Origin of the sequence: Bacillus sp. AF62 (genome assembly GCF_050312695.1) — a bacterium.
Classification (GTDB): Bacteria; Bacillota; Bacilli; order Bacillales; family Bacillaceae_G; genus Bacillus_A; species Bacillus_A cereus.
In genome coordinates this window covers 1-41,212 of the sequence record NZ_JBNPJZ010000054.1, presented here as the reverse complement: position 1 = coordinate 41,212, position 41,212 = coordinate 1, and the positions used below count along the sequence as shown (strand labels likewise).

The following is a 41,212-nucleotide window of genomic DNA, read 5'->3' as shown; positions in this document are numbered from 1 at the left end:
ACTATCATTCTTCCAGGAAAACGGGTTTCTTTATGCATTCATTTTTGGATATTTATGAGTTTTGCAACACCCTCATTTATGTATAGAAAAGATATATTTTAAATCATTTCTAACCTATTTTCTCTACTTAAAACAACATTATTGTTATATATTATAATTATAAGTTTTTAAATTTTGGAGGCGTTACATATTGCAGAAATTACTTTTTACTAAATGGACAGTTATTATTTCTATTTTCATCATTTTCGGTACAATTTTCTACGTTACTAATGTTAAAAATAACAACGAAAAAGCACCTGTAGAAACAGCGGATACAAAAACTTTCAAAACGAAATTACAACCTAAAATTAATGAATTGACTACTACTTATAATAACATCATCGAAAAAGATTGGTTGCCTGCCTGGGAAGAGATTAACACGAATGGAGATTCAGTAGATCGAAATAAACTATTAGTTACAATGAATGCCGTTTCCAAGCAGTATGAAACAATTATGAACGAAATAGACACACTTAAAATTGAAGAAAACATCACAGATATAGATATACAAAAACAACTACTTCAATTCACAACTCAGTTTAAATCCGCATCAAATTTCATGAAAAATGCAGCAAATTTGATTATAGACGGAACAAATAACTCTATTCCAACCAATGAAACTATTGAAAAAACAACACAAGCTTTAGGACTTGCGGATCAACATATTGTCATCGCTTTATCTACTTTAAATGAAGTTGAAGATAAATTAGGACTTACAAAAAAATAAAACTATTTACTATTTTAAAATAAAAAATGATTGCAATTCACAATTTGTATGTCTATAATATTTTTATTGATTTACAATCAATGTGTTTATAAATTTTATAATTCGGATGAACCATTCAGGAGAAGGTCTATTGATCTACCGACGGGGCAAAAAGTTGTTATACCAACTTTGAAACTCTCAGGTCTTGGTTACAAGTAGAACTGCATGGGGACGAATCTCTGGAGAGACTCCCTCTCGCTTTTATAGAGCGCGGAGGAAAACGAGCACCGAAGGAGCAAATCCGCTACTTTAGCGGATAATCTCTCAGGTAAAAGGACAGAGACAAGCGAAAGAAAAAGCCGATTGTATCGGTTTATTTTTCTATCCCTTGTTTCTCCAGAGACCATTTCATTTACTTGAAGTGGTTTTTATTTTTTCTAAAAAAGGAGAATAAAGATGGAGACAGTAAGTAAAGTATTAGAACAACTAAATCAATACGTGTGGGGATTACCAACTTTGCTGCTACTCGTTGGAACTGGTGTCGTTCTCACAGTGCGTTTAAAAGGTTTACAGTTTAGTAAACTATTATACGCTCACAAACTAGCTTTTAAAAAATCAGAAGATACTACTTCTTCTGGAGATATTAGTCACTTCCAAGCACTTATGACAGCTATGGCCGCAACGATTGGTATGGGAAATATAGCTGGTGTTGCAACAGCTGTTACTATAGGTGGACCTGGTGCAATATTTTGGATGTGGATTACCGCATTGTTCGGTATGGCAACAAAGTATGCTGAAGCAATACTTGCAGTGAAATACCGTGTTAGTAATGAAAATGGTGAATATTCAGGTGGGCCAATGTATTATTTAGAACGTGGTTTAGGTAAGAAATGGCTAGCAGTATTATTCGCTATATTCGGTACAACTGCTTCTTTCGGTATTGGTAATATGGTGCAATCTAATTCAGTTGCAGAGGCAATGCGAATTAATTTCTCTTTCCCTCCTGCTTTAACTGGTATACTAATGGCATTTTTAATCGCAATTGTTATTTTAGGCGGTGTAAAAAAAATTGGGAAAGTGACGGGATATATTGTTCCTATTAAAGCTTTCTTTTATATAATTGCTGGTCTTATAATTATTTTCTATCACTACGACCAAATTCCTGAAGCATTTTCACTTATTTTTTCTGGTGCATTTAATGGTACAGCAGCTGCTGGTGGTTTTATTGGGGCAACAGTTGCATCAGCTATTCAAATCGGAATGGCGCGTGGTGTATTTGCGAACGAAGCTGGTTTAGGGAGTGCACCAATTGCTGCTGCGGCTGCAAAAACTGATTCCCCTGCAAAACAAGCTTTAGTTTCAATGACTGGTACTTTTCTAGATACGTTTATTGTATGTACAATTACAGGACTAGTATTAATTACTACAGGTGCTTGGAAATCTGGTAAAACTGGCGTTGAAGCTACAACACTTGCATTCCAATCTGTATTTGGTACTGCTGGTAGTATGATTCTCGGTATCGCAATTATTTTATTTGCCTACTCTACTATTTTAGGCTGGTCGTATTATGGAGAAAAATGTGTAGCTTATTTATTCGGAGAAAGTGCTGTTAAATATTATAAAGCAATCTTTATCGTCATGATTGCAATTGGTGCTAATTTAAAGCTAGGAATCGTATGGACATTTGCTGATATTGCAAATGGACTTATGGCCATTCCAAACTTAATTGGTCTAATTGGATTAAGTAGTATTGTTGTTGCTGAAACGAATCGCTTTTTACAAGCAGAGAAATTGAAAGAAAATAATAAAAAACAGGCAAGTTAATCTATGAAAAAAGGAATGACTCATACATGATGGGCATTCCTTTTTTCATCCCCTCTTTTACTTAATTACTATCATTAAAAATATATTTATATCAATGTTTACTCCTTTTTATTCCTCCAAAAGTTTTTCACATAAATGTCATAAATCGTATGGTCTAACTATATAGTTGAAAAGGAATGCGACATTAAAGTGTCGCTGAAAAACTCATCCAAGAAAAGGGAGGAAAAATCTTTTGAAAAACAAAATCATTGTTTTCCTATCTGTTTTATCATTTATTATTGGTGGTTTCTTCTTTAACACGAATACTTCAAGTGCTGAAACATCATCTACTGATTACGTTCCTAACCAATTAATCGTTAAGTTCAAACAAAATACATCTTTAAGTAATGTGCAATCTTTTCATAAATCTGTCGGAGCTAATGTCTTATCTAAAGATGATAAGTTAGGTTTTGAAGTCGTACAATTTTCAAAAGGTACTGTAAAAGAAAAAATAAAGAGTTATAAAAATAATCCAGATGTGGAATATGCAGAACCGAATTATTACGTTCACGCCTTTTGGACTCCAAACGACCCATATTTTAATAATCAATATGGATTACAAAAGATTCAAGCTCCACAAGCTTGGGATAGCCAACGAAGTGATCCTGGTGTAAAAGTAGCTATTATTGATACAGGAGTTCAAGGCTCACACCCTGATTTGGCTTCGAAAGTAATTTACGGGCATGACTATGTTGATAACGACAATACATCTGATGATGGTAATGGTCATGGTACACATTGCGCTGGAATTACTGGAGCACTTACGAATAACAGCGTCGGAATTGCTGGTGTTGCCCCACAAACTTCAATTTATGCTGTCCGCGTATTAGATAATCAAGGAAGTGGTACTCTTGATGCTGTAGCGCAAGGTATTCGAGAAGCTGCTGATTCGGGTGCAAAAGTAATTAGTTTAAGTTTAGGAGCTCCAAATGGTGGTACTGCATTACAACAAGCCGTTCAATATGCATGGAATAAAGGCTCTGTTATAGTTGCAGCTGCTGGAAATGCTGGAAATACAAAAGCTAATTACCCTGCTTATTACAGCGAAGTAATTGCAGTTGCTTCTACAGATCAATCAGATAGAAAATCTTCATTCTCTACTTATGGTAGCTGGGTAGATGTTGCAGCACCAGGTTCAAATATATATTCCACATATAAAGGAAGTACGTATCAATCATTAAGTGGTACATCTATGGCAACACCTCATGTTGCAGGAGTCGCTGCCCTTTTAGCAAATCAAGGATATAGCAATACACAAATCCGCCAAATTATTGAGTCAACTTCTGATAAAATTAGTGGTACAGGTACGTACTGGAAAAATGGTAGAGTCAATGCATTTAAGGCTGTACAATACGCTAAGCAATTACAAGAAAATAAAGCTTCTTAAGAAAACTTTAATCAGTCGATCTACCATGAATGCGGAATAAAATAGAAGGAGAGACTTCTATAATTAAAGCCTCTCCTTCTTACAAACTATATTACTCTCCCTGCTTTTTAACCATATGTAAATACAGTACAAAATCCATCATTGTCGACGAATGACCAAGTTGACGGATCATCGCTGTTATATTTCCTCTATGATATGTACCATGATTTACGACATGTTGCACTAATTCTAAAATCGAAGTTTCTAATGCCCCTGCATATGGGTTCTCAATAACAAATACAGCATTCACATCTTGTATTGTAATTAAAAAGTCTTTATATTGATTTGCCCTGTTTTCAAACATTTTTTCTAATTCATGTAACGATTTAGTTTCAATTTGTTTTCGTAAATCTTCTCGGTCTTGTATTGCTTCATTCATACTTTTACCATGCAATATGTGTAACCACACTTGATCTGTAATATAAATATGCACAAAAGTATCCTTAATGGATGGGAATACACTCTGTATCTGCTCCTTAAAAATTGTCTCATAGTTTGGTAACTCTTTTAATCGATCGAATAATCTAGTATTAGCCCAAGCATGGTAATCAAACTGCTTTAATATATAATCTTTCAATTTATATTACCTCCCTATTGTATGAAACGAATAATTTGTTTCTTCGTTTCCGATTCTCTATCAACCTTTGCAATCCCTTTTTCTTTCATTTCATGCTTATTTATCGTTTTATATTTTACATACGTATGAAATTCCGTTTGAAATGGAAATGGTGTAATCCGAATTGTTTCCTCGTCCACCCATTCAGCTTGAATAAGTTTCTCATCCTTACTATTAAACATTTCTGTTCCTTCAAAACCATCTTTAAATAAATCAATTTCATCTTTCTTTTTTACACCATGCTTATTCATACATACGTATAAAGAAAGTTCATCACAAAACTTTAATAATCTATAATGTTTATCAAACATCGCAAACTGTTCCTTTGTTAACGTTTTCAAAATTCTTTTTTGTCGTTCTAATTCATGTTTATAAAATGACATCATCTCTTCATCTTCCTCGTTTAGTGGAAATGATAAAAAATGTTTACTGCAAAGCAATGCCCCGTATGGATTAGAATTTTCAATTTCATTCAAACCAATCGTATAAAAAACAAAACGTAATGGGCTTGGACAATCCATAAATGTATATGGGATATTTTTAGCATCATTTAAAATTGGTACTTTATCTAGCTCTATCCATCCTCTGTCATGCTCATATATTGCATCAACTGTTTCTTTTAAATATGTTTTACCTTCAAAAAAGTCTTCTTTTATATGCTTTGCAATCTCTCCAGCTAAAAAACCATGATCATGTTGACGAATTAATATACTTTCCTTCTCATTTTTTTCACGAAAAATCATTCATATACTCCCCCTCATCCTCATATTAAAGCTTTTTATATGCATCGATTCTTAATTAATCCCTAAATAATAGAAGGGATTCAGTCTCTTGCAACGAAATTAACATAATTATATAGTATTCTATCTAATCATAGTGATAGCTTTATCTTTACTATCTATTATACTAAAACATTCATTCCAAAAATTTTTTTATGAGGTGAAAACATGAACAAAACAGAATTAATTAAAAACGTAGCTCAATCAGCTGATATTTCTCAAAAGGACGCTTCTGCAGCTGTACAATCCGTATTTGACACAATTGCTAATGCATTACAATCTGGCGATAAAGTTCAACTAATCGGTTTTGGAACTTTTGAAGTGCGCGAAAGATCTGCTCGTACAGGACGTAATCCGCAAACTGGCGAAGAAATTCAAATCGCCGCTGGTAAAGTTCCTGCATTTAAAGCAGGTAAAGAATTAAAAGAAGCTGTTAAATAACCAAGAAACCAGCCATTTTATAGGCTGGTTTCTTGGTTTTATTTAAGCAATTGCTTTATATTCTCTGCATGATACACTTCACAAATATAAAATACACATTTGCATTTACTTACAATTTGATACTTTCTAGTTGGATACACATTCGCTGTAACAGAACATCCATCAAACAATTCAATAATATTTCCAGATGGCTGATATCCTTCATATAATACATTTCTTCTTACTTCCATCTTTTCTATAAGCTTTTCAACAGGAATATTTCCACTCTCTAATTCACTCTTTATTGCGTCCGGTAAAAACGAAGTGTCTGCAAAAATTAGATTTTCAGATAACACCTTGCCTTTATAACTAACATTAGATACACGGTAAAGAAACGTTCCATCTTTATCAAAGAAATTCTTTGCTTCTTTCGGAATGTACTGTCTACCAAGTGCCTCTTGTTCAATAACATCAAACTGAACTGTATCATTTAAAAGCTTTTCTAAAGCATGAATGGATGATGTATCTCCAGAAAATAAAATATTTTTAATTGCTTGTACGTTATAAGTGAATTCATTCTTTCTATTTTCCGCTACTAACATGAGGAACACCTCTTCTATAATTTTTTTATTTAAGATTTAAAAGTGCTGCCGCATCTAATTGCGTAATTTCAGTCACTTCCTTACTGAATATTGCAACAGAGGCCCTATAATCTAAACTAGGCCTTACATCTTCCATCATTGTATTACTTGCTAACTCTTGTCTATCCTTAAAAACCAACAAGTTTGGAGGATCATTTGGAGCTGATACTGTAATATGTACTGGCGGAATCATTAGTCCTTCACCTGTCGCTTTCAGCACCGCTTCTTTTCGAGTCCAATATGTTAAAAATCCTTCTATTTTCTGTTCATTTGGCAGTTTCATAACTTGCGCTATTTCAATGTCTGTTAATACACCTTCTGCCATTTTCATAACATCTACATTTGGATTCATTTGTTCTACATCTATGCCAACAGGTGCAGATTTTGTAAAAGCAACGACAACCCACTCACCTGAATGTGAAACGGATAATTGCGGCATACCTTCTGGTAATTGTGGTCTTCCATGCTGCAATTTACATACTGAGCACATTCGATCAATTGGTACTTGGACTGGTGACATAGAAAGTATCTTACCGAGAACTAATCTACTTATTACGCAACCTATTATAAAACGAGCTCGATCTGCCGAATGGTGATACGAATTTGCTTTCTCTTGCTCTATATCATTTAGTAATTTGTAATGCCATGATTGTAAATCCGAAATTCTTGCCCACCATATTTGACAATCATTCTCATTCAAAGTTGGAACAGAATCTACAACTTTACTTTCTATCATGTAAACTCTCCTTTATTCAACGAATATCAATTTTCATAAGAAAGCATACGTATATTGTTATTCATTGACAAGTACTTTCTCTTTTTTTGATACAGATAATGTTTTTTCTTTCTTCTTTGACATTACCTCTTTATCGGAAATACGTAAAGAAAATAGTAGTGCTATGAGCAAAAATATTGCTGATCCAATTAGTGCTGCTTGATATGGTAAAAAATCGGATTGAGCGTTATTACTTCCAAAACCAGCTAGTATACTAGCTAAAACAGCTACTCCTATTGCTGAACCTAGTCGATTTTGCACATTGAATATAGTAGTCGCTCTCCCCATAGAAGGCGGCGTGATATTGTTAAAGGCAGAAAATTGAACCGCACCGACAGATTGACCTAAGAAAATACCGATGCCAAACAATAATGCGCGGATTTGCCACGGATTCGTATCGTGATTTACAAAACTTAATAAAACAAAGATAACCACGGTACAAATTAATCCAATAGAAATTACCTTTCGCGCTCCTAATTTTTTATATGACCATGGCACAATTTGTGAAGAAATCATTAATCCAATCGCCTCTGGAAATGTCGTAAGTCCTGATTCCAGCGCGGAAACTCCTATCACATTTTGATACATAAGTGGAAAAACAAATAACATTCCTAGTAAACCAGCTGATGAAAATAATGATATAAGGCTCATCTTTCTAAAGACTGGTTCTTTTAATAAGCGTAAATCTAACATCGGTTGCTTTACTTTCAGTTCTACGATTATAAACAATGTAATGAATACAACCCCAGCTATCCCAGTACTCATAATTTCTGGAGAAATCCACCCTTTTGATGGCCCCTGGCTGAGTGCATATATGAGCATCGCAAATCCTGGTGCTGATAAAATAAAGCCGAGAGAATCAAAGCGACCAGCTGATTTTTCAACATGCTCTGCTAAAAATAGAAGTCCAAATAGCAATGCAACGATTCCAAACGGTAGATTAATATAAAATGCCCAACGCCAAGACATTTGATCTACAAAGAAACCACCTATGATAGGACCAACTGCTGGTGCTACAGCAATTGGAAGTACAATGAACCGAGAAATCTTCGGTCTTTCCTCTGGTGAAAATGTTCGAAATAACATCGCCATTCCGACCGGTGTTAAAAGCCCTCCACCAGCACCTTGAATGATACGGAAAATATTCAATGAAGTAATATCGTTAGCCATTCCGCATAAAGCAGAGGCAATTGTAAATACGAAAAGAGCAATTAAAAATACTCTTTTCGTACCAAATCGATCTCCTAACCAACCAGAAATCGGAAGGAAAACAGCTAAACTAACTAAATACCCAACATTAACCGTCCCCATTGCAGATGGAGGTACTTGTAGTTCTTTACTTATCGTTTGTAGTGCTACATTTACAATCGTTGCGTCCATCGCAGCCATAAACATCGCAGTTATATAAACGATACTTACGACTACTTTTGGATTTAGTTTTGCTTTCATTATCGTTTTCCTGCTAATGTTTTTTCACGAACTTGATTACTTTTTGGATTCAGATCTTTCCAGTTATATTCAACATATTCTAAGCAGCTCTGCCTACTAGCTTCTTCATATACGACACTCCAGCCAATAGGTACATCGAGAAAAGCAGGCCAGAGAGAATACTGGCCCTCCTCATTTATTAATACTTTATATGTGTAATTATCATTTTCAAATGGATTCGTCATACTCTACTTACCCCTTTCTTATTCTGCAAATATTTCGCTAATACTTGTCCAATTTCCGTAAGTGGACCTGGCTGACATAAATCTTTATGTCTACAGTCAATATCATGCTGCACAATTTGCCCATCTAAATAATTTAGCCACGTATTTGGAGAAATAGGATCAAACCAGTCTGGTATAACAGTAGATCTAAAGAATAAGATATCCCCGTTATAAACTTTCGGTACATATTTCCCTAACAACCCTACTGAATTTACATATGTTTCTTTCAAGTTCAATATAGTCTCTTCTTCAAGACTTGCTAATGCACTTCCATCTTTACGAAGGATTTCAACTGCACTTTCCATTGTAAGTGGTTTACCATCCATGTTATCTGGGTCATATCCGCCTAAAGCAAGTAATGCGATTAACGCTTCCTCTTCAGTAGGCGCTTCCGTATTCGGTAAGAAGTGTCCAGGGAAAGAATCAAGCATAACGAGTAATTCTACTTCTTCCCCTTCATTTTGTAATTGCGCCGCCATTGCATGCACAACATTTCCTCCAAGCGACCAACCTAATAAACGATATGGTCCATGAGGCTGTACTTCACGAACGTGTTTCAAGTAATCCGCCGCCATCTCCTCTAAACTTTTTGGAAGTTCTTCATTTTTAGCAATACCACGTGCTTGTACACCATAGATTGGATAATCTGTTCCTAAAGATTTCATAAGTCCTGCATAGCACCAACTTAATCCACCTGCTGGATGTACACAAAATAGTGGTAATTGATCCCCGCTTGCTCGTAATGGAAGCAACACATCAAGTGCACTTTGACCATTCCCCATCTCAAGTCTTTCAGCTAACCCTGCAACAGTCGGTGCTGCAAATAAAGTACCAATGTTTAGTTCCACTCCAAGCGCCTCTTTAATGCGGCTCATAAGCTGTACTGCAAGGAGTGAATGGCCACCAAGATCAAAGAATCCGTCATCAATTCCAATTTGAGGTACACTTAGCACTTCTGTAAACAAGTCACATAACATTTCTTCTTGCGGTGTTCTTGGACCACGACTAGAAGATGATGCGATAAATTCTGGAGCTGGCAATGCCTTTCTATCTAATTTACCGTTTGGAGTTAAAGGTAACTCATTTACTACTACAAAAGCGTATGGAACCATATAATCTGGTAAACTACCACTAGCAAACTGACGCATTTCATTCGTATCAATCGCTTCATTATTTGATGCAACGATATAAGAAACTAACCGTTTATCCCCTGGTTGATCTTCCCGTACAATAACGGCTACTTGCTCAACTTTAGGGTGCTTCATTATGACTGCTTCTATTTCTCCTAATTCAATTCGGAATCCACGAATTTTTATTTGATGATCTGCACGTCCTATATAATCTAGCGTCCCATCTTTACGCCAGCGAGCTAAGTCTCCTGTACGATACATTCTTGTACCTGGCTTTCCAAATGGATCTGCGATAAAGCGTTCAGCCGTTAATCCTGCTCTTCCTAAATATCCACGCGCAAGCCCTGCACCTGCAACATACATTTCTCCAACTACTCCAGGTGGCACTGGTTGTAAATAGTTGTCTAACACATACACTTTAAGGTCAGGTATACTGCACCCAATTAAACTATTTGCTCGTAAAGAGACGATAGTTTCATCTAATTCAATATAACTAACATGTACTGTCGTCTCCGTAATACCGTACATATTAATAAGCTTTGGTGCGTTATGAGGATGTCGACTATACCAATCTTCTAAGCGACTTAGCTCAAGTGCTTCTCCTCCAAAAACAACATATCGTAAAGATAATTTTTGGCCAATCTCTTCATTTTCACGATCTGCTTGCATCAATTGATAGAACGCTGATGGAGTTTGGTTTAAAACCGTAACCTTTTCTTTAACAAGAAGCTGTAAAAATTCTTTTGGTGAGCGACTTACAGTATGTGGAACTACAACTAAACGCCCTCCGTATAATAAAGGTCCCCAAATTTCCCAAACCGAGAAATCAAAAGCGTATGAATGGAACATCGTCCAAACATCGTTTCCGTCAAACTGGAACCAATGATCAGTTGCTCCTAAAAGTCTTACTACATTTTGATGAGGTATCATAACGCCTTTCGGTCTACCCGTTGAGCCTGACGTATAAATAACGTAAGCAATATGTGATGGAGATAATGGCTTAATTCGTTCCACTTCATCAATATTGTCATCACTATATTTCTCAACTTCTGCTATTACTTTCACATCATCAACTAAAACTTTTAGTGTCTCATCACATTCAATTTCCACTTCTGAATTCGTTAAAACACATGATGGTTTCGCATCGTGTAGCATAAATGAAATGCGGTCTGCTGGGTAATCTGGATCTAACGGAAGGTATCCAGCACCAGCTTTAAGAACAGCTAATAAGCTTACAACCATGTTTAATGATCTTGGCATCGCTAAAGCAACGAGTTGATCAGGACCAATCCCTTTTGCTATTAGGAATCGAGCAATTTTATTTGCTTTTCTATTTAACTCTTCATAAGTTAATTTCTTATTTTCAAAGACAACAGCTATAGAATTTGCATTTATATGAGCCTGCTTTTCAAACAATTGTAGCAATGTCATTTCTGGTGCAATTTGAAAACCACCATTCCACTTTTCTAACACTGTATTTTTCTCTGCTACAGTTAATATTTCTAATCTGCCAATTGATTGATCCGGATTTGTAGCTGCATCATCTAATAACAAAATGAATCGTTCTATTAGTTTTTGAACCGTTTCACGTTTATATAAATCGGTACTAAACTCTAGTAATCCATGTAAACCGTTCGGAGTACCATCAACCTCGTTACTCTCACTAATTTCAAATGTTAAATCAAATTTTGCAGAACCAACGCTTTGAATTTCAAGGCTCGCTTCTAAACCTGGTACATGAAACGTTGCTTCTGGTGTATTTTGAAAAGCTAACATAACTTGAAACAACGGGTGGCTGTTTCGAGTACGTACTGGATTTAACACTTCAACAAGCCTTTCAAATGGAACATCTTGATTTTCATAAGCTGCAAGATTTACCTGCTTCACTCTATTTAATAATTCTTTAAAACTTGGATCTCCTGACGTATTTGTACGTAACACTAATGTATTTACAAATAAACCAACAATATCTGAAAGTACATCATCATTTCTTCCAGCAATCGGACTTCCAATTGGTATATCAGTGCCTGCACCTAATCTTGTAAATAGTGCACTAAGCCCTGCTTGCAATACCATAAACAAACTAACTCCATTTTTACGTGCAAGCTCTACTAACCTACTATGCATACCTTCATCTATATGAAAATGAATTGTTTCCCCGCGGTAACTCGTCTCAATTGGACGCTGGAAATCTGTAGGTAACTCCATTTGGTCTGGTAAACCTTTAAGTTCTTCTTTCCAAAAATCTAATTGTGTTGAAATAAGACTCTCTGGTGTCGTTTCATCACCTAGCAATTGCTGTTGCCAAAGTGCATAATCTGCGTATTGAACTGGTAGTGTCTCCAGCTGAACTCTGTCACCTTGACATCGTGCTTTATACGCCGCTGTAAAATCTCTCGTTAACGGCTGTAATGACCAGCCATCACCTACAATATGATGCAATAGAATTAATAATACATGTTCGGTTTCACTCACTGTAAAAAGTTGCAAACGAACTGCCGGCTCAATATCGAGGTTAAAACTATATCTTACCGCCTTTGAAAGTACACTTTCTAATTCATCTTTACATGTATTAGTTATTACCATTTCTAGATTTAAGTTTTCCATATCTAAAATTTTCTGATAGGAACTACCTAATACGTTAGGGAAAATTGTTCTAAGTGTTTCATGTTTCTCAACTACATCATAAAAAGCACCTTGTAATGCTTCCCGATTCAATATTCCATTCATACGAATGACTAGCGGAATATTATAAGTAGGACTTGGACCTTCTAAACAATTTAAGAACCATAACCTGCGCTGTGCAAATGAAAGTGGAATTTCATTTGGCCTACTTGCTTTCTGAATAGCTGGTCTTGCACTTTTTGCATGGTTTAATTGTTTCGCCAGTTCGGCAACAGTTGGTGATTCAAATAGTTTCCCGATTCCTAATTCCACACTTAACGTTTCACGAATTCTTGCCATTAAACGAGATGCGAGAAGTGAATGTCCACCCATTTCAAAGAAATTATCATCAATGCTAATTCGAGAAACACCTAGTACTTCTGCAAATAAATCACATAATATTTCTTCTTTCGGATTTCTAGCAACTCTCTCATTGTTCATTCCATTAAAATCAGGAGCAGGTAATTTCTTTCTGTCAACCTTACCATTTGGCGTTAATGGTAATTCTTCTAGCACAACAAATGCCGATGGTATCATATAATTCGCTAAACTTTCTGAAACATAAGAACGAATTTCTGAAAGATTAATCGGTTCCTTTTCTTCTGCAACGATATACGCAATGATGCGTTTATCATTTGGACGATCTTCTCGTACCATTACTACCGCTTGTTGAATATTTTCATGTCGTTGTAATACCGTTTCAATTTCAGCTAATTCAATTCGGAATCCACGAATTTTAATTTGATGATCTGCGCGACTAATGTACTCTAACGCACCATCACTACGCCATTTCACAAGATCTCCTGTACGGTACATGCGCTTCCCTGATTCTCCATAAGGATTTGCAACAAACCGTTCAGCTGTTAACTCAGGTTTTCCTAAATATCCGCTTGCAAGTCCTTCCCCTGCAATATATAATTCACCAATAATTCCAGGTGGAACTGGTTGTAGCCCTGCATCCAATACATACACTTCTGTATTGCAAATTGGCTTTCCAATAGGTGGTATACCCTTTTCACCTTCATCAATGTTCATGAAAGTAGACCAAATCGTCGTTTCAGTTGGTCCATATAAATTAGTTATTGAACAACCTAATTCTTTTAATTTATTTGCTAAATGCGCTGGGAGAGCTTCACCACCAACAAGTATATTTAGCCCTTGTAGCTTCTCTGGATAATCAGTTACTAACGCCTGCCAAAGCGTCGGTGTAGCCTGCATAATTGTCACTCTTTCTTCTTGTAAAAGTGTCGTTAATGCTGATGGCTCTTGTATGTCTTCTTTTTGCGCAATTGTTAAACTTGCACCACTAATAAGAGGTAAATAAATTTCTAGAGCAGAAATATCAAACGCAAACGTTGTAACTGCTAATAAATGATCATTTTCATTTAATGAAAACTTTTGCTGCATAGCCATTAAAAAGTTACTTAAACCTCTCATAGGAACAATTACACCTTTTGGGTTTCCTGTTGAGCCTGAAGTATATATTGTATAGGCTGGGTTTAAAAGTGATACATCATTCTTACATGCTATATTCATACGAGAATATGTATGTAACGCTAGTTTCGTTTCTTCGTCATCTAATACAATTTTTTTCATATCCTTTTCTATAACTAACTTAGATGAAACAGATGAATGTGTTATGATACAAACTGGTTTTGCATCATTTACTATATAATTAACTCTTTCTGCTGGGTATTCTGGATCTATTGGTAAATACGCTGCACCAGCCTTTAAGACTGCTAGCATACTAACTACCATTTCTATTGATCTAGGGAATACTAAAGCTACAAACTGATTTGGTCGTATTCCTTCTTCTACTAAATAATGTGCTAGTTCATTCGCTCGTTCATTTAGCTCTTTATACGTAAGGATTACACCGTCACAAGTAATCGCTAGTTTATTTGGATTTTTTTGCACTTGTTTTTCAAATGATATAGGTAAACTGATTAACTCATCGTCTTCCTTCGTTTCATTCCATTCCAATAAAACTTTATGATTTTCTTCAGGCAGAGTAATGTTTATTTTTCCAATCGGCTCGTTTTTCTCATAATTATTTATTACTAATTCAAATAGATTCATAAATCTTTCTTTATGCAATGCTAGCTCTGCCCCATTATATACTTCGGGATTCGCATCAAAATGAATCATTAGCTCATTTTGATCAAAACGTTTATATACATTTATCGATAAATCATCTACAGGTCCTGCTGATAAGTTATGCGTAATACCACGATTTCCAGCAAAATTAAGCCCGTAATCAAAAGGCATAACATTCACTAACGGTCCAAACAACCTTTGATTTTCACCTAGTAACTTTAAGTCTCTTCTTAATTCCTCATGACGGTATTTATAATGGCGACGTACATCTCGGATTTCTTTAGAAACTTGCTGCAATAATTCCGCAAGAGTTATATTTGGAGTTACTGTAATACGAAGTGGAACTAAATTCATTACCATACTTGGTGTATGAATAGATACAGAACCTAGACGTCCCATCATCGGTAAACCTAAAACAATATCATTTTCACCTGTTAATTTATGCATATAAATACTTGTTACAGCCACAATGAATTCCGGCCAACTTGTTAACGAAATATTGATATCTTCTAGTAAAGTTTTCGTGCTAGAACTAGATAAATAAGCTGTTTCTCGTGAAAATCCATTTGATGTTCTCGGTGCTCGTTCTGCCAAACTTACAACTTCTGGGGCATCTGCAAACTTTTCTAACCAAAAAGTACGATTTTCCTGAAATTGTTTAGACTCACGATACTCGATATCTTCTTGCACGACTTTTGCAAGAGAACCAAATGGCTTTTCACTCTTGTTTGTTTCTTCTATAAGTGATGTATACTCATTCGCTACCTTTTGGCTAAGAAGTGAAAATCCATAGCCATCCATCACAATGTGATGGATGCGCTGATACCAAAAGAAACGATTATTTTCAACTTGAATAAGTGCTTCAGTAAATAATGTATCTTTTTTCAAATTGACTGGTATAGATAAATCATTTTTCATCCATACTTTAGCAGCTTCTTCTGGGTTTTCTTCTTTACGAACGTCAATAAAATGCATATGAAACTGTAATTCTTCAACAACTTGCCATGGGCCAATTTCATCCTCTTCGAAGCGGACGTGAAGTGCCTCTGCTTCCCTTACAACTTTACGTACAGCTAATTCAAAAATGTCTTGATAAATATTTCCGTTTATTTCTACATATTCCCCAGTATTATATATCGGATTAAGCGGATCTAATTGTTGCGCAAACCACATACCAGACTGCGCAGATGATAACGAATGACGAATCTTTTGACTGTTAGGCATTCTTTACTACCCCTTTATTATGTAGTCTATTTGTTACAGCACCTGTGCTGTTTGTGAAGATAGTAAACTGTACCAACCTGCAACAGTTGGACGTTCTGCTAAATCTGCAAAAGTGATTTCTTTCCCTTCACGACGCCACTTCTCTACTAAACTCATAATTCTGACCGAATCAAGCCCTCTATTTAATAAGTCCTCATCAATATCAATACTCTCTACTGGCTCACGAAGTAGTTGTGCAACTAGTTCATGCACTTCCTGTATAATGATTCCTTCACTCTCATCACCTTTTACACTTTGTAAATCTTTTAACAGTAGGTTTGTTGATGTCGTTACTGCACATCTATTAGATGCATACTCCAATGCTTGTTTATGATGCTCTAGTGAAAAATCAGCAACTGCATCTGCTACAAAGAACGGCTCTATACCATCCATAAATGCTTCACAAGCTGTTAAAAGGCATCCAATATGCGCATAAATACCGCAAATAATAAGTTGATCTCTTCCTTGTTCATTTAAAATTTCTAATAGATTTGTCTTTTTAAATGCACTATATCTCCATTTTGTTAGGAATATATCATCTTCATCAGGAGTAAGTTCATCAACAATTTTCTTTTTATCTGGTCCAGCAGGAATACCGTCACCCCAAAAGTCTTGTAATAAACCTCTTTGTTCTAACGTTTGTCCACCAGGTTGTGCTGTATAAACAACTGGTATACCAAGTTCCTTACATTTTTCTCTTATCATTTTAATATTTGAAGTAAGTTCTACTTTTGGTGATTCTTTATCGCTATATGCATCAAGAAAATATTCTTGCATGTCATGAATTAAAAGTACTGCACGTTTCGGGTCTGGTGTCCAATTCACTTTATTTTTTGGTAGTTCTGATTCAATTGGCATTTTATATACTGAAATAGATGGGATAGCCATCTAATCACTTCCTTCCGGTTTTTATTATTGTTTTACTGTAATAAGTTTTTCAGCAATGACTTTACGTAGTTCTTTTTTGCTGACTTTTCCGACTCCTGTTTGCGGGAATGATTCAATAAATTCAATTCGATCTGGAATTTTATAAGCCGCTATACCACGTTCTCTTAAAAACATTTTTAATTCACTTACTGCCGGAACTTGTCCGCGAGCTATAACAAAAGCACAGGTGCGTTCACCTAAATAATCGTCAGGCATAGATACAATTGCTACGTCATGGACCGCATCGTGTGCTAATAAATGATTTTCAACTTCTTCCGCAGCAACTTTCTCACCACCACGGTTAATTTGATCTTTATCTCTTCCTTCTACAATGATGTATCCTTGTTCATTTACTTTTACAAGATCACCTGTGCGATAAAATCCATCCTTTGTAAATGATCGTGCATTATGCTCTTCAGCTTTATAGTAACCACGAATTGTATATGGACCTCTTGTTAATAAACTACCTACTTCGCCAGGTTGTACATCGTTGTCATTTTCATCAACAACTCGTACTTCATCGAGTGCAGACATTGGTCTACCTTGTGTATGAATAATAATTTCTTCCGGATCGTCTAATCTTGTATAGTTCACTAATCCTTCCGCCATACCGAATACTTGCTGTAACGTACATCCAAATGTAGGGCGTATACGTCTTGCAACCTCAGCGCTAAACTTAGCACCACCTACTTGAATAACCTCTAGGCTCGATAAATTGGTATTACGAGAAGATGCAGCATCAAGCCAAATCATTGCTAATGGCGGAACGAGCGCTGTAATTGTAACTTTTTCTTTTTCAATAAGAGCAAATGCCTCATCTGGACTACCACCAGTTGCCAATACCACTTTTCCACCCGCATAGAAAGTTCCAAATGTCCCTGGAGAACTCATTGGGTAATTGTGTGCTACTGGAAGAACTGCCATATAGACGCTTTCTGCATTCAAATTACAAATTTCAGCGCTTACACGTAAACTATAAATATAGTCATCATGTGTTCTAGGAATTAATTTAGAAAGACCTGTTGTCCCTCCTGATAATTGGAGAAATGCAACATCACTTGGCTGAACTTCTGGTAATGAGACGGGATCCATATACAGATCATTTATGTTCACAAACTCTTCTTCTTCCCCCACTACAATTACACGTTGTAAAGTTGGCACTTTCTCTTTCACTTCTCTTGCTAGTTTTCGATAATCAAAACCGAGAGCCTTATCTGAAATAACGTAAGCGCTCGCCTCGCCAAACTCACAAAAATAACTAATTTCACTGCTTCGATGTGAAGGTAGTGCAAAGACAGGAAGCGCTCCAATTCGAAATAGTGCAAAACATATTTCGAAAAACTCGATAATGTTAGGTAACTGGATTACAACTCTGTCCTCTTTCTTTATTCCTAAATTCAGTAAACCTGCTGCTAAACGATCTGCATTTTTATCAAGTTCACTATATGTTATATGCTTCTTACCACTTACAACCGCGATTCGATCTCCATATTTCTCAGCCCGCTCTCTTAACACTCCTCCAAATGTTTCACCAAGCCAACATCCTTCTTCTCGATAATGATCGGCAAATTCTTTTGGCCATTCCGTATAACCTACTAGCATTCTTTCTTCCCCCTATTTTTCATTAAGTGAACTATCTCTTAACCCTAAAGCTTTTAGCATTGTTTGGAACTTAGCTGATGTTTCTGCTAACTCATCTTCTGGTTTTGACTCAGCAACAACTCCAGCTCCTGCATATAAACGCAGTGTATTTTCTTGTACTTCAGCACAACGAATTGTAACAATCCATTCTCCATCTCCATTTAAATCGCTCCATCCTAGCATTCCTGTAAAGAACTCGCGGTCAAATGGCTCAATATGCTGTATAGCCTCTCTTGCTTTTTCCATCGGAGTTCCGCAAACTGCTGGCGTAGGATGAAGGGCTATTGCTAATTGTAAAGAAGAAGTATTTGGATTCTTCAGTTCACCTTTCACTTCTGTAGACAAATGCCACATCGCTTCACTATGAATAACTGATGGCTTTTCTGGAACATGTAATGTATGACAATACGGACGAAGTGCAGCAGCAACCGCTTCAACTACTACCGCATGTTCATGTAAATCTTTTGGAGAAGAAAGTAATTCCTCTGCTCTTCTTTTATCTTCTACTGGGTCCTCACTACGTGGCCTTGAACCAGCTAACGGATTAGAAATAACTTGCATACCATTACGTGAAACAAGTAATTCAGGACTTGCTCCAATTAGCGTCTTACTGTTCTCTTTTTCATCTTTCGGTAAATTCACAGCAAATGTATAACCATGCTTATTATGTTCTGCTAATTCTCGCAGAAGTTTTTGCTTATCAATCTTTTCCGAAGATTTAACATCTAACGATCTAGATAGAACGATTTTCTTTAAATCACCGTCCTGTATTTTTTTAATTCCTTGCTTCACACCATTCATATAAACTTCAGGGTCTGGTACTGGCGTCATTTCAAATGTTACGTTCTCATTTGTTTCAAGCTGATTTGTTGTATCCAATTGTAAACGCTCAGAAATCCTACTATATTCTGGTACGATAAGTTGGACTTCTTTTCTACGATCGAATGGCAAAGCACCCACAACGATAGGATTTGGATTTCCAGCTTGTTTCGCATTACTTAATGTCGCTTGCACAAGCTCTGGGAAATTTTCAATTTCACGATGCTTTACTGTAGTAAACTCTCCTTCTGCTAATATAGTTCGAGTTGGTGAAGCGAAAAAGAATGAAGATTCAGTCTTATAATCTTCTAAAAGTTTTTCTGACAATTCTTTTACAGCTATATGTTCATTCATAATATAATAACCTCCTGAATTTTTATTAAACTCCTAACGTAGCACCGCCATCGACACATAAATTGTGCATTGTAATATGACTTGCTCTATCTGAGGCTAAAAATAACACTGCTTCAGCAACTTCTGAAGGTTGTGCAATTTTTTGTAATGGAATTCCGAGTCTATATGTATTTTGAGAACCAGTAATTATATTTTTAGCTCCATTCTCATCAGCCCATAGTAATCTTTGCATCTCAGTTTCAGTAGAACCTGGAGAAACTAAGTTGCAGCGTATATTGTATGCCGCAAGCTCTAGTCCTAAACATTTCATAAACATCGTCGTTGCAGCCTTTGACGCAGCATACGCTGCCATCTCCATTCTCGGCGTATTTGCCGCATTTGAACCGACTGTAACAATTGCCCCTGATTTTCTTAACATCATATTTTTACTTACCGCTCGGGACATATTGAAAACCCCTGTAGTATTTACAGAGAATGTTTTATTCCAATCTTCATCACTTAACGAATGAATTGGTCCCATACGTAAAACCCCTGCAACATTTATTAAAATATCTATTGGCGCTATTTCATTTGCAATATGATTTACCATGTCTTCAACAGCAGCGCTATTACTCACATCTAAACGAAACGTTTTCATACGTGTTTTATTTAATTCATTTTGATTTAAGAGTACATTTAACCCCTCTTCATTTTGATCAACCGCAATAACTGTGGCTCCTCTTTCTAAAAACATTTTGGCAACAACACTGCCTATGCCTTGTGCTGCACCTGTTACTAAAACTGTTTGCCCATCAAATTCCCCTAAGTTCATTTTCTCTATCCTTTCACATAAACATTAATTTCATTAAGTAACATAAATGATATTGATTTTCATTATCAGTCATGTTGTAAAAAATAATACACTTACTAAACTAATTGGTCAAGTGCGCATTACTTTAAAATCCATTTTATTGATAATGTTTTTCATTTACTTTCTTACACCGAAATGATAATGTTTCTCAATAAACTTGTCAATCTTTTTTTATTTTTCAGATAAAGTATTTTAATGCTTCTTAATAAAATCATACCTAAACGCATTAAATGTACTTATATTATAAATAAAATTCAAACTCCTCTTTTTAAAATTGAAGAAGATAAACTAGAGATACGTTCATTTACAATGCTTTATGAAAAACTCAAGTATATATTTTCTCAATATTTTTCTGAAAATATATCTTACAAATACTAATGAATGTCTTCTTTATCATTTAAGATTTAATATATATTTCGAATATGATGTGTCAATTTATTATATTCCAAATGGGTATTCCACTCACTTTTACATCTATAAAAATCACAAAAGTAATTTAACCTTGTTAAAATAACTCATAAAAAAAGCATCCTAATTAATAGAATAGGATGCTTTTTCGTAATCATAGTGTTATAGAAGATTTGTATACTTATGCTACGCTGCGATACTCTTCTTCTTGTTCTTTTTTCTGTTTAGGTGCTTGAATTAAAATTGCGATAATGAATGACACGACACATAATACACCGATCACCATGAACGTTGGTTTGAATCCACCTAGAAGTGCACCGATAAAGGAACCTGCAAGCGCCCCAAATCCAAATCCTTGATACACAATTCCATAGTTCTTACTATGGTTTTTCATACCGAAGAAATCACCAACAATAGCTGGGAAAATAGTGATATTTCCACCAAAGCAAAACGCTACACTTGCTACACATACGAAGTAAATACCATAATTTAAATCTACAAAACTTAGAACTAAGACTGAACTCGCCATAACAACAAAAGTAACAGTAACGATTTTTAAACGCCCAATTTTATCCGATAACGGTCCTAAAATGATACGACCTAATGTATTGAAGATTGCAACCATAGCCACCGCATTAGCTGCTGTTGCTGCGCTAAGCCCTACAAGTTGAACACCAATGTCTTTTACCATACCAATTAAGTATAAGCCACTCATACATGATGTAAATAACATGATAAATAATAAGTATACTTGTTTTGTGCCTAACATTTCTTTCGTTGTGTATTCCTTAGTTTTTGTTTCATGAACTGCTCCTTGATCTGCAGCTTGATGGATTAAACAAGCACCAATTACAATCATAGTTGTAACAATTAAACCCCAGTATATAAATGCTTGCGATACACCAACTGATTCAATCAACTTTGCGTTAACGTATTTAAAGATTAAGCTACCTGAACCATATGCAGAGACAGAAATACCAGCAATTAAACCTTTACGCTCTGGAAACCACTTTATTAAATTTGATAGTGAAGTGATATATGCTGTACCATCTGCATAACCTACAACAACTCCTGCTAGTACATAAAGTAAAATTAATGAGGACGCTTGTGAGCTAAGTATTAACCCTAGTCCTAATGCTAATCCAGCTATCATAATAAGTTTACGAAGTCCCCATTTTTCTTGCAATTTACTCGCAAATAAAGTTGAAAATGCTAAAGAAAGACTAGTAATTGAGAAAGTTATCGCAACAGCGTTAAGACTCCAACCGTATTTACTAACTAAAGGCTGATTGAATAAACTCCATGTATATATCGTCCCAAGCCCCATTTGTACTATAACTGTGCCAAGGACAACAAGCCATGGATTAACAGTTGATTTTTTCATACCTTTCCGCCTCCTCTTTCTATTTCAATGCTATTCGCTAAATTTACTTTTTTTATGTTCATTTTGGTCACCTCTTTTGATTTGACACCTTCATTGTATAAGATGTTTTCGCTTATGTAAGCACTTACAAGATAGAGCGTCAAAAACATGGAATCAGTTACAAAAAACGAAGGATGAAATACAAAAAACTACTGATTAAATACAATAGAAAAATTTTTTATACTTCGATTCACCTTATTTTTTATAAAATCACAAATTTTTTTCCAATAAATAAAACTAAATATTCACTAATATATCTATCCGTGGTTTAATATATATAATAAAAAAATATTTCTGTCTTTAATGAGGAGGTACTATGAAAGCAAACGTAGGGGATACTATACTTTTTCAACGAAATAATTTAAAGATTACAGGATCTGTATTAAAACTTTATACTGAATCGGTCTTAGTTGAAATTACAAATGTAAGCGGTGGTACTTTTGAATTTGATCGAACAATTGTAAATCATAAAAACTATAAAGTTTTAAATACAAATACATAAAACAACACAAAATAGCCCCTGCTCAACAGCAGGGGCTATTTTATATAAAAATATTTCACTAGTTTATATACCCTAAAACATTAACAATCTTACTCGCTTTTAAATTGTTAATATGATAATAAATTTCTAAACCTCTTCTCTCTGCTCGTAACACTTTACCCTTCATTTTTGATAAATGTTGTGAAACAGTAGATTGCGGAATATTCAGTAACTCTGTTAATTGTGTTACATTACAAGTTTTTCTCGTACTTAATTCATTTACAATTTGCAGTCTGATTGGATGCGCCATAATTTTTAAAATATCTACATCTTCTTCTGAAACTAAAGTTTTTCTCATTTCACTCGTATATGTTGTCATAAGACATTCCCCTTTTATATGAATTCCATATTCATAAGATCTATTTCCAAATTTTTTAAAACCCTTGATTAAAACTTTCATATAGAAATAAAAGGATTTTAAATTTTTGAAAACAGAACTTACATTCACTTTATTTATTTATTTATTTGGTACATATACATAATACAATGTTAATATGTGCTCTATGTGAAGTTCACATAAATTTGTGATGAAGATTTACTTAGCCACTCGCATCCTACTCATCTAATTACCCACTGCATAAAATCATCAGTTATTTTAACACATTTTAGGCGTTTGTATATACTATTTATAAAACAACTTTTATAAAGGGAGGATTCATATGCCTACAGCGTTACAAGAAGAAGTCGAAGAAGCACGGGAAACATATGTCAGTCGTATCATCTTAGTTGGAGGATCGACTTTATTTTTAGTAGGCGGGGTTATTTCAGCAATTTCAGCTTTTAAAGCTTATAATCGTTTGGAGAATACGCCGCCTTCTACAGATAATTCATAGATATTTTATAAAATAAAACGTCGCCTCCAATATGAAGAGACGACGTTTTATTATTCATACATATGACACTAAAAGTATCGGTAGATTCCCTACTCCATTTTCTAAGCTTACTTCACCACAAACCTAGTCTGACTACACCCATCCTTCTGCTTCGTTACTTCTAATACAGCTGGCATTGCGTTTTTCAATTCTTGTACGTGTGAAATGACACCGATAAATCGGCCTGATTTTTGTAAGTCAATTAAAGCATCTACTGCTTTCGTTAATGATTCTTCATCTAATGAACCGAACCCTTCATCGATGAACATCGTTTCGATGGAAATACCACCTTCATATGCTTGAATGACATCTGCCATCCCTAGCGCTAGGCAAAGTGATGCGTTAAATTTCTCTCCGCCGGAAAGTGTTTTTACATCGCGTGTTTGGCCAGTGTATGCATCATATACATCTAAGCCTAATCCACTTTGACGGTTTCTTTTTTCAACTCGTTCACTTCGTTTTAAATAAAATTGTCCATTTGATAATTTACGTAGTCGTTCGTTTGCGATTTGAACGATTTGTTCTAAATACTCAATTAAAATGTAACGTTCAAATGATATACGGCTCTCGTTATCACCTTTCATTACTTCATATAAGTCAACAAGTTCTTGGAAGGCTTTTTCTTCCTCGTGAATTTGTTCGTCAATACTTCTAATGTTTTCATGTAAATCAGAAATATATGTTACCGCATTTTGCGCACGTTGACGTTTTTCTTTAATTATATCGAGATTAATTTTTAGTTCTTTTATGTGTTCACCTAAAGATGTAATATCCATATACTCTTTATCTTTTAATTCTGAGTTTAGCTCTTCAATTTGTTTTGCAAGCACTTCAAGAGATGAATAATAACCTTGAATTTCTTTCTGTAACATCTCCATCTCGGCATCGCTTAATTTGGCTTCTTTATACGTGAATTGATCTGTAAACCCACTTTCTTCTAGCTCTTTCATAAAGCGTGCGAAAGTCTCTTCTTTCTTTAATTTTGCATTTTCAAATTGATTAGAAGCACCTTTTTGTTCAGCTTGAATACGTATATTTTCATTTTGCCAATGCTGATACGCTTCCTGCACTTTCTTCCATTCGTCCTCCATTAACCTAAGTTCCTGCATAGCTTGGTCAAACTGTGCTTTCCAAGCTTGTACTGTTTGTAAGTTTTCTGGAATATTTCGTTTATCATGTTCATATGACGTACGAAGTTGCATACACTCCATTTCTGTACGGTGCTGCATTGTTTCCACTTCTCGTTTTTGTTTCTGAAGTTCTTCTATTTTTTCTTCTACGCTTTTCATGTTCGCAGCAATCTGCTTACGTGTTTCTTCACTTGCTTTTAACGTATTCACGTCTGCAGCTAATTGTTTTCCTTTTTGAACAAGTGCACTATATGTTTCAGCTAATTTTTCCGAATTGTAGCCGCGCTTCACAACTTCTTCTATCACTTGTTCATATTGTAGTCGATAGAAATTCCATTTCTCCTCTACTTGCACATGTAATTTTTCAGCAATGTTCTTCTTATCTCTTAAATTGTTTAACTCTTTTTCATCGATCGCATTACTTTGCTCTGTAGCTTTTTGCGGATGATTCGTACTACCACATACCGGACAAGATTCACCGTCATGTAAATGAAGAGCTAATATACCAGCTTGTTCACTTAACCAGCGGCGCTCCATGTTTTCATATGCACGAACTGCCACTTGCATTTTATTAGTTGCCGCTTCTTTTTCTTGCTCGAATTTTTGTTTTTCTTGCCAAACATCATATGCTTGCTTTAAAACTTTTGCATCTTCTCGCATATTCGTTAGTTCTTCTACTTTAGCTACATATTGCTCAAGTGCTTGTTCTAATTGCTGCAATTCATCAGACATTCTCTGTTTTTGGTTTGTATGCTCTTCTAGTTGTTGATCTAACTTTTGCATACTTTCTTTTAATTTCCCTATTTGAATTTCGGCATTTTGTAAATTCAGCTTTCTCTCAGCTAATGATTCAATGATTGCTTGTAACTCTTCTAATCTTTGAACAAGTTTTTTAGCCTCTTCTCGTTCAGCTTCTTTATTCTTTACTACTTCATACTTCTCCTTAGCAAGTTCAAAGCTGTTCATTATCTGTTCTTGTTTGACAATTATCTGTTTTAACAAACTTTCAACTTTCTGCTCATTTTCCATCGCTTCTTCATACCATTGTTCAAATGGTAATAAGCGCTTTGCTTGTTCCGCACGTTTAAAGGATTTTTCTTTCCTTTCAATTGCTGCACGGTTCTCTTGTAAAGTGTTATATTTCTCATTCTTTTGTTGTAAATCTATAAATTTCTCATTTACAGATTTTGCTGCATGAAAACGTGTTTCTGCATCCTTTAATTGCTTCGTTTGAACATCTTGTTCTACTTGTAATTGCTCAACCTCTGCCTTATACACTGTTGTTTCTTGTTCTAACGCTTCTACTACTTGATGCGTATTTACATGTTCTTGTGCCGCTAATGTCTCTAATAATGCTCCATCACGGATTGGTAATTTAAAAACATTACGGAAATAGAGCTCTCTCTCTTTTTGTTTTTCTTGTAAAACATCTTTCCATTGTTTTCTCTTTTGATCAAGTAACTCACGCATTAATTTATAACGATCCGTTTTAAAAATACGACGTAAAATCTCTTCTTTGTTTTCCGTCTCAGATGTTAATAGTTTTCGGAATTCACCTTGTGGTAACATAACAATTTGACTAAATTGATGTTTACTTAACCCAATTAAATCTTCCACTTTTTTGTTTACGTCTGTTACATGAAAACGATCGACGGCTGGAACGTTTTCTCCATCAATAACTTCATATAATTCTACTGCATGTCCTGTAATGGTCTTATTCCCTTGTTTTTTATGTCCAAGTTGTCTTTTTATTTCATAGCGTTTCCCTTTTAATTGAAAGGTTAGTTCTACACTTGTATAAACATCATCATCAGCAAATTGACTTCGAAGCATGCTCGTATCACTACGTTCTTCTCCACTAGCCTCACCATATAACACATAACAAATCGCATCAAAAATCGTTGTTTTTCCAGCTCCCGTATTCCCAGAAATAGCGAAAATACGATGTTCTCCAAGATCTTCAAAATCGATTACTTCTTTCTGTTTATATGGCCCGAATGCTGTCATAATAAGCTGAATCGGTCTCATCCTCGTTCACCTTCCCGTTCTTGCACTGTTTGTAATACATCTATAAATAGGCGTTCTTTCTCTTCTGATAAATCTAACCCTTTCATTTCTTTATAGAAAGCCTTTAAAAGAGATAAATCATCCGTTTTATGTCTTGAAACCGTTACTTCATTTGTATCTGTGAGTTCTCGCCTTTGCATCGCTCTTTCAACGTGCATTGCATTTGGATATACAGATCGTATTTTCTCCATTGGCTGTAAGACAGGGTTTTCATCTAATAATTTTACAAATACGTAATCTTCACTTACTGGGTGCTGTAATAATTCATCTATTTTCGCTTCTACTGTTCGCATTTTACGACGTGGTGAAAGTAACCTTTTTTCAATTGCTACTTCACCAGTTTCATTCAGTTCTACAATGTAATAACCTTTTTTATGTTTCTCTTCAGAAATTGAATAGGCAAGTGGTGAACCTGAATATCTAATGGTCTCATTACGTACGAAATGCGCTTGATGTAAATGTCCAAGCGCTGTGTAATGAAACTTATCAAAATAATGACTATTTACATATTCAGCACCACCAATTGAAAGTGGTCGTTCTGCATCACTTGTATTCTCCTCCGCTTCTCCTGAAGAAGTTACAAATGCATGTCCAACAAATACATGTCTAGCTTCTTTATCCATTGTTTCAGAGAGCTCATTCATAAAAATGCGCATCGCATCATCATGAGAACGTACATCTTCATTTTTCAACACGTTTCTAACTATGCTTGGGTCTGCATACGGTATTAGATGGAAGTGAACCTCTCCATATTCATCATTTAGTACAACAGGTTCATACGGGAATTGAAATTGGCCTGCAATATGTAATCCCTGTTTTTTCATTAAACTACTCCCAAAATGGATACGATCCGGACTATCATGATTACCAGCTACTGCAATAACTGGTGTTTGTAAATCAATAACTATTTTTTGCAGCACATCATTTAATAAGTCTACTGCTTCTGTAGGTGGAATTGCTCGGTCATATAAATCCCCTGCAATAATTACAGCATCTGGTTTTTCTTCTTCAACAGCCTGTACAAACTGATCCAATACAATCTTTTGGTCTTCAGTCATATACACGCCATGAACAAGCTTACCTAAATGCCAATCCGCTGTATGAAATAACTTCATATTTTTCTACTCCTTTTAATTTACTGATTTTAGTGAAACGAGTTGATAGTTTATTGTAGTTTTTCCGTTCTCCCACTCTAGCTTCAATATCGTTGCACTTCCAATTCTTTCTTCATTTGATTTATATAAAGGCAATATTTCTTGAATTGTAAATAAGTGATAACCATCCAATATTAATTGAAATATATTTTCTTCAATATGTAATCTTACTTCTTTTTCATTTGAAATAATTTTTGTGTGCATCTCAAATTTCATGATAGATACAACCCCTTTTTATAATCTCTACATTTTAATAGTATAGTGGCTATGCAAGATTGACAAGTACATACACAGCAAAGTACACACTTTTCTATTGTTATATGTTTTATGTATTTTATATAAAATACGGTATGTGAAATTTTATATTTTCTCCAAAATAAAAATGCCTATTGTGACATCTTTATTTTTGTATAAAGTCTTTCATTACATAATATAAAACGGTAATTAAAACGATTGCGACGAAAAATGAGAACACTGCGACAATGTACCCATCTTTATTTAATAAAATACAGAATGAAATAGATATTATAAAAATCGGAAATACGAGACGTACTTTATCCTTCACTTCTTCTGTCGTATCTGTATGATGAAAATACTGCGTTATCCCTATCATTAAAGAAGACAAAATAATAACCGACAATAGTAAAGGTCCTGGCATTCCGATTTCTCCTTTCTCTATTTCTAATTCAGTGTAAAATTTTTTATTACAATTGTACGATTCATTTTTTCTTCAAACACTCTTTTTAGAATTGATAATGAACAATTCACACCTATATAATAGCGCTTTTATCATTATAACTTCAAATAATTACACTTACAGTAATGTTGTAATATTCCCCCTCAGTCTCTGAAATCCTGCAAAGATAACTCGTCAAAATATGCGGTGACCAAATTAATATTTACCGTCAACTTTTGACAAAATTTATAAAGGACATTTCAGTACATATCAAGAATTAAGAATAAGAAGATATGTAAGGGAGGATGCATTATGACTGAACACGTTTTATTTTCTGTTAGTGAAAACGGCGTTGCAACAATTACTTTAAACCGTCCAAAAGCACTTAATTCTTTATCTTATGACATGTTACAACCTATCGGACAAAAACTTAAAGAGTGGGAACACGATGAGCGTATTGCACTTATCGTGTTAAAAGGAGCTGGCACAAAAGGTTTTTGTGCAGGTGGCGACATTAAAACTCTTTATGAAGCGCGTTCCAATGAAGTGGCATTGCAACATACAGAACGTTTTTTTGAAGAAGAGTATGAAATTGATACATATATTTATCAATATACAAAACCGATTATTGCTTGTTTAGATGGAATTGTAATGGGCGGTGGTGTCGGTCTTACAAATGGTGCGAAGTATCGCATTGTAACTGAACGTACGAAATGGGCAATGCCAGAGATGAATATCGGCTTCTTCCCAGACGTCGGAGCTGCATATTTCTTAAATAAAGCACCTGGATATACAGGACGCTTCGTTGCTTTAACAGCATCTATTTTAAAAGCTTCTGACGTATTATTTATTAATGCTGCTGATTACTTTATGACATCTGATTCATTACCAGAGTTTCTTACTGAACTTGAAAGTGTAAATTGGCATAAAGAAGTTGATGTACATACTAATTTAAAAGAAGTTATTCGTACATTCGCAACTGCTCCAAACTTAGAAAGCGAGCTGACTCCTTCATTAGAAGTAATTAATTCACATTTTGCTTACAATACAATTGAAGAAATCATCCATTCATTGGAGAAAGATGAAAGCTCCTTTGCTCTAAAAACGAAAGAAACACTGTTATCAAAATCACCTATTTCACTAAAAGTAACATTAAAACAGTTTATTGATGGACAAAATAAATCCGTTGAAGAATGTTTCGCTACGGACCTTATACTTGCTAAAAACTTCATGAGACATGAAGATTTCTTCGAAGGAGTACGCTCCGTTGTCGTTGATAAAGATCAAAATCCGAATTATAAATATAAACAGTTAAGTGACGTTTCAGAAGAAGATGTGAATCGTTTCTTTAATTTACTTAATGCATAAAATGAAACTGTAATGAGTGGGTGTTTTGTTCATCCCCCACCTAACTTCTTTGCTTCAGCTAAATCTTGTGCGGTGGAAATCTTACTACTCGCAAATAGCGGGATAAAATCGAGGCTATATAGTAGTGTAATTACAGCTACTATATAGCCTTTTTTATTTAATAATTTTTAATAAAATTTAATTTTATTAAATCCATTTTTGTGCTACACTGATTTTAATCAAATATTCTAAAAATAAAAAGGAGGGGGCGGCTATGATAGAAAATTATCTTCTTTTCATCATTATGTCTATTTGCCTTATCATTTTACCTGGTCCAGATACAGCAATGGCTACGAAAAACACATTGGTTGCTGGTAAAATCGGTGGAGTGAAAACAGTGTTTGGTACATGTATTGCACTATTAATTCATACTTTAGCTGCTGTAATTGGTCTTTCTGCACTTATTGTAAAGTCAGCTCTTTTATTTTCTATTTTCAAGTACGTTGGGGCTCTCTATTTAATATATATCGGTATTAAAGCCCTTTTAGCAGTAAGAAACAAAGAAAACTTAGATACAAATGATCTATCTTTGAATAATGAAAACGAACATACTTCTTGCTTTCGCCAAGGATTTCTTACAAATTTATTAAATCCTAAAGTTGCAGTCTTCTTTTTAACTTTTTTACCGCAATTTTTAAATCCAAATCATAATACATTTATTCAACTTCTTGTAATGGGCCTTACTTACCTCGTTTTAACAGTCATTTGGTTTGCATTTTATATATTTTTAATTGATAAAATTAGTGCTTTTATGAAAAAACCAAAGACGCAACGTTATATTCAAGGGCTAACAGGAGTCGTCCTAATTGGATTTGGTATTAAACTAGCTTTTGAAAAAAATAATTAACAAGATGAAAACCACCACCACTATTAATAGTGGTGGTGGTTTTCATTTAATAGCTGATTTGGCTGTTTACTCTATATTAAAACCAGCGCTCAGTTACAACTTTTTTACGTGTATAGAATTGAACGCCATCTGTACCATTTGTACCTAAATCACCAAAGAATGAAGCTTTATTTCCTGCAAATGCGAAGAATGCCATTGGTGCTGGAACGTTTACATTTACACCGATCATACCAGCATCGATGTTATCACGGAATGTTTGTGCATGTTTACCATTTGACGTATAAATAACCGCACCGTTTGCAAATTTAGATTGATTTGTTAGTTTAATACCTTCTTCTAAATCTTTAACACGTACAATGCTTAATACTGGAGCAAAAATTTCATCTTGCCAAATTTTCATTTCTTGATTCACGCCATCAAAGATTGTCGCACCTACAAAGTAACCTTCTCCAACTTCTTCATTAATTTTACGGCCATCTACTAATAAAGTTGCCCCATCTGCTACACCGCTATTAATATAGCCTAAAACGCGCTCTTTATGAGATTCACGGATTAATGGTCCAACATAGTTATCTTCGTTAAAGCCATCGCCTACTTTTAATTTTTTCGTTTCTGCTACTAATACATCAATGAATTCATCAGCAATTTCATCCACTACTGCTACTACTGAGCATGCCATACAGCGCTCTCCACTACTTGCAAATGCAGATCCAATTACACCTTGTACTGTTTTCTCAAGATTGCAATCTGGCATTACAATCGCATGGTTTTTCGCACCTGCTAACGCTTGTACACGTTTTCCGTGTTTTGTACCTGTTTCATATACGTAACGAGCTACCGGCTCAGAGCCAACGAACGAAACAGCTTGAATATCTTTATTTTCTAAAATGCTATTTACAACATCTTTTCCGCCTTGTACTAAATTTAATACGCCTTTTGGGAAACCTGCTTCATAGAATAATTCTACAAGTCGCTCCGCTAAAAGTGGCGTTCTTTCCGATGTTTTTAATACGAATGTATTACCGCAAGCAATTGCAAGTGGGAACATCCATAATGGAATCATCATTGGGAAGTTGAACGGTGTAATACCAGCAACAACTCCGATTGGGTAGCGCCAAATTGATCCATCAATTCCGCTAGCAATATTCGGAAGCGCTTGTCCCATCATTAAATTTGGCGTAGATGTTGCAAGTTCTACCGCTTCAATACCACGCTGTACTTCACCTGTTGCATCCGTTAGCGTCTTACCATTTTCTAGCGTAATGATTTTTGCAAGCTCATCTTTGTTTTCTTGTAATAGCTGTAAATATTTATATAAATTTCTTGAACGATTCGGAACTGGTACTTTAGACCATGTTTCGAATGCTGCTTTTGCCGCTTCAACAGCTTTTTCAACATCCTCTTTTGGAGATAGTGGAACGTAAGCGATAATTTTTCCAGTCGCTGGATTTGGAACTGCTTCTACTTCCGTACCTGTCGATTCAACCCACTCACCGTTAATGTGATTTTTCACTCGTTTAATTTCAGTTGTAATCATTGTATTCTCTCCTTTGTATAATTTATTTTTGATTAGAAATTAATTGCTCGCTAACTTTCTTATATAAAGCAGCCATATCGTTTTCACCATATCCAGCTTGACTCGCTTCGTCATATACATTTAATAACATTTCGCTTACCGGTAAATGGAGTTCGCTTTCCTTAGCTAAGTCAACTGCAAACCCTAAATCTTTCTTCAATAAGTTCACAGTAAATCCTGGCTCGTAGTTTTCAGGTGCTATAAAACTTTTAAAATTACGTTCATAAATTCTGCTTTGGCCGTAACTTACATTTAAAATATCAAACATTTTATCTAAATCCATATTGTTCTTTTTCGCTAATGTTAAAGCTTCACTTACACCAGCTGTATAAAAACCAATTAATAAGTTATTAATTAACTTAACAGTTGTACCACTATCAATCTGCTCACTAACATGGAAAATGTTCGCGCCTAGAACGCCCATGATAGATTCCGTTTTCTCATATACCTCTTTTGATCCACCAACCATAAACGTTAATGTACGATTTTCGGCTCCAATTACACCGCCGCTCACAGGTGCTGCTAAAAAGTTTACTTTCTTTTCCTTTGCAGCTTCCTCTAATTGTTTGTTTAACTGCGGCGATACCGTACTTGTATCAATGAAAACTACATTCGAGTGACCATTTTCAAATAATCCTTCTGCTCCAAAATATACCGCTTCAACAGCGCGAGGTGAAGGTAAACTTGTAAAAACTACATCACATGTTTCTGCTAGTTTTGAGATTGATAGACCGATAATTCCGCCTTCTTTTTCAAAGGACGCTTCTGCCTCTTTATTTAAGTCCACGCCATATACTGTGTAACCTGATTTAGCTAGATTTTTTGACATCGGAAGACCCATGTTACCTAAACCGATAAAACCAATCTTTTTCATATCGCTTTCCTCCTATTTACACAATATATTTCCCGCGATTTATAATAGCTTTCGCAATTTCTCTCTTCTTCCTAAATACGTTCGTGTATAAAGGTACTAATAATTGACGGATTTCAGCTAAAATCACATGTCTATCTTGTTCTTCTGTGACAGCCGCCGAAAGTACAGAAATCGCTGCTTCTTCTACTTTACGGTATCCTTCTTCACAAATAACATCCGTTATGAGTTGCTTCGTACGTTCTTTTTCCTCACCATTTTTACTTACCGCTTTTCTCGTACGTAAAAACGCTGATTCCATGACGTACACGTCCGTCAACATATTTGAAATTACACGTGAATATTCTTGTTCTTGGTCAATTTTTAGGCCTGGAGTTTTAGAGAGCGTTTTCAAAGATTGTTTCAACAATTTTTTCGCTAATAAAATGTAACGATGGTTTCTTTCTACATTTGCTACATCACTTTCTACTTCAGTATCTTCTAATTGTTCGATTTGCTTGATTAACATTTTGGCAACTGTTAATCTATTAATTTCGTTCGTTCCTTCAAAAATACGACTAATTCTAGCATCACGATATAATCGTTCTACCTCATACTCTTGCATATAACCGTAACCACCATGAATTTGTACAGCTTCATCTACGATATAAGCAAGTGTTTCAGAAGCATTTACTTTATTCAGTGCACATTCAATTGCAAATTGGGACATTTTCTTCATAAGATCTTCATCGCTCTCATGAATTGCTTCATCGATTACACCTGCCGTACGATAAGCTGCACTTTCGGCTCCATATGTAGCAATGATCATATTTGCAATTTTTTCTTGAATCATCGTAAAGTCTACTAATTCCGTTTGGAACTGTTTTCGCTCTTTTCCATATTGAACCGACAAACCAATTGCTTGTTTTGCTGTTCCAATATTTCCAAAAGCAAGTTTAAGTCTAGCAAAGTTAAGAATATTAAGGGCTACGTGATGCCCTTTCCCAACTTCCCCTAAAACATTTTCAGCAGGGATGACAACATCTTCTAAAATAAGAGTCGCTGTTGAAGAACCTTTAATCCCCATTTTCTTTTCTTCTAATCCAATAGATACACCTTCACATGTTCTTTCGACAATAAACGCTGTCATTCCTTTATTTGTCTTCGCAAAAACAACGTATACATCTGCCATATGAGCATTTGTAATCCATTGCTTCTCACCATTTAACTTCCAAGCTGTTCCCTCTTCATTCAATACGGCGCTTGTTTTTGCACTTAATGCATCCGAACCAGCATTTGGCTCAGTTAAAGCATAAGCACCAATCCATTCTCCCGATGCGATTTTCGGTAAATATTTTTCTTTCTGTTCTTTCGTTCCATAATATATGTAAGGCAATGTACCGACACCAGCGTGTATATTAAAAGAAACGCTAAACGCACCAGCGTAACCCATTTTCTCTGCTACAAGACCTGAGACAGCCTTTCCTAACTCGAACCCGCCATAATCTTCTGGTACCTCAATGCCTAATAATCCAAGTTCCCCAGCTTTCTCAAATAATTGACGAGAAACTTTATAGTTATGTTGTTCAATATTCTCCATTTGTGGAACAATTTCTTGTTTAACGAATTGTTCTGTCGTTTTTGCGATTAAATCTTCATCACCTGAAAAATCTTCTGGTGTAAAGTAAGTATGATTTATATCTTTATTGAGTGAAAAAAATTCATCCCATGGTAACTTCGTTTTCTCCATATGTATCCCCCTATCATTCGGCTTTCATAGCTTTTTGCTTATGCTCGTCTACGATGAGTGGAATATCTTTTTTGAAAATAGAAGGCGATGATTTTTCACATCAAGCATTTTATTTTGCCAAAGATGTATTTTCATCGCCTTCGCTGCTTTATCTATTGATCTTCTGATAATACTGTTTTTGCAATACCAGTATCTAACTCTTCAAAGTCATGATATGAAATTGTTTCGTATAATTCACTTCTCGTTTGCATATTAGAAAGTGCATCTTTTTGAGAACCTGTTTCTTTAATTAAAGTAAACACATTTTCATACGCTTTCGCTGCAACGCGAAGTGAAGTTACAGGATAAATAACCATTTGGAAGCCCATATTTGCAAATTCCTCTGCACTATAATATGGAGTTTTTCCGAATTCAGTCATATTCGCAAGTAAAGGTGCATTTACCTTACTATTAAATAGACGGAATTCTTCCTCTGATTGAAGCGCTTCAGGGAAAATTGCATCTGCACCTGCTTTTACATATGCATTTGCTCTTTCAATTGCTTCATCTAATCCTTCAACGCCGCGAGCATCAGTACGTGCTACAATGTATAAGCTCGGTGCAACTTCTTTAATCGCTTTAATTTTTTGAACCAATTCTTCTGTAGTAACAAGTTTCTTACCATTTAAATGTCCACATTTTTTTGGTAATTGCTGATCTTCAATTTGGACAGCTGCTACTTTCGCTTCCACCATTTCTACAGCTGTTCTCGCTACATTTAGTACACCACCAAATCCTGTATCAATGTCAACAAGAACAGGTAAGTCTGTAGCTCTTACTAAATCTCTTGCTCTCTCAGCCACTTCAGTAGACGTCACGATACCTAAATCTGGTAAGCCTTTACTTGCAGTATAAGCAGCTCCTGATAAATAAAGAGCTGAAAAACCTGTATTTTTTGCAACTAAAGCCGCCATTGCATCATGAGCACCTGGAATTTGCAAAATTTCATTTGCTTCTACTAAAGCTCGGAATCGATTCGCAAGCTCCTCTTGTGTTGACTGCTTTTTCACAACCCAAGCCATTCTAAATTCCCCCTATTATTAAATTAAGAATAGATCTACAAATTCATTTACATTCATATTTTCTAGCTTTTCTTCATTTAAACAAACTTCATGAATTTGTTCTTGTTGCTTACTAGAATAATGACCTGCCATATTTGCAGTGAATTTTTGAACAACTTTTGGAATTGCTTCGTCTCTACGGAAACGGTGACCAAGTGGATATTCACATTCCACATTTTCTGTTACTGTGCCATCTTTAAAGTGAACTTGAACAGCGTTGGCGATTGAGCGCTTGTTCGGGTCAAGGTAATCTAAACTGTACTGTTTGTTTTCAACAACAACCATCTTATTACGTAATTCGTCTACACGTGGATCGTTTGCTACTGCATCTTCATAATCGTCTGCAACGATATCTCCTTTTAATAAACCAATTGCCGTAATGTATTGTAAGCAATGATCACGATCAGCTGGGTTATTTAATGGACCTTCTTTATCAATAATACGAATTGCTGATTCATGAGTTGTAATTGTAATGCGGTCAATTTCATCCAATCTCTCTTTAATTTCCGGATGCAACTTCACTGCACATTCTGCAGCTGTTTGTGCATGGAATTCTGCTGGATATGACACTTTAAATAATACATTTTCCATTACATATGACTCTAGTGGTCTTGCTAATTTTAATTCTTGTTTATTGAATAATACATCTTGGAATCCCCATCCTGGCGCAGATAATGCTGTTGGATAACCCATTTCACCTTTTAGAGCAGTCATTGCAAGATGAACACCGCGGCTCGTTGCGTCACCTGCAGCCCATGATTTACGTGAGCCCGTATTTGGAGCATGACGATATGTACGAAGACTAGAATTATCAATCCACGCATGTGATAATGCATTAAAGATTTCTTCACGTGTTCCGCCAAGCATTTTCGCAACTACTGCAGTTGTTGCTACTTTTACATATAATACATGGTCAAGACCAACTCTGTTTAAGCTGTTTTCTAAAGCAAGCACGCCTTGAATTTCATGTGCTTTAATCATCATTTCTAATACTTCACGTACTTTTAAAGCTTCTTTTCCTTCTGAAATACGAACACGGCTAATATAATCTGCGACGGCTAAAATTCCGCCTAGGTTATCAGATGGATGTCCCCACTCTGCTGCAAGCCAAGTATCGTTATAGTCTAACCAACGGATCATACATCCGATATTAAATGCACCTTTTACTGGATCTAGTACATAAGACGTACCTGGTACACGTGTACCATTTGGCACGACTGTTCCTGGCACAACTGGTCCTAGTAATTTCGTACATTCTGGATATTGTAATGCTAAAATTCCACATCCAAGTGTATCAAGTAATACGTAACGAGCTGTACTGAATGCTTCTGCACTAGTAACCTCTTTATTTAATACATAATCCGTAATCTCTTCTAATAATGCATCTTTTTGCTTAATTTCATTTGTTTTAATCATGCTATCCTTCCCTTTCTGTCGAAAATTCGTTATTATTAATGATGGGTGTCGGTCAAACACCCATCTGGCGGGCGGTGCTAACAACTCCCCAGTTGTTCTTATTTACTAAGTACATGTCGCTCGCCAATATAATTTACACGCGGACGGAACAAACGATTATTTGCATGTTGCTCAATAACGTGCGCACATAATCCCACTGTTCTAGAGCTAAAGAAGATAGGTGTGTAAAGTTGAATTGGAATACCTAGCATCCAATATACTGGAGCTGCATAATAATCAAGATTTGGATAAATTCCTTTTTCTTTTTCCATAATCTTTTCTCCAGCTTCACACATTTCATATAGTGTATAATCACCTTTTACATCACATAACTGTTTTAAAGCTTCCTTCATCATAAGTGCTCTTGGATCCATCTTCTTCATATAAACACGGTGTCCAAAGCCCATAATTTTTTCTTTGTTATATAATTTCTTCTGTAATAACTCTTCAAATTTCTCAACATTACCAGCTTCTAAAAGCATGTACATAACCGCTTCATTTGCACCGCCATGTAAACTTCCTTTTAAAGATGCAACTGCACCTGTTAAAGCACCGTATAAATCTGATTGTGTTGATGCAATAACGCGAGCTGTAAATGTAGAGTTTGGCATTTCATGCTCACTATATAAAACAAGGGAACGATCAAAGATCTTTTCCTCAAGTTCAGTTGGTTTTTTACCAGTTAACATATAGAAGAAATTCGCACTATAAGATAATTCTTTAAGAGGTTCAATTGGCTCCTCATTATTTAAAATATGATAGCTATTCGCTACAATGTTTGGCACTTTACTTAACAGCTTGTACCCTCGGCTTTTATTCACTTCTAACGAGCGGTTTTCGATATCATTATCGTAACCAGCTAACGCTGACACACCTGTACGTAATCCATCCATGGGATGCGTCTCTTTAGGCAATGCCTTTAGTACGTTGAATACACCTTCTGGTACTGCATATTCTTCTTTTAATTTCTTTTCAAGTGTTGCTTTTTCATCTTCATTCGGTAGGTGTTCCTCCAATAAAAGGTGCACAATGTCTAAATACTCTTTTGTTTTTGAGAGTTCGATTAAGTCATACCCTTGAATTACAATTTCACCTTTTACTGTGTCAAGAAACGAGATTTTCGTCTCCGCTGCCACTATACCATCTAATCCCGGGGAAAATTTTTCTTCAGCTTTCATCATTATTTCCTCCAATCCTAATAGATCTTCGTGCACATAACTGTAAGCCTTTACAATATTGTGAAACTACATTTCCATTTCAATGTATCAGAGTTTTTAGAAGATTTCAATTTATTTTATAATGATAAGTTTCCTACACTTTTCTTACTGTAACAATACAATTTTTTGAAAATAATTCTTATATTTTATAAAGAAAGAATAGACTTCTTTGTGTATTCTCAAAAACAAGATATAAAGATTTTTCATATAACACCACCAAATATACAATTATTCTAATTTTATTTGAGAAATAAAAAAAAACGAGCTGTACATAAATACAGCTCGTTACTATATGATATTTATTTCACTATCTCTTAAATATAATTTTTATATAAAACTTATTCATTTTTAATAAAGTTATTATTTTACATAATTAAATTGAATTTCTTCCATCTCCTCATGATAACTTACAAATAAATCATAGTTTTGAAAATACCAAAGATCATCAGAATCTACAAAAAATATAATACCTTCCTTCTCAACTGACACTATTTCCCCCTCTGGTTTCTCAGCAACAACCCCTAAAGAATATCCGGGCTGAATTGAACTATCCCCTCCGTACCTTACAGTAAAACGTACAGATTCACCGTGCTTTATACGTAATTCTTCCTGGAACCATTGCAGAGCTTTACGATCAATTGAAATTTTCATCTTTATTCCTCCAGTTTACGCAAACTCTTTTTTTCCTAATCGTTGTTTTACAAAGAAGACGAAAATAATTAAGGCTATTAATGCCGAAATTGCACTCCCTGAAAATAAAATACGATAACCAAACATTTGTGAAACAACTCCAAGTAAAATAGCACCTAACCCGATTCCTAAATCAAACGCTGTAAAAAATGAAGCATTTGCAACTCCTCTTTTACTCGGATCAACAATTGTAAGCATTGCCGCTTGCAAAGCTGGCTGCGCTGATCCAAATCCAATACCGTATAATGTTGCTGCGATAATTACACCTAACAAACCATTTGAAATAGTTAAAACAACTATAGCTAAAATAGTAATACATAATGCTGGGAGTATGATGAATACTTCTCCATACTTATCTAATAGTTTCCCTGAAATTGGTCTTACAATTGTTAATGCAATTGCATATACAAGAAAGAAAGTTCCCGGGTTTACATGAATTGATGATGCAAATAACGGTAAAAAGGTTGTTATTCCTCCATATGCAAACGATAAAAAGAATACTACAATCGTGATTGTTAATACGGATTTCTCAAATAGCTGAATTTTCCCTTTTTCTTTTTGTGGCGTAAATGGCATCTTCGTTATTAGTGATAATACGACTGCCATAAAAGATAACAACGTCGCTAATAAAAACAGACCATGAAATGAATAATTTTGCACAACCCATAATCCAATCATAGGTCCGATCGCCATTGCAATTGTCATCGCCATCCCGTACCAACCCATACCTTCACCGCGGCGTGAATCTGGAATAATATCCGTTATTGCTGTTCCAACAGCTGTTGTAGAAACAGCCCATGTTACTCCGTGAATAACACGTAAAACAGCTAAAAGGACAATAGTCGATGCTATATTATAGGAATACATCGTTAATCCAAAAAAGATGAGTCCGAAAATAATAAAGGATCTTCTACCATATTGATCTAACATTCCTCCAATAATCGGTCGTATTACAACAGCAGCTATTGTAAACATTCCCATCATGAGTCCAACTTGCGATTCATTGCCACCTATCTCTTTAATAAAGAGCGGGAGCGTTGGAACAAGTAAATAAAATCCTGTAAATAAAAATAACATTGCGAAAGTCATTTGAATAAATGATTTCGTCCATAATCGTTCCATAAAAATACCTCCATACACTCGTAAAATATTACGATTAACACCCTCATTGTACATTTTATTGATCTCTTTTCCCTCCGCAAATAGACGTATCTTTTCATATTAAATAGTCCACCATCAGCTTACATTAGTCTTAGAACCTGTTTAAAATCTTTTTAATAAAATCGCTACACCTGCCAATAAGCAACTCTGTCTGCTATTTTCAAGT

Annotated in this window: 33 protein-coding genes and 1 riboswitch; of the genes, 8 read left to right on the top strand and 25 right to left on the bottom strand. The window is 35.2% G+C overall.

The window, feature by feature from the left end; all coding sequences use genetic code 11:
• Positions 1-190: 190 nt before the first annotated feature.
• The 3 genes from ACQRBL_RS11325 to ACQRBL_RS11315 all read left to right on the top strand — a co-directional run bounded on the left by ACQRBL_RS11325 (position 191) and on the right by ACQRBL_RS11315 (position 3,995).
• The gene (locus ACQRBL_RS11325) at positions 191-766 is read left to right on the top strand and encodes a hypothetical protein (protein WP_001170868.1); all 576 of its coding nucleotides are present in this window, start codon (positions 191-193) and stop codon (positions 764-766) included.
• Positions 767-974: 208 nt separating this feature from the next.
• A riboswitch (glycine riboswitch) is annotated at positions 975-1,095 on the top strand.
• A gap of 106 nt (positions 1,096-1,201) precedes the next feature.
• Complete coding sequence (locus ACQRBL_RS11320; RefSeq protein WP_411996202.1) at positions 1,202-2,569, top strand: alanine/glycine:cation symporter family protein; 1,368 nt, start codon at positions 1,202-1,204, stop codon at positions 2,567-2,569.
• Positions 2,570-2,801: 232 nt separating this feature from the next.
• A complete protein-coding gene (locus ACQRBL_RS11315; protein WP_065483475.1) occupies positions 2,802-3,995 on the top strand; it encodes a S8 family peptidase in 1,194 nt (397 codons plus the stop codon).
• 91 nt (positions 3,996-4,086) lie between these two features.
• Here the strand turns inward: ACQRBL_RS11315 and ACQRBL_RS11310 are convergent, their stop codons facing one another.
• Together ACQRBL_RS11310 and ACQRBL_RS11305 are read right to left on the bottom strand one after the other, a co-directional pair.
• The gene (locus ACQRBL_RS11310; RefSeq protein ID WP_411996203.1) at positions 4,087-4,611 is read right to left on the bottom strand and encodes a DinB family protein; all 525 of its coding nucleotides are present in this window, start codon (positions 4,609-4,611) and stop codon (positions 4,087-4,089) included.
• A 14-nt stretch (positions 4,612-4,625) separates the two neighbouring features.
• The gene (locus tag ACQRBL_RS11305) at positions 4,626-5,393 is read right to left on the bottom strand and encodes a DUF3891 family protein (RefSeq protein WP_411996204.1); all 768 of its coding nucleotides are present in this window, start codon (positions 5,391-5,393) and stop codon (positions 4,626-4,628) included.
• A 204-nt stretch (positions 5,394-5,597) separates the two neighbouring features.
• Here ACQRBL_RS11305 and ACQRBL_RS11300 point away from each other — a divergent pair, with 204 nt between their 5' ends.
• Complete coding sequence (locus ACQRBL_RS11300) at positions 5,598-5,870, top strand: HU family DNA-binding protein (protein WP_001043905.1); 273 nt, start codon at positions 5,598-5,600, stop codon at positions 5,868-5,870.
• 38 nt (positions 5,871-5,908) lie between these two features.
• On the opposite strand, the gene ACQRBL_RS11295 is transcribed toward ACQRBL_RS11300, so the two are convergent.
• The 10 genes from ACQRBL_RS11295 to ACQRBL_RS11250 form a co-directional block, all read right to left on the bottom strand.
• The gene (locus ACQRBL_RS11295; RefSeq protein WP_000959124.1) at positions 5,909-6,451 is read right to left on the bottom strand and encodes a hypothetical protein; all 543 of its coding nucleotides are present in this window, start codon (positions 6,449-6,451) and stop codon (positions 5,909-5,911) included.
• A gap of 25 nt (positions 6,452-6,476) precedes the next feature.
• Positions 6,477-7,226 (bottom strand): 4'-phosphopantetheinyl transferase Sfp, encoded by a 750-nt coding sequence (gene sfp / locus ACQRBL_RS11290; RefSeq protein WP_023521875.1) that lies wholly within the window; start codon positions 7,224-7,226, stop codon positions 6,477-6,479.
• Between the two features lie 57 nt (positions 7,227-7,283).
• Positions 7,284-8,714: an MDR family MFS transporter gene (locus ACQRBL_RS11285; protein ID WP_023521874.1), complete on the bottom strand. Its 1,431-nt coding sequence runs from the start codon at positions 8,712-8,714 to the stop codon at positions 7,284-7,286.
• Positions 8,714-8,938 (bottom strand): MbtH family protein, encoded by a 225-nt coding sequence (locus ACQRBL_RS11280; RefSeq protein ID WP_000184060.1) that lies wholly within the window; start codon positions 8,936-8,938, stop codon positions 8,714-8,716. Before ACQRBL_RS11280 ends, ACQRBL_RS11285 begins: the two co-directional genes overlap by 1 nt.
• Positions 8,935-16,092, bottom strand: coding sequence for an amino acid adenylation domain-containing protein (locus ACQRBL_RS11275; protein WP_411996205.1), 7,158 nt, complete (start codon positions 16,090-16,092; stop codon positions 8,935-8,937). The genes ACQRBL_RS11280 and ACQRBL_RS11275 overlap by 4 nt, the downstream gene beginning before the upstream one ends.
• A gap of 33 nt (positions 16,093-16,125) precedes the next feature.
• Entirely contained in the window at positions 16,126-17,019 is an 894-nt protein-coding gene (locus ACQRBL_RS11270) for an isochorismatase family protein (protein ID WP_411996206.1), read from the bottom strand.
• A 24-nt stretch (positions 17,020-17,043) separates the two neighbouring features.
• Positions 17,044-18,660, bottom strand: coding sequence for a (2,3-dihydroxybenzoyl)adenylate synthase (locus ACQRBL_RS11265; RefSeq protein WP_023521871.1), 1,617 nt, complete (start codon positions 18,658-18,660; stop codon positions 17,044-17,046).
• A gap of 12 nt (positions 18,661-18,672) precedes the next feature.
• Complete coding sequence (gene dhbC / locus ACQRBL_RS11260; protein WP_001002072.1) at positions 18,673-19,872, bottom strand: isochorismate synthase DhbC; 1,200 nt, start codon at positions 19,870-19,872, stop codon at positions 18,673-18,675.
• Between the two features lie 25 nt (positions 19,873-19,897).
• Entirely contained in the window at positions 19,898-20,683 is a 786-nt protein-coding gene (gene dhbA / locus ACQRBL_RS11255; protein WP_001048438.1) for a 2,3-dihydro-2,3-dihydroxybenzoate dehydrogenase, read from the bottom strand.
• 628 nt (positions 20,684-21,311) lie between these two features.
• Positions 21,312-22,514: an L-lactate MFS transporter gene (locus ACQRBL_RS11250; protein ID WP_000750124.1), complete on the bottom strand. Its 1,203-nt coding sequence runs from the start codon at positions 22,512-22,514 to the stop codon at positions 21,312-21,314.
• Between the two features lie 355 nt (positions 22,515-22,869).
• Here ACQRBL_RS11250 and ACQRBL_RS11245 point away from each other — a divergent pair, with 355 nt between their 5' ends.
• Positions 22,870-23,055, top strand: a complete 186-nt coding sequence (locus tag ACQRBL_RS11245; protein WP_000646793.1) for a YkvS family protein — start codon at positions 22,870-22,872, stop codon at positions 23,053-23,055.
• Between the two features lie 58 nt (positions 23,056-23,113).
• On the opposite strand, the gene ACQRBL_RS11240 is transcribed toward ACQRBL_RS11245, so the two are convergent.
• Positions 23,114-23,413, bottom strand: coding sequence for an ArsR/SmtB family transcription factor (locus ACQRBL_RS11240; protein WP_000214801.1), 300 nt, complete (start codon positions 23,411-23,413; stop codon positions 23,114-23,116).
• A 340-nt stretch (positions 23,414-23,753) separates the two neighbouring features.
• On the opposite strand from ACQRBL_RS11240, the gene ACQRBL_RS11235 reads away from it, so the two are divergent.
• Positions 23,754-23,927: a hypothetical protein gene (locus tag ACQRBL_RS11235; RefSeq protein ID WP_001141668.1), complete on the top strand. Its 174-nt coding sequence runs from the start codon at positions 23,754-23,756 to the stop codon at positions 23,925-23,927.
• Between the two features lie 107 nt (positions 23,928-24,034).
• Here ACQRBL_RS11235 and ACQRBL_RS11230 read toward each other — a convergent pair whose 3' ends face one another.
• The 4 genes from ACQRBL_RS11230 to ACQRBL_RS11215 all read right to left on the bottom strand — a co-directional run bounded on the left by ACQRBL_RS11230 (position 24,035) and on the right by ACQRBL_RS11215 (position 28,975).
• On the bottom strand, positions 24,035-27,124 hold the full coding sequence (locus ACQRBL_RS11230; protein WP_411996207.1) for an AAA family ATPase: 3,090 nt from the start codon (positions 27,122-27,124) through the stop codon (positions 24,035-24,037).
• The gene (locus ACQRBL_RS11225) at positions 27,121-28,278 is read right to left on the bottom strand and encodes an exonuclease SbcCD subunit D (protein ID WP_411996208.1); all 1,158 of its coding nucleotides are present in this window, start codon (positions 28,276-28,278) and stop codon (positions 27,121-27,123) included. The genes ACQRBL_RS11230 and ACQRBL_RS11225 overlap by 4 nt, the downstream gene beginning before the upstream one ends.
• Positions 28,279-28,293: 15 nt before the next feature.
• On the bottom strand, positions 28,294-28,533 hold the full coding sequence (locus tag ACQRBL_RS11220) for a DUF2584 family protein (RefSeq protein WP_000667344.1): 240 nt from the start codon (positions 28,531-28,533) through the stop codon (positions 28,294-28,296).
• 184 nt (positions 28,534-28,717) lie between these two features.
• Positions 28,718-28,975: a hypothetical protein gene (locus ACQRBL_RS11215; protein ID WP_001119409.1), complete on the bottom strand. Its 258-nt coding sequence runs from the start codon at positions 28,973-28,975 to the stop codon at positions 28,718-28,720.
• 330 nt (positions 28,976-29,305) lie between these two features.
• Between ACQRBL_RS11215 and ACQRBL_RS11210 the strand changes: the two genes are divergently transcribed.
• Both ACQRBL_RS11210 and ACQRBL_RS11205 read left to right on the top strand, forming a co-directional pair.
• Positions 29,306-30,361: an enoyl-CoA hydratase/isomerase family protein gene (locus tag ACQRBL_RS11210; RefSeq protein WP_411996209.1), complete on the top strand. Its 1,056-nt coding sequence runs from the start codon at positions 29,306-29,308 to the stop codon at positions 30,359-30,361.
• 253 nt (positions 30,362-30,614) lie between these two features.
• Positions 30,615-31,247, top strand: coding sequence for a LysE family translocator (locus ACQRBL_RS11205; RefSeq protein WP_000572348.1), 633 nt, complete (start codon positions 30,615-30,617; stop codon positions 31,245-31,247).
• Between the two features lie 76 nt (positions 31,248-31,323).
• Here the strand turns inward: ACQRBL_RS11205 and ACQRBL_RS11200 are convergent, their stop codons facing one another.
• The 8 genes from ACQRBL_RS11200 to ACQRBL_RS11165 all read right to left on the bottom strand — a co-directional run bounded on the left by ACQRBL_RS11200 (position 31,324) and on the right by ACQRBL_RS11165 (position 41,007).
• Complete coding sequence (locus ACQRBL_RS11200) at positions 31,324-32,784, bottom strand: CoA-acylating methylmalonate-semialdehyde dehydrogenase (RefSeq protein WP_000633344.1); 1,461 nt, start codon at positions 32,782-32,784, stop codon at positions 31,324-31,326.
• A 22-nt stretch (positions 32,785-32,806) separates the two neighbouring features.
• Positions 32,807-33,697 (bottom strand): NAD(P)-dependent oxidoreductase, encoded by an 891-nt coding sequence (locus tag ACQRBL_RS11195; protein ID WP_000719400.1) that lies wholly within the window; start codon positions 33,695-33,697, stop codon positions 32,807-32,809.
• 16 nt (positions 33,698-33,713) lie between these two features.
• Positions 33,714-35,423 (bottom strand): acyl-CoA dehydrogenase family protein, encoded by a 1,710-nt coding sequence (locus ACQRBL_RS11190; RefSeq protein WP_023521867.1) that lies wholly within the window; start codon positions 35,421-35,423, stop codon positions 33,714-33,716.
• Between the two features lie 152 nt (positions 35,424-35,575).
• Positions 35,576-36,484 carry a methylisocitrate lyase gene (gene prpB, locus ACQRBL_RS11185; protein WP_000312640.1) on the bottom strand — a complete coding sequence of 303 codons (909 nt, stop codon included), beginning with the start codon at positions 36,482-36,484 and terminating at the stop codon, positions 35,576-35,578.
• Positions 36,485-36,502: 18 nt separating this feature from the next.
• Positions 36,503-37,939: a 2-methylcitrate dehydratase gene (prpD, locus tag ACQRBL_RS11180; protein ID WP_000598139.1), complete on the bottom strand. Its 1,437-nt coding sequence runs from the start codon at positions 37,937-37,939 to the stop codon at positions 36,503-36,505.
• A gap of 98 nt (positions 37,940-38,037) precedes the next feature.
• The gene (mmgD, locus tag ACQRBL_RS11175) at positions 38,038-39,159 is read right to left on the bottom strand and encodes a citrate synthase (RefSeq protein ID WP_001987369.1); all 1,122 of its coding nucleotides are present in this window, start codon (positions 39,157-39,159) and stop codon (positions 38,038-38,040) included.
• A 396-nt stretch (positions 39,160-39,555) separates the two neighbouring features.
• Positions 39,556-39,846, bottom strand: coding sequence for a HesB/YadR/YfhF family protein (locus ACQRBL_RS11170; protein ID WP_000703228.1), 291 nt, complete (start codon positions 39,844-39,846; stop codon positions 39,556-39,558).
• Positions 39,847-39,861: 15 nt separating this feature from the next.
• The gene (locus ACQRBL_RS11165; RefSeq protein WP_014482022.1) at positions 39,862-41,007 is read right to left on the bottom strand and encodes an MFS transporter; all 1,146 of its coding nucleotides are present in this window, start codon (positions 41,005-41,007) and stop codon (positions 39,862-39,864) included.
• Between the last annotated feature and the right edge of the window lie 205 nt (positions 41,008-41,212).

What these genes read in the sequence shown, in the direction of transcription:
- ACQRBL_RS11320 (WP_411996202.1), top strand. Translation starts at nt 1,202, where the DNA reads ATGGAGACAGTAAGTAAAGTATTAGAACAACTAAATCAATACGTGTGG.
- ACQRBL_RS11305 (WP_411996204.1), bottom strand. Translation starts at nt 5,393, where the DNA reads ATGATTTTTCGTGAAAAAAATGAGAAGGAAAGTATATTAATTCGTCAA.
- ACQRBL_RS11300 (WP_001043905.1), top strand. Translation starts at nt 5,598, where the DNA reads ATGAACAAAACAGAATTAATTAAAAACGTAGCTCAATCAGCTGATATT.
- ACQRBL_RS11295 (WP_000959124.1), bottom strand. Translation starts at nt 6,451, where the DNA reads ATGTTAGTAGCGGAAAATAGAAAGAATGAATTCACTTATAACGTACAA.
- sfp (WP_023521875.1), bottom strand. Translation starts at nt 7,226, where the DNA reads ATGATAGAAAGTAAAGTTGTAGATTCTGTTCCAACTTTGAATGAGAAT.
- ACQRBL_RS11285 (WP_023521874.1), bottom strand. Translation starts at nt 8,714, where the DNA reads ATGAAAGCAAAACTAAATCCAAAAGTAGTCGTAAGTATCGTTTATATA.
- ACQRBL_RS11280 (WP_000184060.1), bottom strand. Translation starts at nt 8,938, where the DNA reads ATGACGAATCCATTTGAAAATGATAATTACACATATAAAGTATTAATA.
- ACQRBL_RS11275 (WP_411996205.1), bottom strand. Translation starts at nt 16,092, where the DNA reads ATGCCTAACAGTCAAAAGATTCGTCATTCGTTATCATCTGCGCAGTCT.
- ACQRBL_RS11270 (WP_411996206.1), bottom strand. Translation starts at nt 17,019, where the DNA reads ATGGCTATCCCATCTATTTCAGTATATAAAATGCCAATTGAATCAGAA.
- ACQRBL_RS11265 (WP_023521871.1), bottom strand. Translation starts at nt 18,660, where the DNA reads ATGCTAGTAGGTTATACGGAATGGCCAAAAGAATTTGCCGATCATTAT.
- dhbC (WP_001002072.1), bottom strand. Translation starts at nt 19,872, where the DNA reads ATGAATGAACATATAGCTGTAAAAGAATTGTCAGAAAAACTTTTAGAA.
- dhbA (WP_001048438.1), bottom strand. Translation starts at nt 20,683, where the DNA reads ATGAACTTAGGGGAATTTGATGGGCAAACAGTTTTAGTAACAGGTGCA.
- ACQRBL_RS11250 (WP_000750124.1), bottom strand. Translation starts at nt 22,514, where the DNA reads ATGAAAAAATCAACTGTTAATCCATGGCTTGTTGTCCTTGGCACAGTT.
- ACQRBL_RS11245 (WP_000646793.1), top strand. Translation starts at nt 22,870, where the DNA reads ATGAAAGCAAACGTAGGGGATACTATACTTTTTCAACGAAATAATTTA.
- ACQRBL_RS11240 (WP_000214801.1), bottom strand. Translation starts at nt 23,413, where the DNA reads ATGACAACATATACGAGTGAAATGAGAAAAACTTTAGTTTCAGAAGAA.
- ACQRBL_RS11235 (WP_001141668.1), top strand. Translation starts at nt 23,754, where the DNA reads ATGCCTACAGCGTTACAAGAAGAAGTCGAAGAAGCACGGGAAACATAT.
- ACQRBL_RS11230 (WP_411996207.1), bottom strand. Translation starts at nt 27,124, where the DNA reads ATGAGACCGATTCAGCTTATTATGACAGCATTCGGGCCATATAAACAG.
- ACQRBL_RS11225 (WP_411996208.1), bottom strand. Translation starts at nt 28,278, where the DNA reads ATGAAGTTATTTCATACAGCGGATTGGCATTTAGGTAAGCTTGTTCAT.
- ACQRBL_RS11220 (WP_000667344.1), bottom strand. Translation starts at nt 28,533, where the DNA reads ATGAAATTTGAGATGCACACAAAAATTATTTCAAATGAAAAAGAAGTA.
- ACQRBL_RS11215 (WP_001119409.1), bottom strand. Translation starts at nt 28,975, where the DNA reads ATGCCAGGACCTTTACTATTGTCGGTTATTATTTTGTCTTCTTTAATG.
- ACQRBL_RS11210 (WP_411996209.1), top strand. Translation starts at nt 29,306, where the DNA reads ATGACTGAACACGTTTTATTTTCTGTTAGTGAAAACGGCGTTGCAACA.
- ACQRBL_RS11205 (WP_000572348.1), top strand. Translation starts at nt 30,615, where the DNA reads ATGATAGAAAATTATCTTCTTTTCATCATTATGTCTATTTGCCTTATC.
- ACQRBL_RS11200 (WP_000633344.1), bottom strand. Translation starts at nt 32,784, where the DNA reads ATGATTACAACTGAAATTAAACGAGTGAAAAATCACATTAACGGTGAG.
- ACQRBL_RS11195 (WP_000719400.1), bottom strand. Translation starts at nt 33,697, where the DNA reads ATGAAAAAGATTGGTTTTATCGGTTTAGGTAACATGGGTCTTCCGATG.
- ACQRBL_RS11190 (WP_023521867.1), bottom strand. Translation starts at nt 35,423, where the DNA reads ATGGAGAAAACGAAGTTACCATGGGATGAATTTTTTTCACTCAATAAA.
- prpB (WP_000312640.1), bottom strand. Translation starts at nt 36,484, where the DNA reads ATGGCTTGGGTTGTGAAAAAGCAGTCAACACAAGAGGAGCTTGCGAAT.
- prpD (WP_000598139.1), bottom strand. Translation starts at nt 37,939, where the DNA reads ATGATTAAAACAAATGAAATTAAGCAAAAAGATGCATTATTAGAAGAG.
- mmgD (WP_001987369.1), bottom strand. Translation starts at nt 39,159, where the DNA reads ATGATGAAAGCTGAAGAAAAATTTTCCCCGGGATTAGATGGTATAGTG.
- ACQRBL_RS11170 (WP_000703228.1), bottom strand. Translation starts at nt 39,846, where the DNA reads ATGAAAATTTCAATTGATCGTAAAGCTCTGCAATGGTTCCAGGAAGAA.
- ACQRBL_RS11165 (WP_014482022.1), bottom strand. Translation starts at nt 41,007, where the DNA reads ATGGAACGATTATGGACGAAATCATTTATTCAAATGACTTTCGCAATG.